The organism is Bacillus spongiae, assembly GCF_037120725.1.
Taxonomy (GTDB): Bacteria; Bacillota; Bacilli; order Bacillales; family Bacillaceae_K; genus Bacillus_CI; species Bacillus_CI spongiae.
Window position 1 is genome coordinate 1 of the sequence record NZ_JBBAXC010000002.1, and the last position, 57,671, is coordinate 57,671.

Consider the following 57,671-nt stretch of genomic DNA (forward strand, 5'->3'; position numbering starts at 1 on the left):
TTTATCAAACTTCGTTACGACATCATCTACTTTTTGAACCAATTGTTTGAGCTCTTCCAACGATAATTGTTCATCCGTTTCACGTTCAATTTCAGGTATGATTTCATTCTGAAGTAGTTCATTATATAGCTGATTTGACTTTTTAATTAAACTTTCATGGTAGTTCTTAATGGATTTCTTCCAGACGAAGGTAAATTTATTCGCATTCGCTTCAATCTTTGTACCATCAATAAAAATTGCTTCTTGATCAATTAGTTTCTCTTCGATTAATTGGCAACGGAATTGGACAAAACATTCCCGAATTAATTCTTTCACTTCTGGTTGAACACGGAATCGATTGATTGTGCGGTAGCTTGGTTCATGTCCTTGAGCTAACCACATCATACGAATACTGTCTTTTAATAGGGCTTCAATTTTACGTCCAGAAAAGACCGATTGTGTGTAGGCACATAAGATAATTTTAAGCATCATGCGTGGATGGTAGGCAGGACAACCTTCATTTCGAAGAAATGATTCAAATGCTTCATGAGGAATACTTTCAACTAAATGATGAACATGGAAGGCAATATCATTGATTTGTAATTTTACTTCTAAATCTAAAGGCAAAACTAGTTGATTCATGATATAATTTTTAAACATAAGGACCCTTCTTTCGATGAGATTTTGTGTGAGAACTCTATTTTATCAGAAGTGGTCCTTATTTTAATTCAAAAAATAAACAAAGCCGGTGAAATTTTACTTATTGTAAAATTTCACCGGCTTTTTCATCTCAGAGGTGGGTTTTGTCCCAGCCTCTTTTTGTATTGGGCCATTTTTCCAATGTTATGATATTAACTAGTATTATTAAGTGGTAAAATTAAGAAGGCGAATTTATTAGTTATGGAGGCTTAAATGATAATAGATACTCAAGGTATTAAGGATACAATTAGACATCGCTATCCATTTCTTTTAGTTGGATAGCATTTTGGAACTAGAAGAGGGAGAAAGAGCAGTAGGTATAAAAAATGTTTCAGCAAATGAGAATTTTTTTAATGGGCATTTTCTGAACTATCCAGTTATGTCAGGTGTGTTAATTGTAGAAGCACTAATTTTTTTTGCAATTGGTGATTAATATACATTAAGGGTAGTGCTATTTGTTTAACTAAGGGTATAAAAGCTAATGTTACGACAGAAATAAAATAACCTTTCACTTGTTGTGTTATTGGAGTCAAAGCACAGGGGTGTAGGACATACATAAGAAAATTACGAAGTAAACGACCAAGTATAGAATTAACAATAGTAAAGGGGGTTTCACATAATGATACGTATGTATAGTGAAAAGGACGATAAGGAGAAGTTGTTAAGACTAATAGAAAAAATGGGTATAGAAGAAGAGATAGGGGATATAGATGAAGTAATGACAAACTCTAAACATTTTCTTTTGTATGAACAAGATGGTATAAGAGGGTTTTCATTCTCATCTTCCTATTTGAATCATGAAGAGTCTATTGCTCAAATTAGTTTATATGTTGAACCGAAATATCGCTTAAAAGGTATTGGTTCTGAACTATATAAAGAAATGGAAAAGCTAATTTCTGAAACTAAATCTGATGTTTTGTGTACTTATATGAGTGTTGAATCAGAAAATCCAGTTGAATTCGCTAAAAAAATGGGGTTTGAAAAATGGTGGGGCTTTCGTGAATTGGTATATAGGGGAGGAGCTATTCCTAAGCCAGACATAGAGTTTATTAAATATGACGATCGGTTTTTTGACCAGTTTGTAAAAGTAGTACAAGACTCTTATTACGATTTGCGAAAAAAGAATGATATTAAACCATATCGCTCTTCAGAAGAAATGGTGAAAAAATACCAATTAAATAATAATGTGTATATAACCTTACATAATGAGCAAATTGTTGCATCAGTGACAACTAGTAAAGGAGAAGTAGATAATTTAATGGTTGCACCAAGTTACCAAGGAAAAGGCTATGGCCGTAAGGCTCTGCATTTTGGTATGAACAAGTTGCTAGAAGAAGGTTTCGAAGAAATTCGTCTCTGTTTTGTAGAAGGAAATGAATATGCCGAGAAATTATACACTTCTTCAGGATTTAAGCCACTTCATAATACGCAAGTTTATCGAAAGTTCTTGTAGAATGTAATTTTCGTTATTTAACAAATAAGGTCTTTACCGAACAATATAATACAAGTTACCTCGAATTCGAGTCTTTAACAATCGAGTGTGCTTATTGAATAGCACGAGTCCAAATTTTAATAAAGTAAAGAATTATCATATGAAAAAGGACACTTAAAGTCAAAATCCATTATTGAAGGGGGATATGATTTAGGGAGGAAGAGACAAACGGAATAGCTGTTTCTTCAATTTTGTTTGGTGCATTATCAATGATTACACCGTTTATCGGCATATTACTAGGTATAGTTGGATTAGTAGGTTCTTTCTTGGCACTAAGGGCGATTAAGAATAGCAGGAAAAATGAGGGCGTATATCAAAAAGGTGAAAGTATAGCAATATTTGCTATTATATTTAGTATTATTGGAATCTTATAGATTAAATTTTTTAAATTACTCTACAACAAATGAGGGTTTTTTGAAGGCAGTAAGGAATCTCTATTAAATATTGAATTCGAGTCTTTAGCAATAGGTTACGATGATTTTATATCACGCTATTCTGATTTAAAAAAGTTGTTGGTAGATTTGAGTTGTTTTGAAATAATCGGAATAAAGGTAAAGAGTAGAAAAGTTGAAGAACAGACTATTATGGTTTTCATAAATTAACTTTGAAATAGATTGGTGTGTGTATTAAATGAATAGAGTAGTTGTAGCATATGCTTTTATTTATAAGCAAGATGAGAATAAAATCCTTATGGTTAATAACAAGGGTGGAGGTTGGTCTCTTCCTGGTGGTGCAGTGGAACAAGGGGAAACTTTAGAACAAGCAGTTATTCGAGAGGTTAAGGAAGAAACAAGTTTAACCATTGAAGCTGCTGAAGTTATAGCTGTTAATGAAGCGTTCTTTAAAGAAAAGGGACATCACGCTCTATTTATAACATTTAAAGCTAAAGTCATTGAGGGAGACATTTCAATTGTAGATAGAGACGAAATTTCAGAGATAAAATGGGTAGATATACAAAGGGCTAATGAATTAATGCCTTATCATCCTTATGGAGTTGATAGTTTACTAAAAGCCTCTTCTCCATATACATTTCAAGGGTAATAAACCCTTCTCTTCCTTCAACTATTGGAGCATATCTATCTATTTGGGGGTTGTCAAAAAACTACTGTTTTTTTAAACATGCCAGTAAGCAATGGATGAGCATTGTTTAATAAGCAGTGAATGAAAAGGAAGTTTCTTATTCAAGCTCTAACTATAGTTCACTGGAAAAATATTATTCATCGAGGAGGAAATAATAAAAAAATCATACACAGTTTGCAAAGGTACTATTGGGGATAGGTTTTTTGTTATTTATGTCAGGTTTTGGTTCTAATGAAACAATAGGTATTGTATCAGGGGCACCTGATATTCTCTCCTCATTTTCCATACCTTTAATTGTCATAGGTTTAGTTCTGATGATTATTTCAAACTTCTTTAGAAATGGACAAAACCATTAGTTTATTTTCCTGTTCAAATTTTTCTTAAAGGTCGTTATTAACCTCTTTGTAGTATGAAAGTTTACTAGATAAAAAGCCATTTAACTCAAACTATATTTAATACCAACATGTTATTCAATTAGTTGATGTCAGCATAGAGGTGGAATATAAAACGGCAATCAGGTCTAGTTCTTTCTAAACGAAAGCCAACGTGGTAAAAATCCATTTATGAGGCAGTTGTAATCATATAATGAAATAAATAAAAAACACCCAGAGGGTGCATAGGATAAGACCCGATTTTTATAAGAATCATAATAGCGTCATAATGGTGTCATCTTGAAGTGAGTTTTCTTTCATTTCCACTTTCCCACTTTCGTTTTTTTCAAACGGTCCCTCAATATTGAATGTTCGAATTGCCAACAATATGAAAACAGCTAGTAATAGTGTAATAAAAAGAATAAAAATGACGGTAACTACTCCTTTGTTCTTTGAAGATTTCATCATTCTCACCTCATCCCTTTAATAAAGAACATTATTATATTTGTATGTGGGAAGTTTTCGAAATGTTCCTATTAATTTTAACGCTTTGATGTGATAAAATGAAAAAGGGCTCAAAATGATAAAGTAAAGCGGGCATTAAACACATGTATTTTGTTTGTCCCTTAACAAACCTTCATTTATGATAATTGCCTAAACTATAAAGCTATGTGTCACTCATTGTATTAGTTAGTGCTAACAGTCAATTTATCTCTTTAGATTAATTTTTTTAGATTTACATTTTATTTAAACCTTCACTATGATGAATTTACAATGATTTGATAATTTTAGTTATGTTGCAACATAACGAACTTTATATGTTTAGAAGAAAATGAAAGGGAATTATGAGCAACTATATAAAATTATTAGGAGTGGTGTAACGATGAAAAAATGGTTAATAGCAATGTGTTTTGTGTTCTCGACAATGAGTTTTATTCCAAGCAATGTTTCCTATGCAAATGAACAGTATCCGAATGATTTCAAGTTACTTCAGCACAATGTTTATTTACTACCTACATATATTACAAGCTGGGGGCAAGCAGAACGTGCAAAACTTATTGGGGAAGCGGATTATATGAAAGATCAAGATGCCATCATTCTTAATGAATTATTTGATAATTCGGCTTCAGAAGTATTACTTTCCAAGCTTAAAGAAGAATATCCAAACCAAACACCGGTTTCTGGTAGAAGCAAAAGTGGTTGGGATGAAACGCTTGGCTACTATTCGAATTTTGTTCCTGAAGATGGCGGTGTAGCCATTGTAAGTAAGTGGCCTATTGTAGAGAAGGTTCAGTACGTTTATGAAAATGGATGTGGAGCGGATTACTTTGCAAATAAAGGCTTTGTCTATGCAAAAATTCAAAAAAACAATCAATTTTATCATATTATCGGAACGCATGCTCAAGCAGATGATACTGGCTGTGGAAGTGGAGAAGATGCAGAAATTCGTGAATCACAATTTCAAGAAATAAGAGACTTTGTAGACGGAAAAAATATTCCTTTGGATGAAGTTGTGTTCATTGGAGGAGATTTCAATGTTATAAAGAATAATGACAAAGAATACGCTTCAATGCTAAACACATTAAATGTAGCACAACCAGATGAATTCGCTGGACATTCTTCATCTTGGGATCCTGAAACAAACAGTATTCTTGCTTATGAATACCCAGATTTTGGTCCCCAACATTTAGACTATATTTTTGTTGAAAAAGATCATGCTCAACCATCTCATTGGATTAACGAAACATTGAATGTCAAATCTCCGACATGGACAGCCGTGCTTAATCAATATAACGAATATTCCGATCATTATCCTATCGCAGGGTATGTAAAGTAGGGTAGCATAAAGATTGGCACATAGAATGTGAACCATTCTGTGTGCCTTTTTTAGTAGAATGGGAGGTAGTGAAAATGGTCTTGTTTTATAGTGATAAAGGATTTGAGACTTTTGCATACGTGTAGTTATGCGCCTCTCCCAACATTCTCATTGTAGTTACGGCTTTATAGTCCACTTTTTTTGTATAAAAAGCTTTTCGATCCTCTTTGACCTGCTCTACAGTGGTTCCTTCACTTTCTATTCGACTAAAGATACTTTCAAGTCTTTCCTTCACAATTTTCCAGAGCAAATCTTCCTTAACCTCACTAATCTCTTTTGATAATTGAAGAGCCAGTTCTCCTAGATGGTTTTGAATAACAGAATAAAATACTTTATTGCGAACGGATTGTAGACTAGATGTTAAAATGCGAGATTTAGGATGAAAGCTAGACAATTGGTAGCCAGCTTTTGTTATTCGCTCTTTATGGACACGAATTCCCTCCCAATCACGAATAAGAATTTTTACTGGAGTACCGTTTGGGTGGAATACAGCTACAGTATTTTGCAAATGGCCCTCTAACCCTATCCCATATTTAACAAGTAAGGCTATAACCCCATCAATTAGATTTTTTACATATTGATTAAAGAAAGAATAGACAGATTCCTCGATAGTGTCAAACTGATTGGTTTTATTATATCGTTCAATTAGTTCAACAATCACGCTTGGTTCCTCAGCTGAATTAGAAGTGAGGAGAGCTGAACCAACGATAGGAATTTCATCCTTATTGATATTATGGTAGAGGTTTTCTCTGACAACACAGGCTAGATTTTCACTTCGTTCTGTCTGATTAATCTCGCTATCTAATTGGTCAAGAAAATGTAATCCACCTAATTCGTTAATAGGGATAAAGGTTTTTTGATCAACTAAGCTGTCTTTAGTAAAAATTTGGGATAAGATTTTACTCATAAGTGGCCCATTATGTATTGTTTGTTCCGATAATGTACGTACTTCGCCTGTTAAATGAACATTTGTTGTTAATTTATAGTGTGGTTGAAGCCCTGCTCGATGGATAGGAAAAAGCGTTCTAAATGACATACCTGCATAATATAGTGATTCCTTATGAGGAATTTCAATGAGTTTTTTTGATTTTAATTCTGTAGAAAACATATTCGGTATCGTTTTTTCCAACTGCCAAGGGTGAATAGGGCATATGTAATAATCTTTAGTATCTTTTCCATATTGTTTTAACGTTTTTTCAAATGTTGTTTTAAGCCTTGGGTCATGTAAGAAAAGTAATTCGTTCCACTCCTCCTTTAAGGTAGCAGTCGAAGCAAGTGTTTTATGCAAAGCAATAAAAGCCATTGTTATTGGATTTTGAAATTCAGCTGAATATTGGAAGTTTTCACTAGGAGTAAGTCCTTTCCTCATTTTTGCTCCTGGATGACAAGGATGCCCCTCAATGACAGATTGTTCCATTAAAGAGTAGGAGCATTCCTGTTTTTCCGCAGCCTCTAGTAATGAACCTTGGTATAAAGTTTGTTTCCAGCTTTGCATAGCGTATGCATAAGCCAAATTTGCTGAGCTATTCGACAGATCCCTTTTAAACATTTCAATTATGTCAGGATTTCCAGGCCATCCTTCTTTTAATAGTAAATCAAGTATTTCTGAAGGATGAGAAATGAATTTCCTGTTTCCATCTTTAAATAAAAGTGTCACTGGGCCGCAAATTTCAACTCTCCCAAAGGCATATTCCTTATTAATAGGAATAATAAGGAAGCTATTATTGTTTTTAAAGAACATCAAAGCAAGTTCTTGATAGGAATTATAGGAATCAATACTTGATAGGTGTTCCAAAATGGATTTAGGTATAGAAGAATCAGCTTTCCACATGCCTCCCTCTTGATATATTTTTATCATATTGTCTTTTTGATTCATCATATTTTCACGAATAATAGACGAAATAAAACGGTGTAAAATACCGTTTCTTCCTTTTTCTATATGGTTTTTGAAATGATCTAATAAAAATGTTTTTTCCCTCTCTAAATAGAGAAGAATCTCTCTTTCATCATGATCAAGCTTTTCTAAAGTCAGTTGATCATCCTTCATATATTTCACCTCAATTTAAGTATTTACAAACTTGAGATAAGTTCGTATAATCTTCATTGTATGATAATGATAATCATTTTCAATTATAACGATAATTTATTAATTTGCAACTATAATTTGGAGGTGATTATCAATCGCTAAGTCGTTTTTTAGTAGCTCATTTTTTCTGTTCTTAGGCAATTGGATTGGTATTATTACTTTAAATTGGTATGTGTTTGAACAATTTCAAAACCCTATATATCTAGGGTGGATAAATTTCGCCAGGTTAGTCCCTATTTTAGTTTTAAGTGTTTATGCCGGCAAGATGTGCGACGTTTATTCTCCTTCTTTCTTAATCAAAGTATCAAATAGTTTTTCATTCATTTTAACTTTTATATTGACACTTTCCGTGTGTCTGGTCGATCAACTTCCGATTTGGGCCATTATCGGATATGCGGGGTTAAGAGGCTGTATAAGTGCTTTTGAAACGCCAGTTCGAAATGCCGCTCTACCAGACATGACAAATAACGGAAATAAAAGCAAAGTAGTATCATATTATTCTCTTGTTATTAATATATGTCGATCAATAGGGCCAGCGGTAGCGGGAATATTACTTGGAAACGGTTTTGTTATACTCTCCTTCGCCCTTCAGACTTTTTGTTACTTCTTTTCATTCCTTCTTAGTTTATTTATTACAATTCCAGCTAAGGGAGGACTGGTAGCGAAGAAAAAAGTATATGCATTTAAGGACGTAAAGGAATATTTTTCAATGGATCATACGGGTAGAGAGTTATTCAAGTCCTCCCTAATAGCCATGGTATTCGGCTTTTCGTATACAACCGTCCTCCCTGTTTTGACAGACTTTCACTTTCCTGGTGAAGCAGAGATGTTTGGAATAGCTATGACAATAGCTGCGATGGGAGCGATTGTAGCTACGTTGACTTTGCCAATAGTGCTTAACCATGTTAAGGAAGACTTTATGTGTTATGTGAGTCTATGCTTCTTTTCTATAAGTATCTTGAGTGTGCTCATTCCAATTAGGGAAATCTTATTTTTATCATTGTTTTCAATTGGATTATTCGGACAGTGGACTCGTTCTTCCAATCGGATTTATTTTCAAAATAACGTTCCAGATGAAAAAAGAGGAAGAATACTAAGTGTCATACTGTTAGACCGAGGATTGATACCGTTAGGAGCATTGTTGGTAAGCTTTCTTACAAGCTGGATAGGCATTCAATTAACTTTTGTTGTAATGGGGATTGGGACTTTCATGTCTACAATCAATTGGAAGATGTTCGATAAATCTAAAAAGAAGGTGACACAACTTGTTAATCGATAAATTTAATAATGAATTAAAAGCAAATGCCGGAATTATGAGTAGGCTGGCAAATAGTATTGTAAGGGAAGAGCTGCTTGGAAAAAATCTTAGGCTGTACAAAGAGGATGAACTAGTGCATAAGCCTCCCTATTCAAAGTATCATTCCTATTATGTTGTGGAAGGTGAAATGAATAGAAGTCTTCTTTATTTACCTGTAATAAGAGTTGGGGCATTTAAAAGAATAGAGTTTTCACATGAGTTTTATTCTTTCATTGATAATGAGTGGACCGTTATGACAGAGCTTTCAACCTTTGTAGATGTACTTACGAATCAATTTAATTTACCCATCACAAAGGAGTTAAAGAATGAACTAATTAATAGCCGAGATAATTTGGCAAGCTCCTATGAAGCACTTATTACAAAACAGAGATGGGTATTGCAAAAGAATCATTCAGTATTTAGAGAGAAGCCATCATCTTGGCTTCAATGGGTAGAATGGATGAAAAAGAATCACCAATTTGATGAACTGTCTTTTTCGGAAAGCATGGTCGTTGAGGGGCATCCGTTACATCCCTCAACGAAAGCGAAAATCGGGTTAACAGATGAAGAGGTAAAGCGATACGCTCCTGAATTTGAACAAGATATTCCTTTGTTATTCGTACTAGTGAAAAGAAAATATGTAACAGAAACAATGGCGAAATCTTGGGGGGGCCAGTCGCTTTTTGATCTTCTCCCAGGGCTTGAAGAGGTAAGCAAGGAAATTCAACCATCAGCGGAGATATTAGAGAATTATGTCCCTTTTATCGTTCACCCATGGCAATACGAAAAAATCTTATCCGAGTTTTTTGTACAGGAATTATTGGAGCATGATATCGTTCCTCTACCATATACATTATTATCTAAAGCAACACTTTCGTTTCGAACAATGAATTTACTTGAATTTAACTTTCACGTCAAACTTCCGGTACGTGTGCAGGCTACAAGTGCAACTAGAACGGTGTCGCCTCAGATTACAGTAGACGGTCCTAGATTATCCGACTTATTTGATGAAATCAAAGAAAGTGGGGAGCTAAATAATCTAATTGTCTTAAAGGAACAATATGGTGCTTTTTTCAACTCTAGTGCAGATGATAAAGATATGACGAAGGGAAGAAATTTGGCGTATGTTATGCGTGAAGATCCAAGGCAATATATTAATGAAGAAGATACTGCTTTTGTAGCAGCAAGTTTAACGGCAGAAAACCCTTATACAGGAGAGCCCATATTTATTGAACTGATGAAAAATCATTTTGGAGAAAGGGATATAACATCTGATATGGCAGCGCAATATTTGAAGGATTACGCCAACTGTTTGATCTCTCCGTTAATGTTGCTTATTCAAAATTATGGGATTGCGCTTGAAGGTCATATGCAAAATACCATTGTTTGCATTAATAATAATCGGGTTAAACGAGTGATTATTCGGGATTTAGGTGGAATTAGGGTTCATCAGGAAACCGTACAATCCCAATTTCCAACCTTCCATTTAGAAAGTTCTAGCTTAATGACTGAAGATATGAAGGAAGTGATTCGAAAATTCCATCATGCCGTCATCCAAAATCATATTGGTGATATCATATTTGTTCTATGTAAATATATCCCTCTTGATGAAACAATACTCTGGCGAGCCATTAGAGAAGTGATGGAAGCTTCTTTGAACAAAGAGTCTTCTAATTTTTCACTCATTCATAACGAGTTGTTTGCAGAAAAGGTTGAAACGAAATCCTTATTATCCATGCGGATTCAACAACAAGCAAAAGAATATATTTACACAAGTTTTAGCAATCCTTTATTAAAGGAGAAAGACAAAGATGCAAACTTATCCACTTATGCAAATTAATTTATCTAAAATTGAGCATAATGCAGCTTTAATTGTAAAAAAATGCAAGGAACAAAATATCAATCCTTATCTAGTAACAAAAGGAATTTCTGCAGATCTCCATATTTTTAAAACATTCATTGCGGCTGGATATCGACAATTTGCAGATTCACGTCTTCATAACATTCAAAAAATGAAGAAAGCTTACCCGAACGGGGAATATATGATGTTACGAATTCCAGGGAAAAGTGAAGTAGAACTAATTGTTGAGGTCTGTGATATCAGTTTGAATTCCGAATGGGAAACCATTTATTTGCTAGACAAAGCAGCTAATAAAATGAGGAGAAAGCATCGGATTATACTTATGGTGGAACTCGGTGATTTAAGAGAAGGTATTTATCCTAATGCTGTTTTAGAAATGATCGAAAAAATTGACTGCCTCGAAGCGGTGGAATTAGAAGGAATTGGAACGAATTTTGGCTGTTTTGGCGGGGTTTTTCCAAGTGAAGAATCAATTCATATCTTAACCGAGCTTGTTCGCAAAATTGAAAGGAGACGAGGAAAGCGTATACGTATTGTATCTGGTGGAAATTCAAGTACTTTACCGTTCATTTACGCTAAGAAATCACTTGGTAGAATCAATCAGTTACGCATAGGCGAGTCAATTTATTTGGGGGTAAGTACAATTGATGGCAGCCCGATTAAAGGCCTTTATCAAGATGCTTTCCAGCTACAAGCAGAAATCGTTGAGATTCATGTGAAACCAATGGTATCAAAACGGTTACAGACTATCAGTAAAATATGGAAACGGAATGTTGATGTGGAGGATATGCGTCTAAAAGCCATTGTCTCATTAGGGACACAAGATGTTGAGTTTCGTGATATTAAGCCGGTGAATCCCTTAATTAAAATTATTGGAGGAAGTAGTGACCATCTTATACTAGATATTTCGAAAGCAAAACCGATGCAAATAGGGGAAAAAATAGTCTTCACCCTTTCATATAAGGGAATGATGCGATGCATGACTTCACCATATGTTGGCAAGCGGTATTGGTATGACCGAATTTTAGATAGGCGATTAGGTGAGACGCGAAAAAATAGCTATAAGGGGTAGACAGGATAGATGTTTTATAATAATATCGATATTGATAATCATTATCAATGATAATGATTATCAATATTATTTACATAGAAAAGGGAGAAGGTAACATGTTGGGTAGACAATATATAGTTAGCTTACTATCAATATTTTTAATTAGTATTTTGATCTTAGCAGGGTGCGGAGCTCAAAGTACACAAGAAGGAAAAACAGCTGAGGAGAAGGAAAACACGGAGAAAATCATGATACAGCATGAATTAGGAGAAACAGAGATTTCAGGTAAACCTGAAAAAGTGGTTGTACTTGAATATTCTTTTGTTGATGCTCTTGCATCGTTAGGTGTCACACCTGTTGGTATTGCGGATGATGGAAAAAAAGAAAATATTATCACGTCCATATCTGATCAAATTGAAGAGTATACATCTGTGGGGACTAGAAAACAACCAAATTTGGAAGTAATTCATTCCTTAAAACCAGATTTAATTATTGCAGATTTAAAACGACATAAAGGTATTTACGAAGATCTTCAAGCAATTTCGCCTACGATTGTCCTTCCTAGTTTAGATGGAAACTACGAAGATAATATTGAGGCATTTCCTGTAATCGCTAAGGCGTTAGGTATGTCAGATGAAGCAGAGGTACGTTTAAAAGACCATCATAATCAAATTGAAGAATTAAGAGCTATGATTCCTTCTGATGAAGGCCGTTCTGTTCTTCCTGCAGTAGTTACTAGTAATGGATTCTTTGGTCACTCAGACAAATCTTATGTAGGGAGCTTATTTACTGATTTAGGTTTTACACATGCTATTACGGAAGAAGATGCTAAAGGCTTACAAGAATATTTGGATTCGCCATATTTAAAAATGAATTTAGAGCAACTAGTTGAATTTAATCCAGATATTCTCTTTTTAATGAAATCAGAGGATAACACAATCGAAGAAGAATGGGAAGAAAATCCTTTATGGGAAAATATTTCGGCGGTAAAAAATAATCAAGTCTATGAAGTGGATCGCAATACATGGGCTAAGTTTAGAGGGTTAATTTCATCTGAGTTAATAGGGAAAGATGCCGTTAATCATTTATATGAAGGAATTACAGTAGAATAATAAAATTGTAGAGGAGGAGAGGAAGGGTATCTTCTTTTTCTCCTCATGATAAAGCAAAGTAGCTTCCTTTAGGACGTGATGAAAGTGAACTCAGGTTATACCAACTCAAGTTTGTCAATCCAAAAATCAATAGATAAACGAAAAGGTCGGATATTATTATTTGTTGTAGGATTCATCTTATTACTAATTAGTATGACTGCTAGTGTTTCAGTTGGGGCATCAAGTATTACCTTTAGTGAGGTAATACAGTCACTATTAAACAATGGTCATTCAAAGGAAGAAATGATAATCCGTTCGATACGTCTACCAAGAGCCATTTTAGGGGCTTTAATTGGTGCAAATTTGGCCATTGCTGGTGCTCTGATGCAAGCGTTAACAAGAAATCCACTTGCATCGCCGCAAATATTTGGTGTAAATGCTGGTGCGTCGTTACTTGTAGTGGCATTCATTATTTTCTTTCCAAACATACAACCATCTTCTCTTGTTTATGCTGCTTTTATAGGCTCAGCATTAGGTGGGGGAATTGTTTATACAATGGCAAGTATTGGTGGCAATTTATCACCTGTTCGGCTAGCATTGGCGGGAATGTCAATTCATTTATTTTTTTCTTCTATAACAGAAGGCCTTATTTATTTTAATGAACAATCTACAGAAACCGTGTTATATTGGCTCGCTGGATCCATAGATGGTAGTCAATGGGCGGATGTAACGATTATCTTACCATGGACATTAACGGGGATAATAATGGCGATCATATTTTCTCGGTCTACTACTATCTTTAATTTGGGAGAGGATATTGCAAAGGGTCTAGGCCAAAAGATTGGATTCATTCGAGTTGTATTAGGTAGTACTGTCGTTCTATTGGCAGGTGCATCCGTTGCGGTTGCTGGCCCCATAGGTTTTATCGGGTTAATGATTCCCCATATTGTAAGGCGCTTTGTTGGAGTAGATTATAGATACATTATTCCATTTTCCGCGTTATTTGGGGCAATACTTTTAGTCAGTGCTGATGTCCTTTCTCGCTTTATTTCCTATCCTTTTGAATCTCCAGTAGGAATCGTGACAGCATTAATGGGAGCACCCTTTTTCTTATATTTAGCACGTAAAGGTGGAAAAGCATCGTGATGAAAGTATTAAATCAAAAGATTACCCCCATGTTATGGATTCTCCTACTTATCGTTCTCGTGGTTATTGTTGCAACGATTAGTTTAGGAATTGGGTCTGTATTTATTAATCCTATTAATGCGATTGCTTCATCGGTTAGCGAAGGTGATCATCATGACTTACTTCTTATTGCAAACTTTCGATTACCTCGAATATTGATTGCATTGCTCGTCGGTTCAGGTCTTGCGATTTCAGGGGCCATTCTTCAAGGGCTCTTACGTAATCCTTTAGCATCACCCGATGTAATTGGGATTACTAAAGGAGCAGGGCTGGCTGCTGTGCTGGTGATTGTCCTCTTTCCAAAATCTCCATTTGTCGTCATCCCCATTTCAGCATTTATTGGGGCGGGATTAGTGGCTATTGTCCTTTATTTATTTGCATATAAGAAAGGAGTAGCATCTTCAACACTTGCTCTTGTTGGGATAGCCCTTGGTGCTATTTGTAATGCAGGAATTCAGTATTTGTTAATTAAATTTCCTGTTGATGCAAATGTTGCCATGGTTTGGTTAACGGGAAGTTTATGGGGGAGAGGCTGGGATGAAGTAGTAGGAATCCTCCCTTGGATTATTGTCTTACTTCCATTGACCATTGTGTTGGCTATTAAATTAGATATCTTAAGTTTAGGTGGTGATATCGCTGAGGGGTTAGGGGAAAATGTTCGTAAAATAAGATTCCTAATGTTTGCTTTATCAGTAGCTCTTGCCGGTGCCTGTGTTGCAATTGTGGGATCTATAGGCTTTGTAGGCCTAATTTCCGCTCACATCGCAAGGCAGCTTGTAGGAGCAAAGCATAAGTATCTGCTCCCTGCATCTGCATTGATTGGTATCTTACTTGTCTTAATTTCTGACGATTTAGGAAGAGGGGTAAGACCTCCAGCTGAGATACCAGCAGGAATCATGACTGCCTTGATAGGAGCACCTTATTTTTTATATTTATTAATGCGAGAGAGTAAGGCCAGATAAATGAAAAAAGGACGTGAATAAATGGTTCGTTTAGCAGCAGAGGATTTATCACTAGGTTACGATACTGTTTCGGTAGTAGAAGATTTGACTATGTCCATTCCAGAAGGAAAGGTATCGATTTTGATTGGCGCTAATGGATGTGGGAAATCAACGATTCTCCGTTCACTTGCACGACTATTGAAGCCTAAAACCGGGGTTGTTTACTTAGATGGCAAAAACATTACCCGTGAATCGACAAAGGAAGTCGCTAAAAAGCTATCCATCTTACCACAGGGTCCACAAGCTCCGGAAGGATTGACAGTAAAAGATTTATGTTATTACGGTCGTCATCCATATAAAAGCCTTTTATCAAAAAATACTCAGCTTGATCATGACATGGTTGAGTGGGCATTAGATGCTACCAGAATGCTTGAATTCTCTGAGAGGTCATTGGATGGTTTATCTGGTGGTCAACGTCAAAGAGCTTGGGTGGCAATGGCTCTCTGTCAGGGAACGGATCTCATTCTATTAGATGAACCGACGACTTATTTAGACCTTGCTCATCAAATCGAATTATTAGACCTATTAAAAGATTTAAACAAACAATACAAACGGACGATTGTCATGGTACTTCATGATTTAAATCAAGCAGCGAGTTATGCTGATCATTTAATAAGTATTTCAAACGGAAAAATATATAGTGAAGGGTGCCCAAAAGACACATTTACTGAACAAATGATTAGTGAAGTATTCGGGCTGCACAGCCAAATAATCGAAAACCCTGTAAACGGCTCTCCTATGTGCCTTCCGGTTAAAGTCTGTGGAAAAGAGAAGAATCAGAAACTGTTAATGTAGTAATAATTACTACATCGAAAAAGTGAAAAAAATGACAAAAGTACGATTTTATAGAAGATAGAGTATGACGCTCTTAATAAAAGAGAAGCGTCATTTATATTTTTTGCTACTTTTATTTAAAGGTGAGCGTTAAATTACCCATACATAATAGTAGTCATTAGTAAAAGAAGATACACATTCTATCTCAATTTAAAGTCTTCTAGAATAGCGTTGAATTAATGAATAACGACAATAAAATGCCGATTCCTTTCTATATAGGAAATCGGCTTTTAGATATACGTTTGGATACAAAATCCACCTTTTGCACGGATATCCCTTATCGTAAGGAGGAAAGAGTTTTATTTTCCAATTATTATTATGATGAGGATTTATGCCAAAATGTTAAGGGTATCTTCTATAGATAGGTAGTGAATGTCTAAAAAATTGTGAAAAGAAAGTGCGAAGCAATGTTGAAATAAGAATTTTAATGGTAAAACAATTCAAAAAATATACTCTATTTTACAGTTGACATTGATAATCATTTTCAATTAAAATTATACCTAATAAGAATTTTTCTCAACAAACATGATTGGAGTGGTAGTATGTCTACCGTACAAGAAGTGATTCGTGAAAGACGTACAATTCGAAATTTTACAAGTGAAGATATTAGGACAGAAGTTATAATGGAATTATTAGAAGATGCTGTTTATGCACCAAATCATAAACTTAGGGAACCGTGGTCCTTTATTTTAGTACGGGATGAGGCTAAGAAACACTTGTATGAAGAAATATATGCAAGCTATCGAAGACAAGAGGTATCAAATAATCTTGAGAAGAAAATGGAAAAAATGGAAGTCTTCATAAAAAGTTGCCCGATTCACTTAATTGTTACGATGGAACAAAGTACTAAACAAAAGGTATGGGAAGAGGATTATGCTGCTACATGTGCTTTAATTCAAAACCTTCAGCTGCTTGGTTGGGATAAACAAATTGGAATGGTTTGGAAAACAAATCCGTATATTTATGATCCTGCCTTCTCCGAAGCGATGGGAATTCAATCCGATAAGAAAATAGTAGGGGTGATTCATATCGGAAAACCTGCGCAGCTCCCAAAAGCAAAAATTCGAAAAAAACCAAATGAATTAGTAGAAATTAGAACGAATTAGGAATGAGAATTAACCGGTCAGAGTGTATAAAGAGCGGTGGAGTCGTTTACATATACAACAAGGATACTGTTAATAAAGGGGAAATACATATTAGTTGTTCTTCTACTTATTCTTACAGGCGAAGCCTTTCAGACAATATACATGCTATTGTTTGAAGGCTTTTTAATTTTGTCTTATTAATGTTATTGGTGGTATTTCGACAGAAGAAGGTCAAAAACTAGTAATTAAGTAACCATCAATAAAAAAGAAGAATGACGTTAAAGTAATGATATGTAACTCAAACTACAGGAGAGGCTATAGAAATAACAAACTTTCCATTTTGATATTCAAATAAGAAAGGGACGCATAGTGTACTGATTTCTCCCTATAAAAATATGTAAAAGTGGGTGATAGGCTTAAATTGCATATGTTCGAAAAGAACCAGCTTTAAAGGTGATGACTTCATTCGGACTTTGATGACAACTTAGAGAATGGATAAGTAACAAAGCTTATTTCTTGATTAGCATTTTTTAAATGATAGAACTTCAGTTGGTGGAAATCTTAAAAATAGTTTCCTTGTTAGAGTTAGGGCGTTAAAAGGAGAAAACGAATGAAAACACTTAATAGATTTTAATATATATAAGGTTCTTTACAGCACTGATTTTCTCCCTTAAATGTTGTTCTTTAGTTGCAGAGAGGTTTCGTTCAACTTTTCATAAAAAAAAATAATAATTTCTCTTTTTCTGAAACCAAGTAGGCTTTTAACTCGTAAAGAATATTGGAAAAGAAAAAAAAGAGTAAGAAATGCAAAGTTGATTTAATACATGGTAGAATAAAAGATGTGAGTCAACTGAACTGAAACTAAAGGAGTGTACGTAAATGGCAATTTCTTTACAAAAGGGTCAAAGAATCGATTTAACAAAAGGAAATGCAGGTTTATCCAAAGTAATGGTTGGCTTAGGATGGGATCCTGTTCAAACAAAAAAATCATCAGGAATCTTAGGTGGCCTTTTTGGTGGTGGAGGAGCTCCACAAATTGACTGTGACGCAAGTGTAATAATGCTTCAAGATGATAAGTTTGTGTCAAAAAATAACTTAGTATATTTCGGGAATTTAAAGAGTGCATGTGGTAGTGTTATGCATTCAGGTGATAATCTAACTGGTGATGGAGATGGCGATGATGAGCAAATTTCACTAGATTTAAAGAATATCCCGACTACTATTAATAAGCTTGTATTCGTTGTAAATATTTATGACGCTGTACGACGTAAACAAGATTTTGGTATGATTCAAAATGCTTTCATTCGTGTTGTGAATTCCAACAATAATGAGGAATTATTGAAATTTAATTTGACTGAGAATTACAGTGGTAAAACGAGTTTAGTAGTAGCAGATATTTATCGACATGGTAGCGAGTGGAAATTCGCTGCGGTTGGAACTGGTACAAATGATGCAGGACTACAAGATGTCGTTCGTCGCTATATGTAAGAAAAAATAAGTGAATTTGAGGAGGAAATAATAATGGCAATATCACTATCTAAAGGGCAAAAAGTAGATTTAACGAAAACAAATCCAGGGCTATCCAAGGTGATCGTAGGTTTAGGATGGGATACGAATAAATATGACGGTGGGGTTGATTTTGACCTTGATGCAAGTATTTTTCTTTTAGGAGACAATGGGAAAGTAACGTCAGAACGTGACTTTGTCTTTTATAATCAATTAGAAGGTGGAAACGGAAGTGTCGTACATACAGGAGATAACCGAACAGGTGAAGGTGATGGCGACGATGAGAAGGTTAAAGTCAATCTATCTTCGGTTCCAGAATCTATTCAAAAAATAGCGTTTGTCATAACAATTCATGATGGAGAAAGTCGTAATCAAAATTTTGGTCAAGTATCAAATGCATTCGTGCGTGTTCTTAGTGAAGAGACGAATGAAGAATTGATTCGTTACGACCTTGGGGAAGATTTCTCTATTGAAACGGCTCTTATTGTCGGAGAGCTCTATCGTCATAATGGAGAATGGAAATTCTCAGCCGTTGGAAGTGGATACCAAGGTGGTTTAGGACGTATTGCAACTGATTTTGGTTTAGATGTAGGATAATAACCTATACAGGGAGTGTTTTCATGGGCATTCAGCTTTCAAAAGGACAAAGAATTGATTTGACAAAGTCGAATCCGAACCTTGTTAAAGGGGTTATTGGACTCGGTTGGGATACGAATCGATATCATGGAGGAGGTAGCTTCGACCTAGATGCTTCTGCTTTTTTAGCGGATGAGAACGGGAAGTGTCTGTATGATGAAGACTTTATTTTTTATAATCACTTAGCTCATGCAAGTGGGTCTGTCGTACATACAGGCGATAATCGAACAGGAGAAGGCGATGGGGATGATGAACAGCTGATCGTTGACTTCTCTAAAATACCTTCACATGTTCATAGAATAGGAATTACGGTAACGATTCATGATGCTGAAAACCGTAGTCAAAATTTCGGTCAAGTATCGAATGCATTTGTTCGTTTAGTGAATGATCACGATGGAGAAGAATTACTTCGTTATGATTTAGGTGAAGACTTCTCAATTGAAACAGCTGTTGTCGTATGTGAATTGTATCGACACGGACATGAATGGAAATTCAATGCGATAGGGAGTGGTTTTTCAGGTGGACTTGCTGCTCTTTGTCAAAATTACGGGTTAGAAGTGTAGAGGGTCGACCAGGCGAAAGCTTGGTCGACCATTAAGCTAGGAGGAAACATGTAGTGGAAATATTACAACAAATAGGAAATACGTATCTTTCATTTTTCGATTGGAAGATGTGGATTGAAGTATTATCAGATCCTGTATCTTGGGGACTTATTGGTACATTAGTTATTTTAGAAGGTTTATTATCAGCTGATAATGCACTCGTACTTGCTATTATGGTTAAGCATTTGCCAGAAAAACAACGAAAAAGAGCGCTCACATATGGATTGCTCGGTGCCTATTTCTTCCGATTTATTTTCATCGGAATCGGAATTTATATGATCAAATTTTGGTGGATCAAAGCGTTCGGAGCTTTATACCTTGCTTGGATTGTCTTCCAGCATTTCCGTGGAAATGGTGAAGATGGTGAAGTGAGAGGAATGAATAAAAATAGCTGGCTAGTTCGTACATTTGGAATGTTTTGGGCAACAGTCATTTCAGTAGAGATGATGGACATCGCATTTTCTGCTGATAGTATTTTAGCTGCCTTAGCGATTTCTGAAGAAGTTTGGATTCTTTTATTAGGTGGAATGCTAGGGATTTTAATGATGCGAACAGTGGCAAAGTTCTTTTTGAAATTGATTGATAGAGTACCAGAATTAGAAACAACTGCATTCATTTTAATTGGAATTATTTCTGCAAAAATGTTTCTAAGCCTTTTCCATATCGAAATAGAACATATCTACTTCTTCCTAATCATAGTGCTTTCTTTTGCAGCAACCTTTATTGTTCATTATATAAATAAATCAAAAGCTGCAAAGGAGGAAGTTGCTTCCACTAAGGAAGGTTAACGATGTATTGAAGGAGAGGGTTTACTTCTCCTTCTTTTTTATTTGATTTTTCAGTAAGTGGAAGGATGACGAAGGATGAAGCACTTTGACTATTTATCAGACCTCCAAACGAAAGGCGTTTTTTATAAGGAACCATCAGTGGTGACGAAAGATACGTCAAAGGATATTCTGCAATATTCACTAGGGGCTACGCTCTATATGCCTAGTATTCGAACAGATATATCAGAGGTCATTGTGTCTAGAAAGTATAAAGAGTTATGTTCGACCGTACTTTGCTTAGAGGATAGTATTTCGGATCAAGAGGTAACGCAGGCTGAAAGAAATCTTGTTCAACAATTACAAGCTGTCTATCTAGCTGTTGAGCAAAAGCACATCTCGATAGAAGAGCTTCCTTTACTTTTTATAAGGGTTCGGTCATCCGTTCAAATGAAGGATATTGCGGAAAAACTCGGTCAAGCTTTAAATCTTGTTACCGGCTTTGCCTTTCCAAAGTGTTCGGTCCATAATGCAGAAGAATTCTTACAATCCCTTATCAATATATCTGCGAAAAAAGAAACGGTTCTATATGCATTGCCAATAATTGAAACACCAGACGTTTTATATAAAGAATCAAGATTATCTGCTTTAACGAGCTTAAAAAGGATATTTGATAAATACGAAGATTTCGTATTAAATATTCGGATTGGCGCTACTGATTTTTGTGGTATTTATGGAATTCGTCGAGATAGTAATACTACCATCTATGAAGTTTCCATTATTAGAGATGTGATTAGTGATATCATCAACTTTTTTGGACGTAATTATACGATATCCGGCCCAGTCTGGGAATACTTTCAACAGTCACCGCGGATTTTAAAGCCTCAGTTGAGACAATCTCCCTTCATTGAAGGGTATGGTGAGGAAGGGCTATCCGTCAGAATGAATATGATTAATCACCAAATTGATGGGTTAATTAATGAAACATTGTTAGATAAGGCGAATGGCCTACATGGGAAAACAATTATTCACCCTTCGCATTTGCAAGTGGTACAAAGTCTTCAAGTTGTGAGTAAAGAAGAATATATTGACGCATTATCTATCATTGAAAATGTTGATGAAGGGGTTATTAAAAGTTCATTCGCAAATAAAATGAATGAAACTAAGCCTCATTACGAATGGGCAAAAAAAATAATGAAGAAATCTACTGTATTTGGGGTGTATCATGAAAAGCAAAGCTTTATCGACGTCATTACAGAGTCTAAGCAAGTTTCCTATTCTAGGTAATTTAGAGGTCGAAATAAATGTAGAAGAGAATGAATTACAGTTACCAGTTGAATCGCTATTTAAGATGGCAGCGAGAATAAATAAAAAAAGAGCATTTTTATTTGTTAGTAAAGTATTAGGAAAGCACTTGCGTGTTAATCCTTTGGACCCGCTCATTATTTCTGCTTTATTAGCATTACGATACCATGGAACAAGTGAATATGAGGAAAGAATGGTTCGTGCTTTATTATCTGATCAAACGAATCAAAAGAAAACCGCTTATGAAGCTTTTTTATCAAAAAAGATAGAGCTTCAGCAAGAATCCATTGTGGTAGGATTTGCGGAAACGGCAACGGCTCTAGGGCATGGGGTATTTGATAGTTTTTCAAATGCACAGTATATTCACACTACTCGAGAAGAGATATTGGGAGACAATCCTCTGCTAACTTTCGAAGAGGAGCATTCACATGCTGTAGATCAACGTTGTTATTCTAGCCATCATTTCTTCGAAAATGAGAAGCCAATTATATTAGTGGATGATGAAATGACAACCGGAAAGACAACGATTAATATCATCCGCGATATCCATGCGAAATATCCGCGTAATCAATATGGGGTGCTTTCAATATTAGATTGGCGCTCTGAGGAGCATATTGAAGCTTTTCGTCAGCTTGAGCAAGAATTAAATATTTCGATTCAAACGGTTTCTCTATTGAAAGGGTCCTTTCGTTGTTACGGGGAGCCATTATTAAATGAATTCACTATCGAGCAAGGAGATAAAATAAATTCTCTCCCTACTATAGATAGAGTCGATTTATCTAATGTATTTACTCCATCTTCTTTCGTCCCTATAAAAGGATCAAGAGCAAGCTATGTTCATGAATCTGGTCGGTTTGGATTAGACTCCAAAGAGGCTCTTCGTGTTCAACATGCATGCAAAATGGCTGCAGAAATGATCACCCGACAAGGAACAGAGGATGAAGTGTTATGTATTGGTACAGGTGAATTTATGTATATTCCAATGAAGATTGCTACCTATATGGATGGGAATGTTTATTATCAATCTTCAACAAGAAGTCCTATTCATTGTCATAATGAAGAAAGTTACGCCATTCAAAATAAAATCTCATACCTTAATCCAGAAGAGAACAATACGACACACTTTCTTTATAATATCGAATTAAATCGTTTTAATCATGTTATTTTATTTTTTGAACGCTCTGTAGAAGTGAAAAAAATGAATACGCTATTATCCTATTTTCATAAACAAGGAGTCCAGCGTGTGACAATAGTAGAATGCTCAAAGGATAAGGAGGAAGAGTCGTGCTCACAGGGATAAGACAGTTCGGAAGTTATCCTGCTGAAGATGTCATATTTTTATTAAAAGACCTCTCTTCCCTCTCAATCGAAACAGATACAGGACAACGAGAAAGAGCCATACAATCAGGAACCCATTATTCTGAAATGCTTCCAGTCGAATATCAACCATCTCAGGAGTACATGGAGTTGTACAAAACCTCTCTTCAACAGTCTAAGCAAAAAGTAGCAATAGCGGTTGGGGTTGTAGCAGAACAAATTTTACAAAGGCGCGGAGAGAATTTGGTTCTGGTCTCTCTTGCAAGAGCTGGAACGCCTGTCGGTGTACTTATAAGGAGATATTTAAAGCAGACATATAACCTTGAATTACCGCATTATAGTATTTCTATCCTTAGAGGGCGTGGGATAGATGAAAATGCTCTCCGTTATATATATAAGAAACATCAAGAAAGTTCGATTGTTTTTATAGATGGATGGACTGGTAAAGGTGCCATAACAAAAGAATTGACTAAGTCAATTAAAGTATTCAATGAAAAGTACAATGCTACTTTATCGGATGAATTGGCTGTTTTAGCAGACCCTGGTCATTGTTCAACATTATATGGAACGCGAGAAGATTTCTTAATTCCAAGTGCATGCTTGAATTCAACAATTTCTGGATTAGTAAGTAGAACAGTGATGAATCCAAAATGGATAGATAAGGGTGATTTCCATGGAGCAAAATACTATAAAGAATTAGAAAATCAAGATGTTTCCCTTCACTATGTAGACACGATTGCATCAATATTTAATGAAGTTACTAATAAAATTACGGCTCGCTTAAATAGTATAAAAGAAGAAGATATAACTCCGACTTGGGAAGGGATGTCTTCTATTCATCGCATTCAAGATCATTTTAACATTGAAACGATTAATCTAATCAAACCTGGTATTGGGGAAACGACAAGAGTGCTACTTAGAAGAATTCCATGGAAAATACTTGTTCAATCTAAAGATAACGCACAATTGGACCATATTTTATATTTAGCAAACGAAAAAGGGGTTCCTGTAGAGGAGTATCAACAAATGTCGTATACTTGTTGTGGAATCATTCAATCATTGGAGAAAATAGAATGAAAGTTTTTGGTAGTGATTTAGATCGAACGTTAATTTATTCTAAAAGAATGGTAGAACAATTCCCTACTTCTCAACAGCTTGTTCCTATTAAGGAGTATGGGAGCGAAAGTATCTCCTTTATCTCAATGCGAGCAAAGGAAATGTTACAATATATTCAACAGAATATGCAATTTATTCCAGTTACTACAAGAACGATAGAGCAATATCAGCGACTATCGTTATTTCAAACTGATATTATCCCAGATTATGCTATCACGAGCAATGGCGGACATATATTATATAAAGGGAAGCCTTTGCTAGAATGGGAGAGGATCATAACAGGAAAGCTAGAGAAAGGGATGCCTCTTGCGGTAGTCCAGGAAAAGATAGAGAGCTTTCTGAGTGAAGCATGGCTTCTGGATGTACGAAAAGCAGAAAACCTCTTCTTATATTGCATCATCGATCGAGCCTTATTAAAAGAAGAAACATATCAATTAATCAAATTGTGGTGTGAGGAAATCGGTTGGAATCTTTCTCTGCAAGGTAGGAAAATGTATTTGATCCCGAAAGCCATATGTAAATGGAAGGCATTTAAGTATTTAACTGAACAATTAAAATGGACAGAACGATATGCTGCTGGTGATTCTGTATTAGATCTTGACTTAATGAAAAATAGTACTTATGGGATGGCCCCACTGCATGGAGAAGTAACTCAGCATGATACAAGCTTAAAATTAACGATGAGTGAAGGAATTCATGCCGCCGAAGAAATTCTTGAATATATTATTCAGGTGTCAACAATTAATCAACAGCCTTCTCATATTTGAAGTAGTTTCTAGTACTAAACGGAAACTTTTTATTAAAGGAAGAGAGGGAAGAAAGCGTATGCCAAAGAAGCAAACAATCCAGGTTACCCCCATTCAAATAACGGATGATAAATGGAGAGAGGTTGTTCGAAAAAAACTTCCCGAGAGGGAGTTTTTTTCAGAAACAGACCAACTTAAATTGGGACAAGTCTCATGTCGGATATTAGGAACACCTTACGATGAAACAGAATATTATCACACTTTATATGAATTAAAACAGGAAAACCTGATGATTTTGAGTGAAATTTTAGACAAAACCATTGATGAAAGTCGGTTTCAATCAATTCAACGTATTCATCTTATTCAAAAGAAAGAAAAAGGGCTTTCCATAAATCGATTTGTTGCATTTTTAGAGGGCGAGAAATTACTTCCAAAGCATCAAAATGCTGCCGTTCATCGTCATATTCGCGAAGCATATATATCAATGCTAAAAGTATTCGAAGCCAATCATCCTGATGGACTTCAATCCCAAGAGTTTCGAAGAGTGTTTTTAGATAGTATAAAATGGATGTGGAATCACTTAGATGGATGGTTAAAAAATGCCTCTATTTCTGAAAGGTTTCCAAGAGTCGTTTGGTATGGGGATATAAATAAAAGCCAGCAATATTTTTTACTTTTATTAATGCTTATTGGCTGTGATGTTCTTATTTTCCACCCAGAAGGGAAAGATGAATTTTCTCAAATTGATGGAGAAGACAAATATTCGGGTGTTATTCGTTTTCCGGCAACAGGTACGCTTAAGCCTTTTCCAATAGAAGAACCAGAAAGAACGTCAACCGTTGCTTATAAAGCATCCAAAGAGATGGATGCGGTTTTACATCATCAAGACTCTCAGCTATATAAGCCTTGGCAATTTAGAGAGCATATTCCGAACTCGATTACGTTAAAAACGACTTATGATGAATTATTTTTACTTGCTAAGGAGCGTGCGTTTATTCGGCCTAGCTTTATGGCTACTACAGACTTCGTTAAGATTCCTTCTCTTTTTAGTAAGATTATGGGCGTTTCACAAAATCGAAAAGACTATTGGAATAAACTACAGTTATTAATGAATAAAGAATTGACAGAAACGATTAAGCAATTTCCATTTACTACGGAATCAACCGCAAATCAACGATATCATTATGAACATGCCTTACAAAATGGTATTCTAGCTCCTAATAAAATGATGGAGAGCCATTGGTGGAAGTACAGCCATTTACCTAATGGAGCACAGAAGGCAATTGCTCATAGTATTTCAAGAATATGTAAAGAAATAAAACTGCTCCCTTTACCACAAGAAACAATAGAGCAAGTAAAACTATATTTATTTACTCAGAGTATGGACATACCTCAATCAGTGTTGAAATTAATTCAACAGTTTGATTATGCTCAAGAAGTTCCAAAGCTAATCTTATATAATAATGAAATGAATGGATCGTTATCACGTTCTGACGCTGTCATGCTCCTATTACTACATGAAATTGGTTTTGATATTGTTTTATATAACCCGCCAGGGCAAAATTGTATTGAACAATACATACAACAGGACTGTTTTGATACTCACTGGCTAGATAATATGGTATTTGAGCTTGAATTAAAAGAAGAAAGTGTCATTCAAAGATTGATAAAATCGATAAAAAGATAATGAGGAGAGTGGAATAGAATGAATTCAGATACTTTACAGGTTACTAAAACAGATGAAGTGATAAATGAAGAAAAGGGAGACGAACTACGCTTACAATTAAAAACGGAACCAGAAGTCCAACAGCTTGCTCGTCAAATCGATGTCAGAAACCAAACGGAACTATTAGAATTTGGTAAAGAGCCGGCTATTGAAATATCTCAGTTTTCAGATCGTATCTTATCAATGATGAAATCGACTAGTGTGACTGATTCAGGTGTCATGCTCAAACAGCTTGGGAAGCTGATGGACCGCTTTGATAAAAAGGATTTTGATGAACCGAAGGGGATTATTGGAAAACTATTTAGTCGTGGCGATAAAATGATTGAGAAAATTTTCGGGAAATATCAAACACTAGGCAAGGAAATAGAAAAAATTCATATTGAAATCTCTAAATATAAGGATGAGATGACGCATTCGACTACTAATTTAGATGAAATGTATGAGCATAACGTGCAATATTATATGGATTTAGAAAAATATATCGTAGCTGGTGGAATAAAGTTAGAAGAGATGAATGAGCGAAAACATGTACTTGAACAAAAGGTTGAAGGTGGCGACCAAATGGCGCAGCTCGAGCTAACGACATTAAACAATAATTTGCAAACGTTAGAAGAGAGAATTTATGATTTGGAAATGGCTCGTATGGTAGCATTACAAACGGCACCTCAAATTCGACTATTACAACGAGGAAATACAAAGCTCATTGGGAAGATTAATTCTGCCTTTATCACAACGATTCCGATTTTTAAAAATGGTATTATTCAAGCTGTATCAGCAAAACGTCAAAAGCTTGTTGCAGATTCTTTGAATGAGTTAGATAAGCGTACAAATGAAATGCTATTAAAAAATGCACAAAATATATCTAATCAAAGCACTGAAATCGCACGACTATCTGGAAGACCAAGTATCAAAATTGAAACGATAGAGGAGTCCTGGAATACAATCGTTAAAGGACTGGAAGAAACGAAGGCAATTGAAGAGGAGAATAAGGGACTTCGTGATGAAGGAACGAAACGCATACTTCAACTTCAGGAGAAAATAAAGACTAATAACCGGTAATTTTTGAAGCGTACAGTGATTTTTCTGTACGTTTTTTTGTGAGGAAAGGGAGAAATAAAAAAATATGCTACATTTCTTTATTACAGTCGAAACGATTTGTAATGGATGAAACCGTTGTTATTCCCCATACTAACGGTATCATTGATAGAGGAAGTTGCACATGAAAGTAAAAATAGTAAAAATAATTATGTTAGTCATTATCCTTTGTGGTTCATTGTTTTTGTATATGCAATATGATGTAAAAAAAGGGTATCAGCACTATATTGAAACTCATTCAGCGGTTGAAACATCTTATTTCGATGGGAAAATCGATCTATTTACAGAAGGTGAGTCATTATTTCAGGCATTTTTTCAAGATATTAAAAATGCACAAAAATATGTCTATGTCCATTTCTATATAATTCGTGAAGATGATATCTCTCTACAGTTTGTTGAATTATTAAAAGAGAAAGTGAATCAAGGAGTAGAAGTTAAGCTTTCAGTTGATTACATCGGTAACCATTTATCTAAAAAAACGATTGATAATATGGTCGAGACGGGAGTGAGTTTTACAAATAGTCGTTCTCCAAAAATGCACCATTTCTTTTATTCTTTACAACATCGTAATCATCGAAAATTAGCTGTAATCGACGGAGAGGTATCCTATTTAGGTGGCTTTAATATTGGAGAAGAGTACCTTGGAAACGATCGGAAATTAGGGTATTGGAAAGACTATCACTTACGAGTTCAAGGTAATGGGACTAAAGCAGTAGAACGACAATTTGCAAAAGATTGGGAAGAAGATACAGGAGAATTATTAGCAGTCAAGGATGACAATCAAGAGACCAATCAAGATTCATTCCAATTTATATTTTCAACTGGGGAGGAACTAGAAGATACGATGGTGAAACTAGTTGAATCTGCTAGGGAGACGATTGAGATTGCCACTCCCTACTTTATTCCTAGTCAACCTTTGCAGAAGGCGCTTATTGAGGCAAAACGTAGAGGGGTTCAGATGAAAATTTTGTTGCCAGACGAAACGGATAATTGGCTTACAAAACCGGCAAGTTATCCATATATTAAAACATTAATGTCAGAAGGAGTAGAAATCTATTTTTATACTAAAGGGTTTTTCCATGGAAAAGTGATGATGATTGATAATAAAGTGGCGGATGTTGGAACAGCAAATTGGGATAAAAGAAGTTTGTATTTAAATGACGAATCAAATTGTTTAATTTACAATCAGGATACTGTTCATGAAGTGGAACAACAGCTAAAAAAAGACTTTTCTAATAGTCGAAAGGTAACCATTTCTTATTTCAATGAGATACCTATATGGGAAAAATGGTTAATGAAAATGCCAAAATGGATGACTTATTACTTATAAATGTTCTATTTTTTATGTTTTACGACCTTATTATCTAAGTAACGATGAGAAAAATAATTTTATTTTATATTTTTAAAAAACGACCCCCATAAAGCAAAAAAGGCAGTCGAAAATTGTAGAGATATAATAGAATATATAACTTAAGGGGATTTATATATGATTAGCGAAAAGAAAATAGAGTTTCAAGGGAATAATATAAATGTAAATGAACCAAATAAAAAAAACAATCAATTTATTAATTTTAGGCAAAAGCTAAAAACAATTACGACAAGCTGGAAAGACTCAGAATGGTTGGAAGTGTTTCAAAATTTGTCTTTATGTAAAAAAGTACACGGGGTTTTCTTATGGGATGTCAACCAAAGGATACGAAGCCTTGCAAAAAACAACGTAACGGTCGACGATTTTGAGAATGGAGTTATTATTCTTCCCCTTGATCGAAAAAAAGAGGGACACGCGACTAGCCCTGAACAAATACTTGAAATCGAGCAGACTATCGATCAATTAGAAGGATTAGAATTATTAAGACTTAGCTTTTTGGAACCATGTAAACCAGTATATAAAGAAGAGAAGATATTCGATGATGTATCACGATGGATTGAAATCCACATTTATTCATATGATGTAGAATAAAGGTGCTGACTGTAAGCACCTCTGGCTGTCGATAAAGTCGACAGCCTTTTTTCTTGATAACTACAATAGAGGGTGAATTTTAAAAACTAGAAGAGAAATATTCCTTTTTCTGTACCGTTCATTATCTAGTGACTGCTAAATAGAGGAGAGGGTTTTATTGATTAACCAAAATGAAAGAAACTTTCATGGAAAACGAACTATAATATGTCAAAAAATTGTAATATATTCTCGGGTCACTTAACACATTTCTTCACTTCCTACGTGTAAAATGATGGTAAACACTATGCGGATGGGAGAATCTACAATGGTAATAGTATCTAATACTAGGTGGTTATGGTTTGCTACATTATTATTTTTAATTATTAGTTCTAATTTTCTCGTTTATCGTCTGGATGCTCTTCCCCCTCTTTCAACTGAAGTTGCTCTTGGCACATTGTTTGATTTCGTTGTAATAATACCTATTCTTACCTACTTTTTTATTATTCGTAAACGACACCTGCTAAGAAAAATATGGCATGTTGTAGTTGCTGGCTTCACTGGTGCATGGTTCATTATGCCGAATGACTTTCTTTATCCTGGTAAGAGCGTAGGCATCGTTCTCTTCGTTTATACAACTATAATATTAATGATAAAAATTATGTCCGTATCTAAATCATTCCGTAGAAATGTTACGGACATCCCCACATTTCAACAACGTTTAGAATATGCTTTAAGTACTCAATTCACCATTAAACGTGTAATTGATGTTATTACTTCTGAACTAGCGATGATTTATTACTGTTTTTTTTCTTGGAGAAAAAAACCTTTAGCTAATTTAGGCTCTGTTCAAGTATTCACTTTTCATAAAAAAACAAGTGCAATAGCACTGTATATTATGCTCATTCATGCTCTTATCCTTGAATCTGTGGGCTTTCACTTTGTATTGCTTTCTTGGAGTCCAACTTTGGCAACTATCGTATTAGTATTGAATTTATATACTCTTTTATTTTTTATAGCTGAGTTACAAGCTATTCGATTATGCCCTTTTATAATGATGGATCAACATTTGCATTTACAGGTTGGATTGATGAGGCAGTTAACCGTTCCATTTGATAAGGTTAGCAATATTAAATATTACCAAGGTCCTGAAAAATTATCTAAATCTATTCAAAAAGAAAGTTTTGATGGAGTAGTGGCTGATCTTATGAAAGAAAAGCCTACTTTTGAGATTAATTTTGAAATGCCTGTGGAAGCAAAAATGATGTATGGAATGAAGAGAAAAGTAAGAAAGGCCTATGTTCGTCCAGACAACCCTAAACAGTTTTATGATGCTTTGACTGAAAAAATACATAAATCGGACGAATACATGAAGAGGGAGAACGATTAAAGCTCCTTCAATAGAAAACAGATTGTTATGTAAGCTGATTGATTTGTTAAAGGCAGGTTCAAGTGGAGGCGTTCTCACTTGAACCTGCCTTTACTTATTTGGTAGTAGCTGTTGGAAAGGTGATGATTACCGTTGTCCCTTCGTGTTCAACACTGTGAAACTCAATGGTACCATTATGGTTTTGAACAATTTTCTTTGAAATCATTAGCCCTAGACCTGTGCCCCCTTCTTTGGTTGTGTAAAATGGAGTATCGATAGTTTGAAGTAAATGCTCAGGGATTCCAATACCGGTATCCGCTATTTCTATTTGTACTCGATCAGGGTGTAGACGATTTATACTAACAGACAGATTTCCCCCTTCTGGCATGGCCTCAAGTGCGTTCTTAAATAGGTTTATAAATAACTGCTTTAATTGGTTGCGTTCACAAAATATAGAGATATTTATTTCTTTCCAATTCTCTGTGAGAGAAACATTACGTAAATTCAATTCTGGTTGAAAAAGTACAGTAATATCATGAATAAGATCATCTAACAGACAAACTGTTTGAATATCTGCCTGAGGCTTTGAAAGAACGAGAAACTCACTAATGATTAAGTTAATACGTTGGAGCTCGGATAACATAACGTCTGTATACATCTTGTATTCACTTTTTGGATCATTATGAATCATTTGAATGAAACCAGAAATAACGGTTAAAGGGTTTCGAATTTCATGGGCAACACCAGCAGCCATCTGTCCGGCTAAGGATAGTTTTTCTGATTGAAGCAGCATCTTCTCTGTTTTCTTTTTATAAGAAATGTCACGAGAAATTGCGGACATTGCAATGACTTCCCCCTCATGGTTGAAAATGGGAGAAAGGGTTATTTCCACATCAAATTCAGTCCCGTCCTTTTTTACATCAATTGTTTCTAAAGATTTAATACTTTCTCCATTTAGAGTTCTTCTCGTTCTTTCTGCTGCCTCTTTTCGTATTCTTTCTGGGACCACTTTCAGTTGTTTACCGAGACATTCTTCTTTTTTCCAGCCGTAAATTTCTTCAAAGGCTGGATTCACATCAACGATTTTGCCTTCTAAGTCGAAAACACTCACTGCATCTTTTGCATGCTGGAATACAAGGTTAAAATATGATTGGGTAGAAAATAGCTTATTATTAATAAATTGTTCGTGTTCTAACTTTCGCTTCCATAAGCTCCTTGAATAGTGCGTATAAAAGAAAAAGAAGGTTCCTAATAGTAATGAAAATAAAAGCAGCGAGAGCAGGGAGCCCTCCTCAAAATGTTCTATTGATGATGAAGAGGATAACGAAAAGTACCCCATCATCATGACACTAATGATGGTGGTGATTGCAACGATGACAGGGCTTTGGAATAGTGACAAAATTACGATTCCAAACGGAATAAAAATCAAGTGATTAAAATTGGGATTAATAAGGTTGATAGAAAAAACATAAAGTAATACAAAAAATGGTGTTCCGATAAGAAAGAGTTTGGTCGAGTATTTTTGCATATGAATGCCTATTAAACCAATTCCAATTAAAGTTCCTGTTACTAGTAAAGAATACAAATGAAGGGGAGCGAAAATAGCTGCTAACGGTACGTGTAAAATAAAACAAACCCAATATAAACCTACAATAATTTTGTTTCGTTCATATACTAATTGTTCAATTTGTTGATTCATGAAAATCACTTTCTTTCAATGATAAATAAATGCTTTAATCTACAATATATAGGAAGCAGTAACGAAGAACAATAGTGGTGACAAAACTCTTTCTTTTATATAATAGAATTAAATAAATGGAGGGGAAAATGATGAGTATATATCCTAAAACGAGTGAAACAATTTCACTTATTCAAAAGTTAGTATCTATTCCTAGCCCGAGTGGTTATACAGAAGAAGTAATTGCGTTTGTAGAAAGGTATCTTGAGTCTGCACCTGTGACTTTAACAAGAAATAGAAAAGGTGGACTTATTGCTACACTAAAGGGAGAAAATGATGAGAAACACCGAATGTTGACTGCTCATGTTGATACACTTGGAGCAATGGTGAAAGAAGTGAAGGGCAACGGGCGTTTGAAATTGTCCATGATTGGTGGCTTTAACTGGAGTTCTGTAGAAGGGGAATATTGCTCTATACATACGTCAACGGGAAAAACGTTTACAGGGACAATTTTAATGCATCAAACATCTGTGCATGTTTATAAAGATGCGCGTGAAGCGAAAAGAGATGAAAATAATATTGAAGTTCGAATTGATGAACAAGTGTTAAATGCCGAAGAAACAAGGGAGTTAGGAATTGAGGTAGGTGATTTTGTTTCTTTTGACCCTCGTGTCCAAGTGACAAATAGTGGCTATATTAAGTCACGACACCTTGATGATAAAGCTAGTGTTGCCATTTTATTGAATTTGATAAAAACTTTGTCGGAACAAAATGTTTCATTACCTTATACAACACATTTCTTAATTTCCAATAACGAAGAAATAGGTTATGGAGGTAATTCGAATATTCCGGAAGAGACAGTTGAATATTTGGCAGTGGATATGGGCGCTTTAGGAGATGGACAATCTTCTGATGAATACACTGTATCGATTTGTGCCAAAGATTCAGGGGGACCTTACCATTTTGGCTTAAGGCAAAAACTGATTCAACTGGCAAAGGACAATGACGTGCAATTTAAAGTGGATATTTATCCGTATTATGGATCTGATGCGACTGCAGCCATCAGAGCAGGTCATGATATTGTCCATGGGTTGATTGGGCCTGGAATTGAAGCATCCCATGCATTTGAGCGCACACATCGATCTTCAATAGAACAGACTGAAAAACTGTTATATCACTATCTTCAATCAAATTTAGTTAGTATATAATCTATATTGCCATATTCAATAATAAAGCCCCATTCATACTAATTTAAGGGTAATGGGGCTTTAGATTTTGAGTTACTAGCTGCTCCCATATGTACTAACGCTTGCCTGTTACCTTCTGTTATTTTAATCATCGAACGAACTGGTCTTTTCCCAATCAGTACAACATGTTTATAAACAATATTGTTTTGGAAACCTGTCCTAATGCCTAGTCCATTTAAAGTAAGGTTTTCACCTGAGAAGTGGTAGTAGATGCTATCTGTTCATAGAAATTAAAAGGATTTATTTCTTACCTATAATTGTGATAATTTATAAATTTCCTCGCTAGAAACACAGTAATATGTGTATTAGTAAAAGTAGAATTAGAGGATAAGATGAGGTGAAAGCAAATGGAAAGAGAAATGGAAAGAGCCATTTTCCTGAGAAAAGAAGGAAAGCAAAAAGAGTCAAATCAAATCCTAGTAAAATTAGTGAAAGAATATTCAAATGACCCAGTTGTAAACTACCAATGCGCATGGAGTTTTGATGTATTAGGCGAAGAATCACAAGCGGTTCCTTATTATGAAAGAGCAATTAAACTAGGGTTATCAGGAAGTGACCTAGAGGGAGCTTTTCTAGGACTAGGAAGTACTTACCGAACGCTAGGTGAATATGAAAAATCAGAGGAAGTATTACGAAAAGGTATGGAATTATTTCCAGAGAATCAAGTATTACGGATTTTTTATGCTATGACGCTCTATAATATAAATAAACATAGTGAAGCCATGAAAATACTTCTTCAATCAATCGCCGATACAACATCAGATGAAGAAATTTTAAGGTATAAGCGAGCCATCCGCTTTTATTCTGATAAATTGGATGAAACATGGAAGTGAGTGAGTTTATAGACGTTGCCAATAATATTTCCTAAGGGCTGAATAGAGCGAAGCATATTAGCTACCAATTATTCGATTTGAAAGAGAGTAAAAAAAAATTGTATACTAATACAATCACGTCTATGAGACTGAAGTTGTTTAACAAGATTCACTAATGATAAAATAAAAATGTGAATGAATGGGAATTAGGAAAAGAAAATAGTTTTGTGAGGTTTTAGAATGGATACAGTTAAATTATTGTCGAATCTAAAAGTGAAAAAAGTGTATGGAGAGCTTCCGAAGGAAATACATACTATTACGCTTGATTCAAGAAAAGTAACAGAGAACTCGATGTTTATTTGCACAAAAGGTTTTACAGTGGACGGTCACGACTTTGCCCAAATGGCTATTGAAAAAGGGGCATCCGTGATTTTAGCAGAAAAAAAGCTGGATATAGATGATTCAAAAGCAAGTCTAGTGGTAGTAAAAGATACCTTTAAAGCAATGGCCCTTTTAGTAAATGCATTTTATGATGCACCTTCTATGAAAATGAATGTTATGGGCGTAACAGGTACCAATGGAAAGACCACCGTTACTAATTTAATCCATTCACTTCTTCAATTGCATGGAGAATCTTCTGGAGTAGCGGGGACAATAGGGTTTGACTTGAATGGGAAAAAATTCCCTAGCAATAATACGACGAGTGATATTTTAACCACTCAAAGAATACTAGCAGAAGCAAATGAGCTTAACATTGAAAATATGATTCTTGAAGTTTCCTCACATGGATTGGCGTTAGGGAGACTTTGGGGAATAGATTTTGATATTGTTACATTCACTAATTTGTCTCATGATCATTTAGATTACCATGAAAGTATGGAGCATTATGGTTATGCAAAAGGGTTACTATTTGCTCAGCTTGGTCAAGATTTAACTAGGCCCAAGTATGCAATATTGAATAGCGATGAGGAATGGTATGATCGATACCGTACGTTAACAGCTCATGAGGTGATCTCTTATGGAATTGAAAATAGAGCGGACTTTCAAGCTGAAAATATTATGTATCATCAAGATTTAACAACATTTGAATTACTGTCACCCGAAGGGAAATTCCATGTCGAAATGAACCTTCTTGGTGAGTTTAATGTATATAATATTTTAGCAGCGATTGCATCACTTTATGCCAAAGGGATGCCAGTTAGTACGGTTGTTTCATTAATTAAAATGCTAACTCCCGTAAGTGGGCGTATGGAAAAAGTGGAAACAAAGGCACCTGTTTCTATTTATATTGATTATGCACATACACCGGATGCGATTGAAAAGTCTATTCAATCTGTTCTGCCTTTTAAGAAGAATAAGATTATCTTTTTAGTTGGAACGGGAGGAAATCGTGATAAATCAAAACGGCCGGCCATGGCAGAAAAAGCGTCAGCTGCTGATTATGTGATTTTGACGACAGATGATCCACGCTATGAGGAATACGATAGTATTGTGAATGATTTAGCAGTAGGCATGCAGCATGATCAATATGCACTCATTGGTGATCGAGCAGAAGCGGTTAGGCATGCGATTGAAGTTGCCGAAGAAGGAGACGTTATTATTTTTGCTGGGAAAGGTCACGAAGATTACCAAATTATCGAGGATACAAAATACCCTCATAGTGATCGTGATATTGCATTAAGTCAATGTGAACGGAAATTTGGTATTGTATAAAATAAAAAAAAGAACTCAATTGAGTTCTTTTTTTTGATTTAGGAGCCTTCCTTTGATTTCTAAAAAAAGCATTGAAAACATTGTTTTACTTATGGATAGCTTGATGAGCCGGTATGGTTATTTCTGTCGGGGACTTAGTTTGCTCGAGTTCCTCAATTAATTCTTGAATAGACAATAGCTCATAAAGAATAACCGCTTCAGGAGAAAACAAGGATGTATATTCACTAGGTTTCTGCTGGTATTGTGGAGAATTTAAATGCCAAAACTCTTCTGCTATTTTTCTCATTAAGCTGTAATGCTCAGATGTAAAAGAAACAGAAGGGTTCATTAGCGTTTCTGCAAGAGAAGAAGAAGCTTTTTGAATTAATGAATGCTGTTTTTCTGACCATAAAATATTTTTTTCCTCTAAATAAACTAAATTACCAACATGATACAATATTTGTCTTAAGATGAGCAGCTTTTGCTGTTTAGATTGAAAAAATTTTAACTCTGCTTTTGAGTGCCGATGAAACTTCCATTCTTCCCGCTGATAGTGGCAAAGGATTTCCGTGCGGTCAATTTCTTTTCGGATTCTTTGAAATAAGCGTTCTGTTGTTGGATTGCGAGTATTTTCAAGGAGGACACTCTGCATTCTTTTTTGGAAAAGGTCCCCGGTTTGTACAAATAAACTGTTTAAATTGGTGCTAATTTTATTTGAATAGTGAGGCGGCATGACTAAGAAGTTAACAAGTGAAGATACGATTAATCCAATTGATGTCGTTCCTAATCTTGTAACGTATGATGCGACATAATGGTCTTGCGTTGTCGGAATCATGGCAATGGCTGTTAAGGTGGCCACAAGCATTCCATCATCTAAACGAAGCTTATGAGTCAATAATATTGTGGCAACGGCAGCAAATGCATAGGTAATGGGAACATCCCCTAATAAATATGTAAATAATAGTGCAAAGCCTGCGCCAATCGCTGAAGCTGGAAAGCGAACGAGGCCTTTTCGAATTGAATCAACAGCGGTGGGCTCAATCGTTACGATGGCGGTTATTACGGCAAATACAGCGGGTAAATTGAGCCATTGACAGATTAATGCCGTTAGAAAGACGGCAATACCTGTTTTAACGATTCTCCCTCCAAATAATCTATATTTTTTTAAATTCATTATAATCTCTCCAAATAATTCAAGTACCTTACTTAATATTTTAGCTTTTTTTAAACCAAAAAAAAAGAGACCTCAAGTGACAACTTGAGGTATTTTTACGATGGCTTTATATGAGCATTCCTGCTATTGCAGCACTCAAGAGGGAGGCGAGAGCACCCGCAAGGATAGCTCGTAGCCCTAATCGAGCGATATCTCCTCTACGTTCTGGAGCAAGATTCCCTAGTCCGCCAAGAAGTATTCCTAATGAAGATAGGTTAGCGAACCCACAAAGCGCAAATGAAACAATCGCAACTGTTTTTGGAGTAAGAGTGTCAAGGACTTCCGAAAAACTAGAATAAGCAACAAACTCGTTTATAATTAATTTTTGACCGATAAAGTTTCCTGCTTGGACCGCTTCTTCCCAAGGGACACCAATGGCAAACGCTAGTGGTGCAAATATATATCCGAGGATCAGTTCTAATGATAAATTATCAAAGCCAACAAACCCTCCTAAAAATTCTAATAACCCGTTTATTAGTGCAACTAGAGCGATAAAGGCTAATAACATAGCTCCAATATTTAGGGCAAGCTGTAAACCGACACCAGCTCCACGAGCTGCAGCGTCGATGACATTGGCCGACTCTGAATCAATTTCCATTTCAAAATCTTTCGGTTCAGGAGTATCATCTACTTCTGGAACGAATATTTTGGCCATAACGAGCCCTGCGGGAGCAGCCATAAAGCTCGCTGCTAATAAGAATTCTAGCGGAACACCTAATAGTGAATACCCAATTAAAACAGAACCAGCAACAGAAGCAAGTCCTCCTGTCATAATGGCAAATAACTCGGATTCTGTCATTTTGTTTAAGTATGGCCTAACCACTAAAGGTGCTTCTGTTTGACCGACAAAAATATTGGCCGCAGCTGACATCGATTCTGCCTTTCTCGTACCTAATAGCCAAGATAAAGCACCTCCAATGATGAGGATAAATACTTGCATAATTCGGAGGTAATAAAGAACAGATATTAACGCAGAGAAGAAAATAACTACAGGCAAAACATCAAAAGCAAAGATGAAAAAGATATTTGTTTCATCTCCATACAATCCACCAAATAAGAACTTTGCACCAGCATCAGAGTATCCAATAATCTTATTTACTACATTGGTTAAATAGTCTAATGCCGTTTTTCCGAAAGTAGTCTTTAAGACAAGAAACGCAAACAATAGTTGAATTGCAAGCCCTCCGAGTACAGTTCTAAAATTAACCTTTGTTTTATGTGCTGAAAAAATATAGGCGATGATTAATACTGTAAGGATGCCGATAATACCCCATAAAAATTGCAATTTAATTCACCTCTTCAAATTTTTCTTGATGTCATTCGTTAATTCCATTACAATGCATTCGTATCATAAACGATTGCATTAGAATAAGTGTTGTCTTGTATTTCAAAGATAGTATGTACTATATTGTTAATATCATTCAGAAAAAAGAGGTGCTTTAATGAAAGTTAGAAAGAGTCTAATTCAAGAAATAGAAACGAAAGTTTTTTTGTATGAAAATAAAAAGGAAGAGTACATTTTAGTCGCGGTACCTTCCTTAGAATGGTCTTTTTCTTTTACATACGAGAAATTTGGCGAAAGACTAATAGATGAAATGACGCTTTCGTTACAAAAGGTAACGAAGCTAACTGAGGAAGAATGTGAAGTGTTGGCACTGAAAATTGATCAATGGACGAAGGAAATGTAATAATTGAAGCCGGATATTAAATAGGTTGCAATGAATAACTTCTATTGTTAGAGTTTTTCTAGAAGTTATAGATTTCCTGTTTTTTAAAACTGTCTTGAATGTCTATCATAGAAAGACTATGATAGAAAACGGTACGATCATCATATATAGGCAATGGCTATTTTTTCAATAGAAGGGGATTTAAACAATTATGACAAAAAGTTTAGAACAAGAGGTTCTTTCAAGAAGAACCTTTGCTATTATATCTCACCCTGATGCCGGGAAAACAACACTTACGGAACAACTCCTCTTGTTTGGAGGAGCAATTCGGTCAGCAGGTACAGTAAAAGGAAAGAAAACAGGAAAGTTTGCCACATCCGACTGGATGGAAATTGAAAAGCAACGGGGGATTTCCGTTACATCTTCTGTCATGCAATTTGATTATGATGGATTTCGAGTAAATATACTTGATACACCAGGACATCAGGATTTTAGTGAGGATACTTATCGAACGTTAATGGCTGTTGATAGCGCTGTGATGATCATTGATTCTGCAAAAGGGATTGAACCCCAAACGTTGAAATTGTTTAAGGTTTGTCGAATGCGTGGAATTCCAATATTTACGTTTATAAATAAATTGGATAGACAAGGACGTGAACCACTCGAGCTGTTAGAAGAACTTGAGGAAGTATTAGGAATTGAATCTTATCCAATGAATTGGCCCATCGGTATGGGAAAAGAATTTTTAGGGGTTTATGATCGTCATTATAATCGAATCGAATATTTTAAAAATCAAGAAGATAAAATGTCTACGTATGTTCAGCTTAATCAAGACGGAGAAATTGAAGGAGATCATGAAATAAAGCAATCTTCTTTATATGATCAAGCGTTGGAAGAAATATTATTACTAAATGAAGCAGGAAATAGTTTTTCTGAAGAAAAAGTGAAAAATGGAGAATTAACGCCAGTATTTTTTGGTAGTGCCTTAACTAATTTTGGTGTTCAGACGTTCTTAGAAACGTATTTGCAGTTCGCGCCACCACCTCAGCCAAGAAAAACAGCGGATAGTGTTGTAGAACCTACCCAAGAAGCATTTTCTGGATTTATCTTTAAAATTCAAGCAAATATGAATCCAGCTCACCGAGACCGGATTGCCTTTGTAAGAATTTGTTCTGGTCAGTTCGATCGAGGGATGAGTGTTACTCTTGCTCGAACGGGGAAACAGATGAAGCTTTCACAATCTACTCAATTTTTAGCGGATGACCGTAGTACAGTGAATGAAGCGGTAAGCGGAGATATAATTGGTCTTTATGATACTGGAACCTATCAAATAGGAGACACGATTGTATCAGGAAAAAATCGCTTTGAATATGAAAAGCTCCCTCAATTCACTCCAGAGATTTTTGTGAAGGTATCCGCGAAAAATGTCATGAAGCAAAAAAGTTTTTATAAAGGAATCGACCAATTAGTGCAAGAGGGGGCGATTCAGTACTATAAAACGCTTCGAACCGAGGACATTATTCTCGGGGCTGTAGGGCAACTTCAGTTTGAAGTATTTGAACATAGGATGAAAAATGAATATAATGCCGATGTAATTATGGAAAATATCGGAACGAAAATTGCGCGGTGGATAGAAAATGAAGAGGAAGTAAAGGAAACTATGTCTAGTTCTAGAAGTCTTCTTGTGAAAGATCGGTACGGTAGACTTGTCTTTTTATTTGAAAACGAATTTTCGACACGTTGGTTCCAAGATAAAAATCCAACGATTAGATTATATAGCTTAATGTAGAGGTGTTAATGTAAAGGAATTCCTTTGAATCGACCTTTTACAGCTAAAGAATATTGACATTTAAAACAAAAAATCGGCATTTGCCGATTTTTTTTTGAGTAAAGATGCTTTTGCGTTGTGATACTAATTGGTAGTATTAAAAGAAAAGATCATCTTGAACTCTACAAAAGGCATAATGAGTTACATTATCGTTCAATGATTGTAGGAAAAGAAAAAACATGGAAGGAGATGGATTGTTGATTAGTTCCTTTTCAATTAGAAGACCAGTTTTCACCTTAGTAACAATGTTCATTATTTTGATTCTTGGTGGGGTCTCATTACTGAGAATTCCACTAAAGTTAATTCCGGATATCAGCCCTCCTGTTGGAGTTGTTGTAGCCACATATCCTGGAGCGAGCCCTGTTGAGGTTGTTGAAAAATTAACTAAACCTTTAGAAGCTAATTTAGCGACGCTTCCTGGGATTAAAAATGTTACTTCAACTTCTCAAGAAGGGACTAATTTAATTTTAATGGAATTCTCCTGGGACACTTCTATCGATGATATTCAAAATGAGGTGCTTCAAAGGATTGATCAAACACCGCTTCCTGAAGATGCGAATAAGCCTAGATTCTTAAAATTTGACCCTTCTCAATTTCCAATTATTCAGGTTTCTCTACAAGGCTTAGAAAGTGAAGTGGAGTTAAAAGAATTAGCGGAGGCGCTAGAACAGGAATTAACAAGAGTAAAAGGTGTTGCTAGCGTAAATATGTCAGGAACTCTTGTGGAAGAAATCCGCATTGAATTAAATCAAGATGAATTAAAGAAATACTCTTTATCGCAAAGTGATGTCGTAAATCTTATTGCTGCCAATAATATATCTATGCCAGGTAATACAATTGAAGCGGAAGGAAAATCACTAACAACTCGAGTACTGAGTACTTTAACGAGCTTAGAGGAGATTAAGCAACTCACCATCGTTCAAAATCCTGTTACGAATGAAAAAATATCACTCTCCGATATTGCAAATGTACAACAGCAACAACAAGAAGTGAATTCCATTACTCGAGCAAATGGAGAACCTTCTGTCTTGTTAAGTGTATTACAAGAATCAGATGCCAATACTGCTAGTGTTTCTACAGCGTTTCAGGCGGAATTAGCAAAATTATTAGAAAAAGAGAAATATGAAGGTATACAATCAGACGTTTTGTTTGATCAAGGGAAGTACATACAAGACGCAATGGGCAACATATCAAATGCCCTTATTTTAGGTGGGGCATTTGCGATGCTCGTATTATTTTTCTTTTTGCGAAATGTGAAAAGTCCATTAATTATTGGTATAGCCATTCCTTATTCTGTCATTGTCACTTTTGTTTTAATGTATTTTGCTAAATTCTCATTAAATATAATGACGTTGGGTGCATTAGCGCTAGGAATTGGAATGCTCGTGGATAATGCGATAGTTGTCATTGAAAATATATATCGCCACTTATCACTCGGTAAAGGTCCAAAACAAGCTGCACTAGATGGAGCGAAAGAAGTGGGTTCAGCCATTACTGCCTCTACATTAACTACTGTAGCAGTATTTGTTCCTGTTGTATTTATTACAGGTCTTATTGGCGAACTCTTCACTGAATTTGCCTTAACTATTTCTTTTAGCTTAATTGCTTCACTCGTGGTTGCATTGACGGTCATTCCGATGCTTGCTAGCAGGTGGTTAAAGCCAGTAAATAGGCAGGAAGAAGCGAAAGTAAGAAGAAGAAAGAAGTCGAAATGGTTCGAAAAAAGTATTCATTGGACATTAAGGCATCGTTTAGTTGTGATTGTTAGTACACTATTGTTGTTAGGTATAGGGGCTTACGGCTTAACGACTGTTGGAACACAATTTCTTCCTGCAACAGATGAAGGTTACTTTACAATGCAAGTAGAGCTTGAGAATGGCTCAACCTTTACCGAGACGGAAAAGGTTGTACAAAATCTAGAAAATCAACTTGCAGAGGAAGACTTAGTTGAATTGTATGTCAGTTTAATTGGAACGACTCAGGAGGCATCCTTTAGAGGTTCTAGTCAACAAAATGTAGCTGAGATTTATGTTAAGTTAATCAGTCTAGATGAACGAAATCAATCGATTTTCTCTTTCGTCGATGAGGTCAAGCCAAAACTAGAGCAAGTGGCAGATGGAGCCCAATTATCATTTAATCTACAATCTACCTCAGGATCAGCTCCACAAACATTGACCTTTACCGTTCAAGATACAAGTAAAGAACGTTTAGACAAAGCGGTTAACTCTTTACAAGCCGGAATGGAAGAAATTCAAGATGTGACGGATGTATCAATCGATGTTATGGAAACAGTGAAAGAGGTTCAAATGGTCGTTGATCGGGAAAAAGCATTACAGTTCGGAATGTTCCCCGCCACGGTGGCATCAGAAGTAAATAATATTACAAGAGGTGTACAAGTAACACAAATTATTTCTAATACGTCTGACGTATATCCCGTGTTCATTCAATATGATAAAGATATTACGTCAAGCATCGATTCTTTAAAAAATTTATCGTTAAAAACACCACAGGGCACATATGTGAAATTGGATGATATCGTAGAAATTAAAGAAGCTACAGGACCAGTTAGAGTCCAGCGTATTAATCAACAAAATGCTGTCCAATTTACCGTAAACTATTTATCTGATACAAATTTAGGAGAGATATCAAAACTAGTCGATGAGAAAATAAAGGAATTAAATTTATCAAATGAAACAGAAATTAATTTTAGTGGTGATCGAGAATTATTTGAAGATTCAATAGACGATATGATCATGGCGATAGTGTTAGCTATCCTATTAATTTATTTAGTAATGGCTGCTCAATTTGAGTCATTAAAATATCCATTAGTCATCATGATAACTGTGCCATTGATGGTAATTGGAGTGGCAATTGCTTTAACGATTACCAAAACTCCAATTAGTATTTCTGCTGTTATTGGTCTTTTAGTTTTAGCAGGTATCGTCGTTAATAATGCGATAGTGTTGGTTGATTATATAAATCAGCAAAAAGAAAAAGGGCTTTCATCTTATGACGCTATCGTTATATCTGTTAAAAATCGAGTTCGACCTATATTAATGACGGCATTAACGACCATATTAGGGTTACTTCCACTAGCATTAGGGTTAGGAGAGGGTACTGAGATCAATCAACCGATGGGGATTAGCGTAATTGGAGGATTAATTAGTTCAACATTTTTGACGTTATTTCTCATTCCTATAGTGTATAGTCTATTTGATAAGGAGACTCGGCGAAAGAAAAAAGAAATATGAATAAAATATGAGAGAAATGATCACTAAAGGTCATTTCTTTTTATTTTAAATAACAGAAAGTTCAAAAAATTTTATATAATAGAGTTAATAATGGAAAAGGAAGTGAAATTATGCAAAAAGATTGTTATTTCATAACAGGTTTTCCAGGTTTTTTGAGTACGCAGCTTATGAAAGAGCTATTAGTAAAGAAAAAAGACTCTGAGTTTTTTGTTGTTTGCATCCCAACTATGGTTGAAACAGCATATAAATCTAAGCAATTTCTCATGCAAGAAACGGGGGCGACGTCTGATCAAATAACGATTATTGAAGGAGACATTACAGAGAAAAATTGTGGCATAAAAGAACCCATTGTCACAAAAATATTAAATAAAGTTACTCAAGTATGGCACTTAGCTGCTATCTATGATTTAGCAGTATCGAGGGATATTGCCTTTAAAGTAAATGTAGAGGGTACAAAGATGGTGAATGATTTGGTGAAAAGAATCATTCAACTAAAAAGATATGTCTATTTTTCGACAGCCTATGTTGCTGGAGAACGAAAAGGACCATTGCTAGAGGAGGAGTTAATTAAGCCCACATCTTTTCATAATTATTATGAAGAAACAAAGTTTTTTGCTGAAGAATATGTTGAACAGTTAAAATCCACTATTCCAACTACAATAATAAGACCGGGAATTGTCAAAGGGCACTCACATACAGGAGAAACGAGTAAATTTGATGGACCTTACTTTATTATGAATATGTTGGACAAGCTTCGATTTTTACCTTTTCTTCCAGCTGTTGGAGATGGCGACAGTTACCTAAATATTGTCCCCTTTGATTACGTGATTAAGGCATCCATTTATTTCAGTGATCAACCAACATCGATCGGGAAGACATACCATTTAACAGACCCTAATCCACACACTGTGAGGGAAGTGTATTCAAGCATTCTTGAAGAGATGCTAAACAAAAGTCCTAAAGGGAAAGTCCCTTTATGGATGGTGAAAAATGCCTTGAAATTTAAATCTGTAAGAAGCTACCTTGGTGTTGAAAGAGAAGCTGTAGATTATTTTTCATGGAATGGCGACTTTCGTAGCGATATTGCTCAACAAGATTTAGTGGGAAGTGGTATCGTTTGTCCTGATTTTATAGAGGGGGTTGCTAATATGGTAGCATTTTATGAACAAAATAAACAAAATAGTGATTATCATATTGCCATCCATTAATTAGTTAGTGATTACGAAATAATTTTAGAGAAAGTGGTTATGATAAGAATACTTGAAAATCAGGAGGAGGGCAATGAAGAAAATAGGAAAATTAGAAGCAGTTTTATGGGGCGTTGCCTTCCCAGGTTTTCCTCAACTGATTCTTAGACAGCATATCAAAGGCGTTCTTTTTGTTCTTTTAGAAATTATAATTAATATAAATAGTAGCTTTAACACAGCCATTATGCTGAGCTTTATGGGTGAGACTAGAGAAGCAGCTCAAGTCATTGACTACCAATGGGTTTTATTTTACCCATGTCTTTACTTTTTTTCTATGTGGGATGCTTATAGGAATAGTTTAAGAGAAGATGAACGTTATCATTATCTTCCATTCGCCTTTGCTGCTTACTTTGTGACTGTTGGAGTAATGTATTCCGCTCACACTACGCTCTTTGATATCTTCTTTGGTCCTGTTTTTCTACCAATGCTATTTGTTCTTCCCGGTATTGCTGTTGGGCTACTTTTAAGATTATTTATAATAAAATGGACGAATATATGATTGGGAACTTAATCGAAAGCGTTACAAAAGATCGGTAGGTCTTTTGTTTTTTTCTATTTATATTTGGTTATATTAATAACTAGAAGACACCGCCACAAGTGTTGAGAAGGTGAAAATAAATGTGGAGGTCATTTCTATGGATATAACCTTATTATTAGAGTATGGCTGGGTATTATTAGTGTTGATTGGTTTAGAAGGTATTCTTGCAGCAGATAATGCAGTTGTTATGGCTGTGATGGTAAAGCATTTGCCTGAAGAGCAACAACGTAAGGCACTTTTTTATGGGCTCTTCGGTGCTTTTGTATTTCGTTTTCTTGCCTTGTTCACCATTTCCTTTTTGGTTGATGTTTGGCAGGTCCAAGCAATAGGTGCTCTGTATTTACTTTTCATCAGTTTTCAACATCTGATTAAAAAAGCGAAAGGAAAAGAAAAGTTAGCTCATAGTGAAGGAAATTTAAAAGGATCTTCATTTTGGATGACTGTATTAAAAGTAGAGCTAGCTGATATTGCTTTTGCTGTTGATTCCATGCTAGCCGCGGTGGCCTTAGCAGTAACACTACAACCTACGGGATGGATTAAAATTGGCGGAATCGATGGAGGACAATTTATTGTAATGTTACTTGGTGGAATTATTGGGCTTGTTATTATGCGTTTTGCTGCCAATTGGTTTGTTAAGTTATTGCAAACCCATCCAAGTTTAGAAACGGCAGCTTTCTTAATCGTCGGCTGGGTTGGAGTCAAATTAGCGGTATTTACCTTAGCTCATCCAAAGGTGAAAATAATAAATGAACATTTCCCAGAATCGACTAGTTTCAAGCTTGTTTTTTGGATTGTTCTAATTGGAATAGCATTAGGGGGGTATTTTTACTCGAAAAAACAAGCAAGGGTTAAAACAGGAAATTAATGGGGGATACCCTATTAGTTTCTTTTTGTTATATTAACATATTAATGATAGCCGATATTGTGATGTTTGGTGGACTAGGTATACACAGAAGGTTATAGTAAGTGTGAGGCTTAAGGTGGGAAAAATAAAAACCGTTGACATAGTAGTGAAAAAAGTATTATTTTTTAAGAGAATAATATTTTTTCGAACACTCTGACATTTTATGCTATGATAAAAATGGTAAATTTATTATATAATACAAGAATGTAGAACCTTTTATTTATGACGATAGAACTAAAGTCATATAAAAATATATGCACTAAAGTCTCAATTAAGGCTTTTCTGGGTAAATTGGACAGTCTTACCATTCTTCTATCTTCATTATTCATATATAATAGATTAGAAGAGGTGAGATAGTGCTAAATCTTTTGTTACTCTTATTAACAAGAAAAAAGAAACTAAAGTCATTAGAACAACAAGTATTGGAAATACAAAATGGCGATGAAAGAGCATTAGAAGAACTTCTTCAATCCTACCATCCTTTTATAAAGAAAACGGTGTCCTCTGTTTGCAAAAGGTACATTTATGAAAGTGATGATGAATTTAGTGTAGGTTTAATTGCCTTTCATGAAGCCATATTAAAATATCAACCAGAAAAGGGGTCTTCTCTACTAAGTTTAGCAGAAGTTATCATTAAGCGGAAAGTAATTGACTATTTAAGGAAAAATAATAAAGATAACAATATTAGCATAGATAGCTCCTACGCAACCGAACAAGATGACGACTCATCAACTAATCTAATAGAAAATAGCATATCGCTTGAAAACTATGAGAAAGAAAAAGAACGAAAAGCAAGGCAGGAAGAGATATTACAATATCAGCAACTTCTTGCAACGTATGACTTAACATTTGAGGATTTGATTGAACAATCACCCAAGCATGAAGATGCTCGAGTAAATGCCATTAACATTGCGAAATTGATTGCTGAAGATGATGGCTTACTTTCTATATTAGAAACAAAAAAACGCCTACCAATGAAACAATTGGTTGAGAAAGTACATGTTAGTAGAAAAACGGTAGAACGAAACAGAAAATATATTATTGCTGTTACGCTTATTTTGACAAAAGATTTTTATTATTTACGGGATTACTTAAAAGGGCGGATAGACACATGAAAAAAGGGATAATCATGGAAGAGAAAAAAGATTACTTGATCATGATGACACCGTGTGGGCATTTTGAGAAAGCCGTTATACAAAATAGAGAATATGCCGTCGGTGAAGAAATCCTGTTTACGTCGTATAAAGAGAAAAGACAAACAAAATCTTATCTTACTTGGACAAAAATGGCAGGTATTGCAGCTTTATTAATGCTCGTATTTACGATAATGCAGTCATCCTTAGGCAAGGATACAGTGTATGCTTATGTGTCAGTTGACACCTACCCAAGTTTCGAACTAGGCGTAAATAAGGATTTTGAAGTTATTGAATTTATTCCGTTTAATGAAGAAGCGGAAAAATTTATAGGAGAGATAGAAGATTGGAAGTATAGCTCTCTTGAAACGATCATGGTGTCTGCTGTAGAGTATAGTCAAAAATTAGGATATAACACTGATAATATTATAGTAACAGCTGCTGTGAAAGGGAATCAATCAGAAAGCTCAGATACAGTTTTGGCGGAAGTTGCCGATATTATTGGTATAATCCCCATGTCAACATTTATTCCTGTAACGTTAGATCAACGAAATGCTGCATTAGAAAGTGGAATTAGTACATGGGACTATATTCAACAGTTACAAAAAAACATTAAACCAGAAAGTCAAATCAATCAAGCACCGAAAGACATTTTTAAGAATTTTCTATCTTCACCTTCAGATAGAGGCGTCGCGGTTGAGAACAAGGAAGAAGAGAATAATTCTCCTAAAAAGAATGAAAGAAGTGTCACTGTTCCGGTCCAGGAATTTCTAAATCGAGATCGAGGGTCAGATATAGGGCTATCACCATCTCAAGGACAAGATGATATACATAGTGAACAACAAGTACGAGAACCAGAGCCAGAACCAGTAGTACCGAAACCAGAGCCAGTAGCACCAAAACCAGAGCCAGAGCCAGTAGTGCCGAAACCAGAGCCAGAGCCAGTAGTACCGGAACCAGAGCCAGTAGTACCGGAACCAGAGCCAGAGCCAGTAGTACCGAAACCAGAGCCAGAACCAGTAGTACCGGAACCAGAGCCAGTAGTACCGGAACCAGAGCCAGAACCAGTAGTACCGGAACCAGAACCAGAGCCAGTAGTACCGGAACCAGAGCCAGAACCAGTAGTACCGGAACCAGAGCCAGAGCCAGTAGATCCAGAACCAGAGCCAGTAGATCCAGAACCAGAGCCAGAGCCAGTAGATCCAGAACCAGAGCCAGAGCCAGAGCCAGTAGATCCGGAACCAGAGCCAGAGCCAGTAGATCCGGAACCAGAGCCAGAGCCAGTAGATCCAGAACCAGAGCCAGAGCCAGTAGATCCGGAACCAGAGCCAGTAGATCCAGAACCAGAACCAACTCCAGGTGAATGTCATTGTCATCATCATTACCATTACCACGAGCCTGACGAGCATTCTGATTACGGTCATTACCATTATCATTACTATTGCCATATAAAGTAAATGGTTTGTATGTACTAAGTGAGATATATAATGGTAATAAAACACATAGAAGATCTTAGTAGCAGAGTAACAATTGAGAAAGATTAAGCTTTTTCCAAGAAAGCCTCCTGAAGTCAGGAGGCTTTTTTGTACTATAATAATTTTACGTCATTGATTTTCCTTGATATATTTATTCCTTTCCAGATAGTTGGGATTGAGCTGTTTTGACTAACCGCTTTGTAATTTCTCCTCCAACAGAACCATTTGACCTTGCAACTGTGTCTGAGCCGAGTTGAACGCCAAACTCTTGTGCAATTTCATATTTAACTTGGTCTAAATAACTTTCAATACCTGGAACTAATAATTTATTTGAATTTCTTGCCATTATGAGCACTCCTTAAATTTCATAAAATTTTCTTTGTTACACGATTATTTTGTTCGGAAACATAAATTGTCATGCTAGGAAAATTTGGATGGAAGTGTTTGTATAAGGGAACACTGTTTACATAAAAAAGATAAATGGGGAATGAGAATGGATTTAAGATCAGGAAAAATATTATGGACTGAAACCATGACGAATATTCCAACGTATGAATGCTTAGACCACGATATTGAATGTGATGTATTAATAATAGGAGGCGGCATGTCTGGAGCTATTTGTGCTTACTACCTTAGTCAAACATCTCTTAGGGTTGTATTAGTTGATAAAAGAAAAATGGCTTTAGGCAGTACAGCGGCCAATACAGGACTTTTACAATTTTCAAATGATAAAGCGTTATATAAATGTATTCATTCGTTCGGAAAGGATAAAGGGGTTCGTCATTACCAATTATGTCGTCAGGCTATTAATACATTACAAAATATTATTATCCCAAGTCTTGAGCTTCAAACAGATATTAAGCAGCGAAACAGTATTTATTTTGCTTCAGACGAAGCCGGAATAGAAGAAATTAAAAAAGAATATGAAGTGTTAAAACAACATCAATTCCCTGTTACTTTGTTTTTGAAGGGAGAAAACAATTCGAATGAATTTTTAAATAATCGAACGGGGTTATTGATAGAAGGAGATGCTGAAGTTAATCCGTTTAAATTAGCTCATAGCCTCTTACAATATGCTTATAATAAGGGGGTTAAGGTATTTGAACATACTGATATTAATGGTAAAAGAAAAAATGAGGATAGTTGGACGTATTTTACCCGATCCGGTTATGCCATTAATGCTAATAAAGTTGTATATGCTCAAGGGTATGAAACGATGGAAACTATATCTAATCGTAATGTCGTAATTGAAAATTCCTATGCGATTGCTACAAATCCAGTAGAGAAAATTACTGAGTGGCCCAATGACTGTCTCATCTGGGAAACTGCAAGACCGTATTTTTATTCAAGGAAATCAGTCGATGGTAGAATTGTGATTGGAGGTCTTGATGAGCCGACAAAAGACTCTTTAGAAAGAGACTCCATGCTGCCTCATAAAGCAAAAAGACTTCTTGAAACATTAATAAAATGGTTTCCGTCCCTAAAAGGAAAAATAAGGATAGACTATCAGTGGGCAGCAACTTTTGGAAGTACGCACAATGGAATGCCGATGATTCATCAATCTCATCATTTCCCTAACTGCTATTTTTTATTAGGCTATGGTGGGAATGGGACAGTTTATAGTATCATTTTTGCAAAAATTCTCAAAGAGATAATAGAAGGAAAGAGGTCTAAAGATTTTCAACTTTATGTTCATAATAATTAAAGCTTCTTTTACTAGAATGTAACTTCCCTCTTTTCATTCGATCAATTTTTCTTTAAGATATACAATGACACAACGTATGGAAAGGGAATTTTTTTATGTGGCTACAGTTAAAGAAAATATTTAACAAAATGACTCCGGCACAACTAATTGGAACGTATTATTTTATTGCCATTACTGTTTCGACAGTACTATTAAGCTTACCGTTTGCTCATAAAGAGGGGGCAAAATGGACCTTTATTGATGCTATATTCACAGGTGTTAGCGCGATTAGTGTAACAGGGTTAACTGTTGTAAATACAGCTGAAACATTTAATACAATTGGAATTATCATATTAATGCTTGTCTTGCAAGTTGGCGGAATAGGGGTAATGACGTTAGGAACATTTTTTTGGATAATATTTGGAAAAAAGATTGGGTTAAAAGAAAGACGGTTAATAATGACTGATCAAAATCAAATGTCGCTTTCTGGTTTAGTCAATTTATTAAGACACATTCTTTTATTAATGGTCGTAATTGAACTTGTGGGAGCGTTTATCCTCGGGTTATATTTTTTAAGTTATTATTCAACATGGAGTGAGGCCTTTCTTCATGGTTTGTTTGCTTCAGTAGCTGCAACGACCAATGCTGGTTTTGATATTACTGGTCAATCACTTATCCCCTTTGCAAATGATTATTTCGTACAATTTATTGTTATCTTACTAATGATTTTAGGAGCGATTGGGTTTCCCGTTTTAATTGAAACAAAAGACTTTTTATTAAATCGAAATAAAAAGGGAATCAGTATTCACTTTTCGCTCTTTACTAAACTGACCACTGCCACTTTTTTTATTTTATTATTGGTGGGAGCAGTAGCCATCTATGCATTAGAGTGGACTCATTTTTTTCAAGGAAAGGTATGGCATGAAGCGTTTTTCTACTCATTATTTCAATCAACAACGACTAAAAGCGGTGGTTTAGCGACAATGGATGTTAGCCAATTTGCTGAGCCTACGCTCCTAGTAATCAGTGGATTAATGTTTATTGGAGCATCACCAAGTTCAGTAGGAGGAGGTATTAGAACGACGACGTTAGCAATAAATATGCTATTTTTATATAATTTTGCAAAGGGAAACCGAAATATTAAGATTTTTAAGCGTGAAATTCATGATGAAGATGTACTTAAGTCGTTAGTCGTGACGACGTTAGCAATCGTTCTATGCTCTTCCTCCATCATTATATTAACGATTACAGAGGAACATCGTTTAATTGAAATCATATTTGAAGTTTGCTCTGCATTTGGTACGACGGGTCTATCAATGGGAATTACTTCAGAATTATCTGTAATTGGGAAAATTACTTTAATGATTTTAATGTTTATTGGACGCGTAGGAATTTTATCATTTTTATTCATTATTGGTGGAAGAGAAAAACCAACCAATTACCATTATCCGAAAGAGCGCCTTATTATTGGATAGAAATAATAGACTCTTCTATTATCGAGCTGCTAAGAAATGGAAATTAATAAATGAATCTCATCCTTTATATGGTTGTATGAAATAGAATGAAAACACTCATACTAAAAAAAAGAAAAAGGAGTATGAGTTGATGGCAAAAAGAAAAGCAGAACATAACGCAGCTTTAAAAAATAACACAACACCAAAAACGAATCTTCGCGAAACAGAATTTTCAGCAGAGTTTTCATACGGAGAAGATAGAGCGAAGTCTGCCAATCGCAATTCACAAAAGGGACATCATGAAAAATAATAAACATCCCATAAATGTAAGAGAAGAGTATGGAGTTGAAACCGCAGATCTTAATGCGGTTAAACTATATGAAATAACGAGTAAAGAGAATCAGTCAATAAAAGTAACTAAGCCAAAAAAAGACAAAGAGAAACGCCGAAAATAATTCGGCGTTTTTGTGTGCCTTTCCTTCACAAATTAACTTATTGAGCTAAAGTAAATGTTAGATTGACCAGAAGAAGGTTCAAAATGGGCTAGTAAATAGGTAGGTTGCCACTCTACTGAACCTGAATGGATAAAGGAATGAACATCAAAGGGTAGTGTTTCAACTAAGGTATGTTTATATAGTTCTTTTTCGTTAAGCTGTAATTTAGAGAAGGACTCTCCAAACAACATTGGATTTTCAATGGTTCTTTTATAAATCTTCGAACGATCTTCCTTAATTAATGCTTCTTTCCACCAAGGTTTTCTCGGTTTATAACGCTGATTAAGAAGATAATCGTATTTCATTAAGCTAAGGGCAATGTCGTAATTCGGTAATGATAAAGAAAGTAAGAACTGTTGTAATCGTTTGAACAAATCTTCTAATTGGTGACCAATTTTGGACCACCCTCTGGCTTCCCAATAAGTTCCAAATGATTGGAAGAAATCAAAGGGAGTATTAAAGCACTCCTTTACTAAGTACTCAATCGTATTATCCATTCGGTGGTCATTCCAATATTTCTCTAAAACATCCTCTACCTGCTTAATGCGAATGATATCGGAAAAAGATAAAACATTATTTTCAAGCATCTCATATGGTGCATGGTCCATGAACGTATACTTATGCTCATCTGCGCTAATCCTTAGGCCAGTCCCTCTTAATAATTTTAAGAACCCTAATTGTAGTTCTTCGGGTCTTAGGGCAAAAACGTCATTAAACGTTTGGCGGAAGGTTTGATAATCTTCTTTAGGTAAGCCGGCAATAAGGTCTAAATGCTGATCGATTTTTCCGCCGTCCTTTACCATAGAAACTGTTCTAGTTAATTTTTGAAAATTTTGTTTCCTCATAACAAGTTCATTCGTTTCATCATTTGTAGATTGAACACCAATTTCAAAACGAAATAACCCTTTTGGTGCTTCTCTATTAAGGAATTCAATCACTTCAGGTCGCATGATATCTGCAGTAATTTCAAATTGGAATACTGTTCCAGGTTTATGTTCGTCAATTAAGAATTGAAACATCTCCATCGCGTAACTTCGACTGATGTTAAAGGTTCGATCCACAAATTTAATGACCTTTGCTCCATTTTCCATTAAATATCGAATGTCCTCTTTTATTTTTTCACGATCAAAATAACGGACTCCAACTTCAATAGATGATAAACAAAATTGGCAGCGGAATGGACAACCTCTACTCGTTTCAATATATGTTACCCGTTTACTTAGGCTTTCTCGATCTTCTTCAAAACGAAATGGGGAAGTTAGACTTTTTAACTCAAGTTTATTATTTTGAGGTTGGATTCGAACTTTACCATTAGGATCTATATACCCAAGCCCATTAACAGTATCCAAATTATGACTGTTGCTTAGTTCGGTTAATAACTGTTTAAATGTCTCTTCTCCTTCACCAATGACCACATAGTCTACATCATCTGTACGATTTAGCCAATATGGAACATCGTAGGTCACTTCAGGTCCGCCTAAAATAATAATTGTATTTGGTAATACTTTTTTAAGCATTGAAATAACCGTTAATGTTTCTTCGATATTCCAGATATAACAACTAAACCCAATAATATCAGGTTGCTTTGAATATAAATCTGTCACAATGTTCATAGCGGGATCTTTTATTGTATATTCAACGAGCTCTACGGGGAACTCAGGCTCTACGTGCGCCTTTAAGTATCGAATAGCTAAATTCGTATGAATATATTTTGCATTTAATGTACTTAATACTACTTTCATTGAATAATGACTCCTTCATAAAATTAATCATGTTTATCTATTGTAAAGGAATGGACTTAAAACCTCAATATTCATCATGTTTTTAGAAAAAACTACATGCTGTAGGAAGGATTTAGCAATCATTTTCCGAATAGTTTTACAAGGAGAGGTTTAATTAGAAGTAACGATTTAACAACCCACACAACTAGCGAAAAGTAAAGACGTCAAGAAAAGGGAGGAAGACAAGGGAATGTTTCAAGATGATACAAAAATAGGAGAGTTAGATGTTAAAATTTTTTGGGATATGATCGAAATAGAAGAAGAAAGTATACTCATCTTAAACAGTCAATATCAACCTATCGTTGTAAATAATTTAGCAATAGAATTGTTTGAAACAATGAATAATGAGATACAATACCTTCAAGTCATCCCACAAGTAAAGTCGACCCTTCCCGAACACCCAACAGTAATTTTACCGAAAGTACAGAGTGATAATAAGCGATTTCAAGAAGATACTTGGATTATAACGTTGAATGGTAAATTAAAACGGGTTGAAGTAAAGGTTTTTCATACCAATGATGATAAAATTATTATGAAACTTCGTGAGCTTGATGTGGAGAATAAAGATATAACTGCTTCTAAATCTTCTTTACCTATTGAAATGTTTATATCAATTTTTCAGAACGCAGCAGATGGTATCGTCCTATTTAATAAAGAAGGTAAGATTCAACAAGTGAATTTTGCTATTCTTGAATTATTTCAGTCAGAAGAAAAAGACTTAATTGGTCAAAACATTTGTGATTTTGTACCGGATACACCTCACTATAATCATAATGGGGTGTTTCAAAAGATTTTAGATGGGGAACGGGTTCAAGGTGAGCTTCCATTAAATGTAGCTACGGGAATGATTATGAGTGAATTTTCAATATCACCAAACGTATATGAGGGCTTACATTTAGGGATTATTAGAAATATTACAGAAAAAAAGCAAATGGAGCTTAAGTTAAAACGTAGTGAAGAATTGTTTATAGAATTATTTGATGAAGCGATTGACGGGATAATCATGTGGGGAAAAGATGGACGAGTCATGAAAGCGAACCATTCCGCTCTTCGGATTTTCGAATGCAATTTAGAGGACATTCAAAAAAAAAGGATAGAAGATTTTGTCTATCCGACCTCCTTAAAAAAATATCAATCTCTTATGAAAAACCTTCATCATCAGGGGGCTGTTAGAGAAGAGTTACTGTTCCTGATGCCCAATTCCCAACTGAAACAACTTGAATTTACTGTAAAACATCATTCAATTGATGGTTATCATATGATGATTGTTCGAAATGTGAGCGAAAGGTATTATATTGAACAAGAGCTACGTAAAAGTGAAGAACGTTTTAGGAAAATTTTTGAAGGGACGCTTGATGGATTACTCATTAGTGACCACAATATGAAAATTGTAGATATAAATCCTGCAGCATGTGATATCTTTCATGTTACAAAAGACCGACTCATTGGGAAGGATGTTCGGAACTTAGTAAACGATTTAAAGAATTATGAGCAGGAAGTTTCCAAGTATATTCAAGAATTAAAGGAAGAAGGCAAGACTCAATTTGTTTTCAAATACAAAGATGAAAAAGGAAATCATCGATATATTGAAATCTCCTCAAAGTATAAAGTGTTATCTAACTTAAATTTGACGATTATACGTGACATTACGGAAAGTAAAGAATTGCAAGATCAATTAAGAAAATCAGATACCTTGAGTGTTGTTGGTGAATTAGCAGCAGGAATTGCGCATGAAATAAGAAACCCAATGACAGCCTTAAAAGGGTTCATTCAACTTTTAGAAAACAGTATCAAAGAAAAACATAGTATGTATTTCAATGTAATCAAATCTGAGCTACAACGCATTGAGACCATTATTACGGAATTTTTAATTCTGGCAAAGCCTCAAGCTATCGCATACCAACAATCTAGTTTAAGAAAGATAATGTATGAAACGGTTGAATTATTAAATGCTCAAGCCCTAATGCATAATATTATGATTAATATTGAAGGTGATGAGGAAATACCACCTATTTTTGCGGAGCCCAATCAATTAAAGCAGGTGTTTATCAATATAATAAAAAATGCAATTGAAGTGATGCCAAAAGGAGGCTCCATTACTATCCATTTTATAGAGGAAGAAGATTTTATTCATATATCTATAAAGGATGAAGGAGAAGGGATCCCAAAAGAAAAGATTAGTAAGCTTGGTGAACCTTTTTACACGACGAAAGAGCGAGGAACTGGACTTGGCTTAATGGTTAGCTTTAAAATAATAAAGGAGCATAATGGCCATGTAACGGTTGACAGTGAACCAGATGTAGGAACAACCTTTCATATATATTTGCCCAAGAAAGAGAGATAATCGATGGAGAAAATCGTAATGGAAAGTCCTTTAGGGGAGATTACTATAGCTGCTAAGGGTGATAAACTTATTTTTATTACTTACGGTGAAATAAGTGGAAAGAACACTCAAAGTAACGTTTTA

General features: G+C 35.2%; 50 protein-coding genes and 1 pseudogene (1 of these 51 running past the window's edge). 43 read left to right on the forward strand and 8 right to left on the reverse strand.

The features are described 5' to 3' along the window. On the reverse strand, positions 1 to 639 hold a 639-nt coding region (locus tag WAK64_RS02160), incomplete at its 3' end, for a transposase (RefSeq protein WP_336585293.1). 255 nt (positions 640 to 894) lie between these two features. Here WAK64_RS02160 and WAK64_RS02165 point away from each other — a divergent pair. From WAK64_RS02165 to WAK64_RS02180, 4 genes and pseudogenes are all read left to right on the forward strand, one after another. Then, positions 895 to 1,087 (forward strand): annotated as a pseudogene (locus WAK64_RS02165) (hotdog family protein); the annotation flags it as partial. A 210-nt stretch (positions 1,088 to 1,297) separates the two neighbouring features. Then, on the forward strand, positions 1,298 to 2,131 hold the full coding sequence (locus tag WAK64_RS02170) for a GNAT family N-acetyltransferase (protein WP_336585294.1): 834 nt from the start codon (positions 1,298 to 1,300) through the stop codon (positions 2,129 to 2,131). A gap of 248 nt (positions 2,132 to 2,379) precedes the next feature. Then, a complete protein-coding gene (locus tag WAK64_RS02175) occupies positions 2,380 to 2,544 on the forward strand; it encodes a hypothetical protein (RefSeq protein ID WP_336585295.1) in 165 nt (54 codons plus the stop codon). A 256-nt stretch (positions 2,545 to 2,800) separates the two neighbouring features. After that, positions 2,801 to 3,211 (forward strand): NUDIX hydrolase, encoded by a 411-nt coding sequence (locus tag WAK64_RS02180; RefSeq protein ID WP_336585296.1) that lies wholly within the window; start codon positions 2,801 to 2,803, stop codon positions 3,209 to 3,211. 683 nt (positions 3,212 to 3,894) lie between these two features. On the opposite strand, the gene WAK64_RS02185 is transcribed toward WAK64_RS02180, so the two are convergent. After that, positions 3,895 to 4,089 carry a hypothetical protein gene (locus WAK64_RS02185; protein WP_336585297.1) on the reverse strand — a complete coding sequence of 65 codons (195 nt, stop codon included), beginning with the start codon at positions 4,087 to 4,089 and terminating at the stop codon, positions 3,895 to 3,897. A 415-nt stretch (positions 4,090 to 4,504) separates the two neighbouring features. Between WAK64_RS02185 and sph the strand changes: the two genes are divergently transcribed. After that, positions 4,505 to 5,458 carry a sphingomyelin phosphodiesterase gene (sph, locus tag WAK64_RS02190; RefSeq protein ID WP_336585298.1) on the forward strand — a complete coding sequence of 318 codons (954 nt, stop codon included), beginning with the start codon at positions 4,505 to 4,507 and terminating at the stop codon, positions 5,456 to 5,458. 85 nt (positions 5,459 to 5,543) lie between these two features. Here the strand turns inward: sph and WAK64_RS02195 are convergent, their stop codons facing one another. Then, the gene (locus WAK64_RS02195) at positions 5,544 to 7,544 is read right to left on the reverse strand and encodes an IucA/IucC family protein (RefSeq protein ID WP_336585299.1); all 2,001 of its coding nucleotides are present in this window, start codon (positions 7,542 to 7,544) and stop codon (positions 5,544 to 5,546) included. Between the two features lie 133 nt (positions 7,545 to 7,677). Here WAK64_RS02195 and WAK64_RS02200 point away from each other — a divergent pair, with 133 nt between their 5' ends. The 21 genes from WAK64_RS02200 to WAK64_RS02300 all read left to right on the forward strand — a co-directional run bounded on the left by WAK64_RS02200 (position 7,678) and on the right by WAK64_RS02300 (position 31,127). Continuing rightward, complete coding sequence (locus tag WAK64_RS02200) at positions 7,678 to 8,862, forward strand: MFS transporter (protein ID WP_336585682.1); 1,185 nt, start codon at positions 7,678 to 7,680, stop codon at positions 8,860 to 8,862. After that, a complete protein-coding gene (locus WAK64_RS02205; RefSeq protein WP_336585300.1) occupies positions 8,849 to 10,720 on the forward strand; it encodes an IucA/IucC family protein in 1,872 nt (623 codons plus the stop codon). The genes WAK64_RS02200 and WAK64_RS02205 overlap by 14 nt, the downstream gene beginning before the upstream one ends. Beyond that, a complete protein-coding gene (locus WAK64_RS02210) occupies positions 10,692 to 11,813 on the forward strand; it encodes an alanine racemase (RefSeq protein ID WP_336585301.1) in 1,122 nt (373 codons plus the stop codon). Before WAK64_RS02205 ends, WAK64_RS02210 begins: the two co-directional genes overlap by 29 nt. Before the next feature lie 95 nt (positions 11,814 to 11,908). Then, positions 11,909 to 12,904 (forward strand): ABC transporter substrate-binding protein, encoded by a 996-nt coding sequence (locus WAK64_RS02215; RefSeq protein WP_336585302.1) that lies wholly within the window; start codon positions 11,909 to 11,911, stop codon positions 12,902 to 12,904. Between the two features lie 117 nt (positions 12,905 to 13,021). After that, entirely contained in the window at positions 13,022 to 14,029 is a 1,008-nt protein-coding gene (locus WAK64_RS02220; RefSeq protein ID WP_336585683.1) for a FecCD family ABC transporter permease, read from the forward strand. Continuing rightward, on the forward strand, positions 14,029 to 15,030 hold the full coding sequence (locus WAK64_RS02225) for a FecCD family ABC transporter permease (protein ID WP_336585684.1): 1,002 nt from the start codon (positions 14,029 to 14,031) through the stop codon (positions 15,028 to 15,030). The genes WAK64_RS02220 and WAK64_RS02225 overlap by 1 nt, the downstream gene beginning before the upstream one ends. Positions 15,031 to 15,051: 21 nt before the next feature. Further along, complete coding sequence (locus tag WAK64_RS02230) at positions 15,052 to 15,864, forward strand: ABC transporter ATP-binding protein (RefSeq protein WP_336585303.1); 813 nt, start codon at positions 15,052 to 15,054, stop codon at positions 15,862 to 15,864. 581 nt (positions 15,865 to 16,445) lie between these two features. Then, complete coding sequence (locus WAK64_RS02235; protein WP_336585304.1) at positions 16,446 to 17,009, forward strand: nitroreductase family protein; 564 nt, start codon at positions 16,446 to 16,448, stop codon at positions 17,007 to 17,009. A gap of 858 nt (positions 17,010 to 17,867) precedes the next feature. Then, positions 17,868 to 18,476, forward strand: coding sequence for a TerD family protein (locus WAK64_RS02240; protein ID WP_336585305.1), 609 nt, complete (start codon positions 17,868 to 17,870; stop codon positions 18,474 to 18,476). Positions 18,477 to 18,509: 33 nt separating this feature from the next. Then, complete coding sequence (locus WAK64_RS02245; RefSeq protein ID WP_336585306.1) at positions 18,510 to 19,091, forward strand: TerD family protein; 582 nt, start codon at positions 18,510 to 18,512, stop codon at positions 19,089 to 19,091. Positions 19,092 to 19,114: 23 nt separating this feature from the next. After that, on the forward strand, positions 19,115 to 19,693 hold the full coding sequence (locus WAK64_RS02250) for a TerD family protein (protein ID WP_336585307.1): 579 nt from the start codon (positions 19,115 to 19,117) through the stop codon (positions 19,691 to 19,693). A gap of 53 nt (positions 19,694 to 19,746) precedes the next feature. After that, entirely contained in the window at positions 19,747 to 20,520 is a 774-nt protein-coding gene (locus WAK64_RS02255; RefSeq protein WP_336585308.1) for a TerC family protein, read from the forward strand. A 75-nt stretch (positions 20,521 to 20,595) separates the two neighbouring features. Next, positions 20,596 to 21,783, forward strand: a complete 1,188-nt coding sequence (locus tag WAK64_RS02260; protein ID WP_336585309.1) for an HpcH/HpaI aldolase/citrate lyase family protein — start codon at positions 20,596 to 20,598, stop codon at positions 21,781 to 21,783. After that, the gene (locus WAK64_RS02265) at positions 21,722 to 23,101 is read left to right on the forward strand and encodes a phosphoribosyltransferase family protein (protein WP_336585310.1); all 1,380 of its coding nucleotides are present in this window, start codon (positions 21,722 to 21,724) and stop codon (positions 23,099 to 23,101) included. Before WAK64_RS02260 ends, WAK64_RS02265 begins: the two co-directional genes overlap by 62 nt. Continuing rightward, the gene (locus WAK64_RS02270; RefSeq protein ID WP_336585311.1) at positions 23,086 to 24,195 is read left to right on the forward strand and encodes a cysteine protease StiP family protein; all 1,110 of its coding nucleotides are present in this window, start codon (positions 23,086 to 23,088) and stop codon (positions 24,193 to 24,195) included. Before WAK64_RS02265 ends, WAK64_RS02270 begins: the two co-directional genes overlap by 16 nt. Next, entirely contained in the window at positions 24,192 to 25,001 is an 810-nt protein-coding gene (locus WAK64_RS02275; RefSeq protein WP_336585312.1) for an HAD family hydrolase, read from the forward strand. The genes WAK64_RS02270 and WAK64_RS02275 overlap by 4 nt, the downstream gene beginning before the upstream one ends. A 58-nt stretch (positions 25,002 to 25,059) precedes the next feature. After that, positions 25,060 to 26,667 (forward strand): YceG family protein, encoded by a 1,608-nt coding sequence (locus WAK64_RS02280; RefSeq protein ID WP_336585313.1) that lies wholly within the window; start codon positions 25,060 to 25,062, stop codon positions 26,665 to 26,667. 18 nt (positions 26,668 to 26,685) lie between these two features. Then, positions 26,686 to 27,765: a toxic anion resistance protein gene (locus tag WAK64_RS02285; RefSeq protein WP_336585314.1), complete on the forward strand. Its 1,080-nt coding sequence runs from the start codon at positions 26,686 to 26,688 to the stop codon at positions 27,763 to 27,765. 160 nt (positions 27,766 to 27,925) lie between these two features. After that, positions 27,926 to 29,131, forward strand: a complete 1,206-nt coding sequence (gene cls, locus WAK64_RS02290) for a cardiolipin synthase (RefSeq protein ID WP_336585315.1) — start codon at positions 27,926 to 27,928, stop codon at positions 29,129 to 29,131. Between the two features lie 156 nt (positions 29,132 to 29,287). Further along, the gene (locus WAK64_RS02295; protein WP_336585316.1) at positions 29,288 to 29,761 is read left to right on the forward strand and encodes a hypothetical protein; all 474 of its coding nucleotides are present in this window, start codon (positions 29,288 to 29,290) and stop codon (positions 29,759 to 29,761) included. Positions 29,762 to 30,065: 304 nt separating this feature from the next. Then, positions 30,066 to 31,127: a hypothetical protein gene (locus WAK64_RS02300; RefSeq protein WP_336585317.1), complete on the forward strand. Its 1,062-nt coding sequence runs from the start codon at positions 30,066 to 30,068 to the stop codon at positions 31,125 to 31,127. 94 nt (positions 31,128 to 31,221) lie between these two features. Here the strand turns inward: WAK64_RS02300 and WAK64_RS02305 are convergent, their stop codons facing one another. Next, complete coding sequence (locus WAK64_RS02305; RefSeq protein WP_336585318.1) at positions 31,222 to 32,805, reverse strand: ATP-binding protein; 1,584 nt, start codon at positions 32,803 to 32,805, stop codon at positions 31,222 to 31,224. 131 nt (positions 32,806 to 32,936) lie between these two features. Between WAK64_RS02305 and WAK64_RS02310 the strand changes: the two genes are divergently transcribed. The 3 genes from WAK64_RS02310 to WAK64_RS02320 all read left to right on the forward strand — a co-directional run bounded on the left by WAK64_RS02310 (position 32,937) and on the right by WAK64_RS02320 (position 36,556). After that, positions 32,937 to 33,992 (forward strand): M42 family metallopeptidase, encoded by a 1,056-nt coding sequence (locus WAK64_RS02310; RefSeq protein WP_419465885.1) that lies wholly within the window; start codon positions 32,937 to 32,939, stop codon positions 33,990 to 33,992. Between the two features lie 386 nt (positions 33,993 to 34,378). Next, positions 34,379 to 34,864 carry a tetratricopeptide repeat protein gene (locus WAK64_RS02315; RefSeq protein ID WP_336585319.1) on the forward strand — a complete coding sequence of 162 codons (486 nt, stop codon included), beginning with the start codon at positions 34,379 to 34,381 and terminating at the stop codon, positions 34,862 to 34,864. 219 nt (positions 34,865 to 35,083) lie between these two features. After that, positions 35,084 to 36,556 carry a UDP-N-acetylmuramoyl-L-alanyl-D-glutamate--2,6-diaminopimelate ligase gene (locus WAK64_RS02320; RefSeq protein WP_336585320.1) on the forward strand — a complete coding sequence of 491 codons (1,473 nt, stop codon included), beginning with the start codon at positions 35,084 to 35,086 and terminating at the stop codon, positions 36,554 to 36,556. A gap of 85 nt (positions 36,557 to 36,641) precedes the next feature. Here the strand turns inward: WAK64_RS02320 and WAK64_RS02325 are convergent, their stop codons facing one another. Then, positions 36,642 to 37,709, reverse strand: a complete 1,068-nt coding sequence (locus WAK64_RS02325; RefSeq protein WP_336585321.1) for an aromatic acid exporter family protein — start codon at positions 37,707 to 37,709, stop codon at positions 36,642 to 36,644. A gap of 106 nt (positions 37,710 to 37,815) precedes the next feature. Continuing rightward, on the reverse strand, positions 37,816 to 39,033 hold the full coding sequence (locus WAK64_RS02330) for a NupC/NupG family nucleoside CNT transporter (RefSeq protein WP_336585322.1): 1,218 nt from the start codon (positions 39,031 to 39,033) through the stop codon (positions 37,816 to 37,818). A 157-nt stretch (positions 39,034 to 39,190) separates the two neighbouring features. Here WAK64_RS02330 and WAK64_RS02335 point away from each other — a divergent pair, with 157 nt between their 5' ends. The 8 genes from WAK64_RS02335 (at position 39,191) to WAK64_RS02370 (ending at position 49,773) form a co-directional block, all read left to right on the forward strand. Then, positions 39,191 to 39,436, forward strand: coding sequence for a YueH family protein (locus WAK64_RS02335; RefSeq protein ID WP_336585323.1), 246 nt, complete (start codon positions 39,191 to 39,193; stop codon positions 39,434 to 39,436). Between the two features lie 190 nt (positions 39,437 to 39,626). After that, a complete protein-coding gene (locus tag WAK64_RS02340) occupies positions 39,627 to 41,204 on the forward strand; it encodes a peptide chain release factor 3 (RefSeq protein ID WP_336585324.1) in 1,578 nt (525 codons plus the stop codon). A gap of 233 nt (positions 41,205 to 41,437) precedes the next feature. Then, positions 41,438 to 44,494 carry an efflux RND transporter permease subunit gene (locus WAK64_RS02345; RefSeq protein WP_336585686.1) on the forward strand — a complete coding sequence of 1,019 codons (3,057 nt, stop codon included), beginning with the start codon at positions 41,438 to 41,440 and terminating at the stop codon, positions 44,492 to 44,494. Positions 44,495 to 44,604: 110 nt separating this feature from the next. Continuing rightward, positions 44,605 to 45,702 (forward strand): SDR family oxidoreductase, encoded by a 1,098-nt coding sequence (locus tag WAK64_RS02350; protein ID WP_336585325.1) that lies wholly within the window; start codon positions 44,605 to 44,607, stop codon positions 45,700 to 45,702. A 73-nt stretch (positions 45,703 to 45,775) separates the two neighbouring features. Continuing rightward, complete coding sequence (locus WAK64_RS02355; RefSeq protein ID WP_336585326.1) at positions 45,776 to 46,240, forward strand: hypothetical protein; 465 nt, start codon at positions 45,776 to 45,778, stop codon at positions 46,238 to 46,240. A 136-nt stretch (positions 46,241 to 46,376) separates the two neighbouring features. Beyond that, complete coding sequence (locus WAK64_RS02360) at positions 46,377 to 47,144, forward strand: TerC family protein (protein WP_336585327.1); 768 nt, start codon at positions 46,377 to 46,379, stop codon at positions 47,142 to 47,144. Between the two features lie 395 nt (positions 47,145 to 47,539). Next, entirely contained in the window at positions 47,540 to 48,298 is a 759-nt protein-coding gene (gene sigI, locus WAK64_RS02365) for an RNA polymerase sigma factor SigI (protein WP_336585328.1), read from the forward strand. Then, positions 48,295 to 49,773 carry an anti-sigma factor domain-containing protein gene (locus tag WAK64_RS02370; RefSeq protein WP_336585329.1) on the forward strand — a complete coding sequence of 493 codons (1,479 nt, stop codon included), beginning with the start codon at positions 48,295 to 48,297 and terminating at the stop codon, positions 49,771 to 49,773. Before sigI ends, WAK64_RS02370 begins: the two co-directional genes overlap by 4 nt. Before the next feature lie 169 nt (positions 49,774 to 49,942). Here the strand turns inward: WAK64_RS02370 and WAK64_RS02375 are convergent, their stop codons facing one another. Continuing rightward, positions 49,943 to 50,137, reverse strand: a complete 195-nt coding sequence (locus WAK64_RS02375; RefSeq protein ID WP_336585330.1) for an alpha/beta-type small acid-soluble spore protein — start codon at positions 50,135 to 50,137, stop codon at positions 49,943 to 49,945. 147 nt (positions 50,138 to 50,284) lie between these two features. Between WAK64_RS02375 and WAK64_RS02380 the strand changes: the two genes are divergently transcribed. The 4 genes from WAK64_RS02380 (at position 50,285) to WAK64_RS02395 (ending at position 53,384) form a co-directional block, all read left to right on the forward strand. Beyond that, positions 50,285 to 51,496 carry an NAD(P)/FAD-dependent oxidoreductase gene (locus WAK64_RS02380; protein ID WP_336585331.1) on the forward strand — a complete coding sequence of 404 codons (1,212 nt, stop codon included), beginning with the start codon at positions 50,285 to 50,287 and terminating at the stop codon, positions 51,494 to 51,496. 95 nt (positions 51,497 to 51,591) lie between these two features. Next, a complete protein-coding gene (locus WAK64_RS02385) occupies positions 51,592 to 52,950 on the forward strand; it encodes a TrkH family potassium uptake protein (RefSeq protein ID WP_336585332.1) in 1,359 nt (452 codons plus the stop codon). Between the two features lie 130 nt (positions 52,951 to 53,080). After that, positions 53,081 to 53,239 (forward strand): hypothetical protein, encoded by a 159-nt coding sequence (locus WAK64_RS02390; RefSeq protein ID WP_336585333.1) that lies wholly within the window; start codon positions 53,081 to 53,083, stop codon positions 53,237 to 53,239. Next, positions 53,229 to 53,384 carry a hypothetical protein gene (locus WAK64_RS02395; RefSeq protein ID WP_336585334.1) on the forward strand — a complete coding sequence of 52 codons (156 nt, stop codon included), beginning with the start codon at positions 53,229 to 53,231 and terminating at the stop codon, positions 53,382 to 53,384. Before WAK64_RS02390 ends, WAK64_RS02395 begins: the two co-directional genes overlap by 11 nt. A gap of 32 nt (positions 53,385 to 53,416) precedes the next feature. Here the strand turns inward: WAK64_RS02395 and WAK64_RS02400 are convergent, their stop codons facing one another. Next, complete coding sequence (locus tag WAK64_RS02400; RefSeq protein WP_336585335.1) at positions 53,417 to 55,165, reverse strand: B12-binding domain-containing radical SAM protein; 1,749 nt, start codon at positions 55,163 to 55,165, stop codon at positions 53,417 to 53,419. A 229-nt stretch (positions 55,166 to 55,394) separates the two neighbouring features. Here WAK64_RS02400 and WAK64_RS02405 point away from each other — a divergent pair, with 229 nt between their 5' ends. Beyond that, on the forward strand, positions 55,395 to 57,548 hold the full coding sequence (locus WAK64_RS02405; protein WP_336585336.1) for a PAS domain S-box protein: 2,154 nt from the start codon (positions 55,395 to 55,397) through the stop codon (positions 57,546 to 57,548). A 3-nt stretch (positions 57,549 to 57,551) separates the two neighbouring features. Further along, positions 57,552 to 57,671, forward strand: the beginning of a protein-coding gene (locus tag WAK64_RS02410; protein WP_336585337.1) for a methylated-DNA--[protein]-cysteine S-methyltransferase. 345 nt of this gene lie beyond the right edge of the window; 120 of the gene's 465 nt are visible here — the first part of the coding sequence; its start codon is at positions 57,552 to 57,554; its stop codon lies beyond the right edge, outside the window.

What these genes read in the sequence shown, in the direction of transcription:
- WAK64_RS02250 (WP_336585307.1), top strand. Translation starts at nt 19,115, where the DNA reads ATGGGCATTCAGCTTTCAAAAGGACAAAGAATTGATTTGACAAAGTCG.
- WAK64_RS02340 (WP_336585324.1), top strand. Translation starts at nt 39,627, where the DNA reads ATGACAAAAAGTTTAGAACAAGAGGTTCTTTCAAGAAGAACCTTTGCT.
- WAK64_RS02225 (WP_336585684.1), top strand. Translation starts at nt 14,029, where the DNA reads ATGAAAGTATTAAATCAAAAGATTACCCCCATGTTATGGATTCTCCTA.
- WAK64_RS02390 (WP_336585333.1), top strand. Translation starts at nt 53,081, where the DNA reads ATGGCAAAAAGAAAAGCAGAACATAACGCAGCTTTAAAAAATAACACA.
- WAK64_RS02320 (WP_336585320.1), top strand. Translation starts at nt 35,084, where the DNA reads ATGGATACAGTTAAATTATTGTCGAATCTAAAAGTGAAAAAAGTGTAT.
- WAK64_RS02280 (WP_336585313.1), top strand. Translation starts at nt 25,060, where the DNA reads ATGCCAAAGAAGCAAACAATCCAGGTTACCCCCATTCAAATAACGGAT.
- WAK64_RS02170 (WP_336585294.1), top strand. Translation starts at nt 1,298, where the DNA reads ATGATACGTATGTATAGTGAAAAGGACGATAAGGAGAAGTTGTTAAGA.
- WAK64_RS02315 (WP_336585319.1), top strand. Translation starts at nt 34,379, where the DNA reads ATGGAAAGAGAAATGGAAAGAGCCATTTTCCTGAGAAAAGAAGGAAAG.
- WAK64_RS02230 (WP_336585303.1), top strand. Translation starts at nt 15,052, where the DNA reads ATGGTTCGTTTAGCAGCAGAGGATTTATCACTAGGTTACGATACTGTT.
- WAK64_RS02325 (WP_336585321.1), bottom strand. Translation starts at nt 37,709, where the DNA reads ATGAATTTAAAAAAATATAGATTATTTGGAGGGAGAATCGTTAAAACA.
- WAK64_RS02185 (WP_336585297.1), bottom strand. Translation starts at nt 4,089, where the DNA reads ATGATGAAATCTTCAAAGAACAAAGGAGTAGTTACCGTCATTTTTATT.
- WAK64_RS02175 (WP_336585295.1), top strand. Translation starts at nt 2,380, where the DNA reads ATGATTACACCGTTTATCGGCATATTACTAGGTATAGTTGGATTAGTA.
- sph (WP_336585298.1), top strand. Translation starts at nt 4,505, where the DNA reads ATGAAAAAATGGTTAATAGCAATGTGTTTTGTGTTCTCGACAATGAGT.
- WAK64_RS02395 (WP_336585334.1), top strand. Translation starts at nt 53,229, where the DNA reads ATGAAAAATAATAAACATCCCATAAATGTAAGAGAAGAGTATGGAGTT.
- WAK64_RS02310 (WP_419465885.1), top strand. Translation starts at nt 32,937, where the DNA reads ATGAGTATATATCCTAAAACGAGTGAAACAATTTCACTTATTCAAAAG.
- WAK64_RS02240 (WP_336585305.1), top strand. Translation starts at nt 17,868, where the DNA reads ATGGCAATTTCTTTACAAAAGGGTCAAAGAATCGATTTAACAAAAGGA.
- WAK64_RS02210 (WP_336585301.1), top strand. Translation starts at nt 10,692, where the DNA reads ATGCAAACTTATCCACTTATGCAAATTAATTTATCTAAAATTGAGCAT.
- WAK64_RS02400 (WP_336585335.1), bottom strand. Translation starts at nt 55,165, where the DNA reads ATGAAAGTAGTATTAAGTACATTAAATGCAAAATATATTCATACGAAT.
- WAK64_RS02355 (WP_336585326.1), top strand. Translation starts at nt 45,776, where the DNA reads ATGAAGAAAATAGGAAAATTAGAAGCAGTTTTATGGGGCGTTGCCTTC.
- WAK64_RS02370 (WP_336585329.1), top strand. Translation starts at nt 48,295, where the DNA reads ATGAAAAAAGGGATAATCATGGAAGAGAAAAAAGATTACTTGATCATG.
- WAK64_RS02235 (WP_336585304.1), top strand. Translation starts at nt 16,446, where the DNA reads ATGTCTACCGTACAAGAAGTGATTCGTGAAAGACGTACAATTCGAAAT.
- WAK64_RS02350 (WP_336585325.1), top strand. Translation starts at nt 44,605, where the DNA reads ATGCAAAAAGATTGTTATTTCATAACAGGTTTTCCAGGTTTTTTGAGT.
- cls (WP_336585315.1), top strand. Translation starts at nt 27,926, where the DNA reads ATGAAAGTAAAAATAGTAAAAATAATTATGTTAGTCATTATCCTTTGT.
- WAK64_RS02405 (WP_336585336.1), top strand. Translation starts at nt 55,395, where the DNA reads ATGTTTCAAGATGATACAAAAATAGGAGAGTTAGATGTTAAAATTTTT.
- WAK64_RS02180 (WP_336585296.1), top strand. Translation starts at nt 2,801, where the DNA reads ATGAATAGAGTAGTTGTAGCATATGCTTTTATTTATAAGCAAGATGAG.
- WAK64_RS02380 (WP_336585331.1), top strand. Translation starts at nt 50,285, where the DNA reads ATGGATTTAAGATCAGGAAAAATATTATGGACTGAAACCATGACGAAT.
- WAK64_RS02265 (WP_336585310.1), top strand. Translation starts at nt 21,722, where the DNA reads ATGAAAAGCAAAGCTTTATCGACGTCATTACAGAGTCTAAGCAAGTTT.
- WAK64_RS02300 (WP_336585317.1), top strand. Translation starts at nt 30,066, where the DNA reads ATGGTAATAGTATCTAATACTAGGTGGTTATGGTTTGCTACATTATTA.
- WAK64_RS02335 (WP_336585323.1), top strand. Translation starts at nt 39,191, where the DNA reads ATGAAAGTTAGAAAGAGTCTAATTCAAGAAATAGAAACGAAAGTTTTT.
- WAK64_RS02385 (WP_336585332.1), top strand. Translation starts at nt 51,592, where the DNA reads ATGTGGCTACAGTTAAAGAAAATATTTAACAAAATGACTCCGGCACAA.
- WAK64_RS02295 (WP_336585316.1), top strand. Translation starts at nt 29,288, where the DNA reads ATGATTAGCGAAAAGAAAATAGAGTTTCAAGGGAATAATATAAATGTA.
- WAK64_RS02285 (WP_336585314.1), top strand. Translation starts at nt 26,686, where the DNA reads ATGAATTCAGATACTTTACAGGTTACTAAAACAGATGAAGTGATAAAT.
- WAK64_RS02305 (WP_336585318.1), bottom strand. Translation starts at nt 32,805, where the DNA reads ATGAATCAACAAATTGAACAATTAGTATATGAACGAAACAAAATTATT.
- WAK64_RS02245 (WP_336585306.1), top strand. Translation starts at nt 18,510, where the DNA reads ATGGCAATATCACTATCTAAAGGGCAAAAAGTAGATTTAACGAAAACA.
- WAK64_RS02275 (WP_336585312.1), top strand. Translation starts at nt 24,192, where the DNA reads ATGAAAGTTTTTGGTAGTGATTTAGATCGAACGTTAATTTATTCTAAA.
- WAK64_RS02195 (WP_336585299.1), bottom strand. Translation starts at nt 7,544, where the DNA reads ATGAAGGATGATCAACTGACTTTAGAAAAGCTTGATCATGATGAAAGA.
- WAK64_RS02375 (WP_336585330.1), bottom strand. Translation starts at nt 50,137, where the DNA reads ATGGCAAGAAATTCAAATAAATTATTAGTTCCAGGTATTGAAAGTTAT.
- WAK64_RS02260 (WP_336585309.1), top strand. Translation starts at nt 20,596, where the DNA reads ATGAAGCACTTTGACTATTTATCAGACCTCCAAACGAAAGGCGTTTTT.
- WAK64_RS02215 (WP_336585302.1), top strand. Translation starts at nt 11,909, where the DNA reads ATGTTGGGTAGACAATATATAGTTAGCTTACTATCAATATTTTTAATT.
- WAK64_RS02360 (WP_336585327.1), top strand. Translation starts at nt 46,377, where the DNA reads ATGGATATAACCTTATTATTAGAGTATGGCTGGGTATTATTAGTGTTG.